The 57,390-nt window shown below is 63.8% G+C and carries 48 protein-coding genes (2 of these 48 cut by a window edge); 29 read left to right on the top strand and 19 right to left on the bottom strand.

Annotation, left to right across the window (positions count from 1 at the left end; genetic code table 11):
- Positions 1-1,885 carry the 5' portion of a c-type cytochrome gene (locus MKD49_RS17940; protein WP_252696974.1) on the bottom strand. 1,019 nt of this gene lie to the left of the window's left edge, so only the first 1,885 of its 2,904 coding nucleotides appear in the window; its start codon is at positions 1,883-1,885; its stop codon lies off the left edge, out of view.
- Entirely contained in the window at positions 1,885-2,370 is a 486-nt protein-coding gene (locus MKD49_RS17935) for a (2Fe-2S)-binding protein (RefSeq protein ID WP_252696973.1), read from the bottom strand. The genes MKD49_RS17940 and MKD49_RS17935 overlap by 1 nt, the downstream gene beginning before the upstream one ends.
- A gap of 403 nt (positions 2,371-2,773) precedes the next feature.
- Here MKD49_RS17935 and MKD49_RS17930 point away from each other — a divergent pair, with 403 nt between their 5' ends.
- From MKD49_RS17930 to MKD49_RS17910, 5 genes are all read left to right on the top strand, one after another.
- Positions 2,774-3,529 (top strand): Asp/Glu racemase, encoded by a 756-nt coding sequence (locus MKD49_RS17930; RefSeq protein ID WP_013233344.1) that lies wholly within the window; start codon positions 2,774-2,776, stop codon positions 3,527-3,529.
- Positions 3,530-3,539: 10 nt separating this feature from the next.
- Complete coding sequence (locus tag MKD49_RS17925; protein ID WP_252696972.1) at positions 3,540-4,364, top strand: alpha/beta fold hydrolase; 825 nt, start codon at positions 3,540-3,542, stop codon at positions 4,362-4,364.
- A gap of 39 nt (positions 4,365-4,403) precedes the next feature.
- Positions 4,404-5,459, top strand: coding sequence for a 2,5-dihydroxypyridine 5,6-dioxygenase (locus MKD49_RS17920; RefSeq protein ID WP_252696971.1), 1,056 nt, complete (start codon positions 4,404-4,406; stop codon positions 5,457-5,459).
- Positions 5,460-5,503: 44 nt separating this feature from the next.
- Complete coding sequence (locus MKD49_RS17915) at positions 5,504-6,127, top strand: N-carbamoylsarcosine amidohydrolase (protein WP_252696970.1); 624 nt, start codon at positions 5,504-5,506, stop codon at positions 6,125-6,127.
- A 68-nt stretch (positions 6,128-6,195) separates the two neighbouring features.
- Positions 6,196-8,466, top strand: a complete 2,271-nt coding sequence (locus tag MKD49_RS17910) for a xanthine dehydrogenase family protein molybdopterin-binding subunit (protein WP_252696969.1) — start codon at positions 6,196-6,198, stop codon at positions 8,464-8,466.
- A gap of 14 nt (positions 8,467-8,480) precedes the next feature.
- On the opposite strand, the gene MKD49_RS17905 is transcribed toward MKD49_RS17910, so the two are convergent.
- Complete coding sequence (locus MKD49_RS17905; protein ID WP_186450196.1) at positions 8,481-8,921, bottom strand: MarR family winged helix-turn-helix transcriptional regulator; 441 nt, start codon at positions 8,919-8,921, stop codon at positions 8,481-8,483.
- A 194-nt stretch (positions 8,922-9,115) separates the two neighbouring features.
- Here MKD49_RS17905 and MKD49_RS17900 point away from each other — a divergent pair, with 194 nt between their 5' ends.
- The 6 genes from MKD49_RS17900 (at position 9,116) to MKD49_RS17875 (ending at position 16,917) form a co-directional block, all read left to right on the top strand.
- Entirely contained in the window at positions 9,116-9,730 is a 615-nt protein-coding gene (locus MKD49_RS17900; RefSeq protein WP_252696968.1) for a flavin reductase family protein, read from the top strand.
- 474 nt (positions 9,731-10,204) lie between these two features.
- The gene (locus MKD49_RS17895; protein WP_252696967.1) at positions 10,205-11,815 is read left to right on the top strand and encodes a methyl-accepting chemotaxis protein; all 1,611 of its coding nucleotides are present in this window, start codon (positions 10,205-10,207) and stop codon (positions 11,813-11,815) included.
- Between the two features lie 124 nt (positions 11,816-11,939).
- On the top strand, positions 11,940-12,980 hold the full coding sequence (locus tag MKD49_RS17890) for a porin (RefSeq protein WP_252696966.1): 1,041 nt from the start codon (positions 11,940-11,942) through the stop codon (positions 12,978-12,980).
- Between the two features lie 13 nt (positions 12,981-12,993).
- Positions 12,994-14,025 carry an XdhC family protein gene (locus MKD49_RS17885; protein WP_252696965.1) on the top strand — a complete coding sequence of 344 codons (1,032 nt, stop codon included), beginning with the start codon at positions 12,994-12,996 and terminating at the stop codon, positions 14,023-14,025.
- Positions 14,026-14,308: 283 nt separating this feature from the next.
- Positions 14,309-15,463: an FAD-dependent monooxygenase gene (locus tag MKD49_RS17880; RefSeq protein ID WP_252696964.1), complete on the top strand. Its 1,155-nt coding sequence runs from the start codon at positions 14,309-14,311 to the stop codon at positions 15,461-15,463.
- 137 nt (positions 15,464-15,600) lie between these two features.
- Positions 15,601-16,917: an MFS transporter gene (locus MKD49_RS17875; protein WP_252696963.1), complete on the top strand. Its 1,317-nt coding sequence runs from the start codon at positions 15,601-15,603 to the stop codon at positions 16,915-16,917.
- Positions 16,918-17,059: 142 nt separating this feature from the next.
- Here the strand turns inward: MKD49_RS17875 and MKD49_RS17870 are convergent, their stop codons facing one another.
- A complete protein-coding gene (locus tag MKD49_RS17870; protein WP_252696962.1) occupies positions 17,060-17,665 on the bottom strand; it encodes an NTP transferase domain-containing protein in 606 nt (201 codons plus the stop codon).
- A gap of 439 nt (positions 17,666-18,104) precedes the next feature.
- Here MKD49_RS17870 and MKD49_RS17865 point away from each other — a divergent pair, with 439 nt between their 5' ends.
- On the top strand, positions 18,105-19,652 hold the full coding sequence (locus MKD49_RS17865) for a methyl-accepting chemotaxis protein (protein ID WP_204725089.1): 1,548 nt from the start codon (positions 18,105-18,107) through the stop codon (positions 19,650-19,652).
- 94 nt (positions 19,653-19,746) lie between these two features.
- On the opposite strand, the gene MKD49_RS17860 is transcribed toward MKD49_RS17865, so the two are convergent.
- Positions 19,747-20,379 (bottom strand): response regulator transcription factor, encoded by a 633-nt coding sequence (locus tag MKD49_RS17860; RefSeq protein ID WP_034337633.1) that lies wholly within the window; start codon positions 20,377-20,379, stop codon positions 19,747-19,749.
- Positions 20,380-20,695: 316 nt separating this feature from the next.
- Between MKD49_RS17860 and hpaC the strand changes: the two genes are divergently transcribed.
- Entirely contained in the window at positions 20,696-21,253 is a 558-nt protein-coding gene (gene hpaC, locus MKD49_RS17855; protein WP_252696961.1) for a 4-hydroxyphenylacetate 3-monooxygenase, reductase component, read from the top strand.
- A 160-nt stretch (positions 21,254-21,413) separates the two neighbouring features.
- Here the strand turns inward: hpaC and MKD49_RS17850 are convergent, their stop codons facing one another.
- The 4 genes from MKD49_RS17850 to MKD49_RS17835 all read right to left on the bottom strand — a co-directional run bounded on the left by MKD49_RS17850 (position 21,414) and on the right by MKD49_RS17835 (position 25,454).
- Positions 21,414-22,382, bottom strand: coding sequence for a PDR/VanB family oxidoreductase (locus tag MKD49_RS17850; protein ID WP_121038071.1), 969 nt, complete (start codon positions 22,380-22,382; stop codon positions 21,414-21,416).
- Positions 22,383-22,428: 46 nt separating this feature from the next.
- Positions 22,429-22,929, bottom strand: coding sequence for an aromatic-ring-hydroxylating dioxygenase subunit beta (locus MKD49_RS17845; RefSeq protein ID WP_039789766.1), 501 nt, complete (start codon positions 22,927-22,929; stop codon positions 22,429-22,431).
- 5 nt (positions 22,930-22,934) lie between these two features.
- Positions 22,935-24,221 carry a Rieske 2Fe-2S domain-containing protein gene (locus MKD49_RS17840; protein WP_088757094.1) on the bottom strand — a complete coding sequence of 429 codons (1,287 nt, stop codon included), beginning with the start codon at positions 24,219-24,221 and terminating at the stop codon, positions 22,935-22,937.
- A gap of 66 nt (positions 24,222-24,287) precedes the next feature.
- Entirely contained in the window at positions 24,288-25,454 is a 1,167-nt protein-coding gene (locus MKD49_RS17835) for an amidase (RefSeq protein ID WP_252696960.1), read from the bottom strand.
- A 337-nt stretch (positions 25,455-25,791) separates the two neighbouring features.
- On the opposite strand from MKD49_RS17835, the gene MKD49_RS17830 reads away from it, so the two are divergent.
- A complete protein-coding gene (locus tag MKD49_RS17830; RefSeq protein ID WP_134221724.1) occupies positions 25,792-26,721 on the top strand; it encodes a LysR family transcriptional regulator in 930 nt (309 codons plus the stop codon).
- A gap of 110 nt (positions 26,722-26,831) precedes the next feature.
- On the opposite strand, the gene MKD49_RS17825 is transcribed toward MKD49_RS17830, so the two are convergent.
- Both MKD49_RS17825 and MKD49_RS17820 read right to left on the bottom strand, forming a co-directional pair.
- Positions 26,832-27,890 carry a porin gene (locus tag MKD49_RS17825; RefSeq protein WP_034337652.1) on the bottom strand — a complete coding sequence of 353 codons (1,059 nt, stop codon included), beginning with the start codon at positions 27,888-27,890 and terminating at the stop codon, positions 26,832-26,834.
- A 339-nt stretch (positions 27,891-28,229) separates the two neighbouring features.
- Positions 28,230-29,771 carry an ATP-binding protein gene (locus MKD49_RS17820; protein ID WP_252696959.1) on the bottom strand — a complete coding sequence of 514 codons (1,542 nt, stop codon included), beginning with the start codon at positions 29,769-29,771 and terminating at the stop codon, positions 28,230-28,232.
- A gap of 225 nt (positions 29,772-29,996) precedes the next feature.
- Here MKD49_RS17820 and MKD49_RS17815 point away from each other — a divergent pair, with 225 nt between their 5' ends.
- The 9 genes from MKD49_RS17815 (at position 29,997) to MKD49_RS17775 (ending at position 39,346) form a co-directional block, all read left to right on the top strand.
- Positions 29,997-31,157, top strand: coding sequence for an acyl-CoA dehydrogenase family protein (locus tag MKD49_RS17815; protein WP_121038082.1), 1,161 nt, complete (start codon positions 29,997-29,999; stop codon positions 31,155-31,157).
- A gap of 51 nt (positions 31,158-31,208) precedes the next feature.
- Positions 31,209-31,580 carry a hypothetical protein gene (locus MKD49_RS17810; protein WP_039788791.1) on the top strand — a complete coding sequence of 124 codons (372 nt, stop codon included), beginning with the start codon at positions 31,209-31,211 and terminating at the stop codon, positions 31,578-31,580.
- A gap of 2 nt (positions 31,581-31,582) precedes the next feature.
- A complete protein-coding gene (locus MKD49_RS17805; protein ID WP_034334416.1) occupies positions 31,583-32,326 on the top strand; it encodes an SDR family NAD(P)-dependent oxidoreductase in 744 nt (247 codons plus the stop codon).
- A gap of 95 nt (positions 32,327-32,421) precedes the next feature.
- Complete coding sequence (locus MKD49_RS17800) at positions 32,422-33,597, top strand: ABC transporter substrate-binding protein (RefSeq protein ID WP_252696958.1); 1,176 nt, start codon at positions 32,422-32,424, stop codon at positions 33,595-33,597.
- A 132-nt stretch (positions 33,598-33,729) separates the two neighbouring features.
- Positions 33,730-34,764 carry a branched-chain amino acid ABC transporter permease gene (locus tag MKD49_RS17795; protein WP_116535770.1) on the top strand — a complete coding sequence of 345 codons (1,035 nt, stop codon included), beginning with the start codon at positions 33,730-33,732 and terminating at the stop codon, positions 34,762-34,764.
- A complete protein-coding gene (locus MKD49_RS17790; protein WP_371925483.1) occupies positions 34,761-36,668 on the top strand; it encodes an ATP-binding cassette domain-containing protein in 1,908 nt (635 codons plus the stop codon). Before MKD49_RS17795 ends, MKD49_RS17790 begins: the two co-directional genes overlap by 4 nt.
- Positions 36,658-37,407, top strand: coding sequence for an ABC transporter ATP-binding protein (locus MKD49_RS17785; RefSeq protein WP_034334426.1), 750 nt, complete (start codon positions 36,658-36,660; stop codon positions 37,405-37,407). The genes MKD49_RS17790 and MKD49_RS17785 overlap by 11 nt, the downstream gene beginning before the upstream one ends.
- 41 nt (positions 37,408-37,448) lie before the next feature.
- Complete coding sequence (locus MKD49_RS17780; RefSeq protein WP_252696957.1) at positions 37,449-38,531, top strand: ketopantoate reductase family protein; 1,083 nt, start codon at positions 37,449-37,451, stop codon at positions 38,529-38,531.
- A gap of 38 nt (positions 38,532-38,569) precedes the next feature.
- Complete coding sequence (locus tag MKD49_RS17775; RefSeq protein ID WP_252696956.1) at positions 38,570-39,346, top strand: class II aldolase/adducin family protein; 777 nt, start codon at positions 38,570-38,572, stop codon at positions 39,344-39,346.
- Positions 39,347-39,454: 108 nt separating this feature from the next.
- Here MKD49_RS17775 and MKD49_RS17770 read toward each other — a convergent pair whose 3' ends face one another.
- From MKD49_RS17770 to MKD49_RS17740, 7 genes are all read right to left on the bottom strand, one after another.
- A complete protein-coding gene (locus MKD49_RS17770; RefSeq protein WP_252696955.1) occupies positions 39,455-40,063 on the bottom strand; it encodes a hypothetical protein in 609 nt (202 codons plus the stop codon).
- Positions 40,064-40,158: 95 nt separating this feature from the next.
- Positions 40,159-40,761: a hypothetical protein gene (locus tag MKD49_RS17765; RefSeq protein ID WP_252696954.1), complete on the bottom strand. Its 603-nt coding sequence runs from the start codon at positions 40,759-40,761 to the stop codon at positions 40,159-40,161.
- Positions 40,758-43,010 carry a M23 family metallopeptidase gene (locus tag MKD49_RS17760; RefSeq protein ID WP_252696953.1) on the bottom strand — a complete coding sequence of 751 codons (2,253 nt, stop codon included), beginning with the start codon at positions 43,008-43,010 and terminating at the stop codon, positions 40,758-40,760. The genes MKD49_RS17765 and MKD49_RS17760 overlap by 4 nt, the downstream gene beginning before the upstream one ends.
- A gap of 22 nt (positions 43,011-43,032) precedes the next feature.
- Complete coding sequence (locus MKD49_RS17755; protein WP_252696952.1) at positions 43,033-45,531, bottom strand: type VI secretion system Vgr family protein; 2,499 nt, start codon at positions 45,529-45,531, stop codon at positions 43,033-43,035.
- Positions 45,532-45,910: 379 nt separating this feature from the next.
- Complete coding sequence (locus tag MKD49_RS17750; protein WP_252696951.1) at positions 45,911-47,218, bottom strand: gallate dioxygenase; 1,308 nt, start codon at positions 47,216-47,218, stop codon at positions 45,911-45,913.
- Between the two features lie 53 nt (positions 47,219-47,271).
- A complete protein-coding gene (locus tag MKD49_RS17745; protein WP_252696950.1) occupies positions 47,272-48,603 on the bottom strand; it encodes an aromatic acid/H+ symport family MFS transporter in 1,332 nt (443 codons plus the stop codon).
- Positions 48,604-48,847: 244 nt separating this feature from the next.
- Positions 48,848-50,053, bottom strand: coding sequence for a LysR family transcriptional regulator (locus tag MKD49_RS17740; RefSeq protein ID WP_252696949.1), 1,206 nt, complete (start codon positions 50,051-50,053; stop codon positions 48,848-48,850).
- A 130-nt stretch (positions 50,054-50,183) separates the two neighbouring features.
- On the opposite strand from MKD49_RS17740, the gene MKD49_RS17735 reads away from it, so the two are divergent.
- The 4 genes from MKD49_RS17735 (at position 50,184) to MKD49_RS17720 (ending at position 54,401) form a co-directional block, all read left to right on the top strand.
- The gene (locus MKD49_RS17735; protein ID WP_371925482.1) at positions 50,184-51,344 is read left to right on the top strand and encodes a 4-oxalomesaconate tautomerase; all 1,161 of its coding nucleotides are present in this window, start codon (positions 50,184-50,186) and stop codon (positions 51,342-51,344) included.
- A gap of 5 nt (positions 51,345-51,349) precedes the next feature.
- Complete coding sequence (locus MKD49_RS17730) at positions 51,350-52,393, top strand: amidohydrolase family protein (protein WP_252696948.1); 1,044 nt, start codon at positions 51,350-51,352, stop codon at positions 52,391-52,393.
- 11 nt (positions 52,394-52,404) lie between these two features.
- On the top strand, positions 52,405-53,088 hold the full coding sequence (ligK, locus tag MKD49_RS17725; protein WP_121040291.1) for a 4-carboxy-4-hydroxy-2-oxoadipate aldolase/oxaloacetate decarboxylase: 684 nt from the start codon (positions 52,405-52,407) through the stop codon (positions 53,086-53,088).
- Between the two features lie 191 nt (positions 53,089-53,279).
- Positions 53,280-54,401: a porin gene (locus tag MKD49_RS17720; RefSeq protein WP_252696947.1), complete on the top strand. Its 1,122-nt coding sequence runs from the start codon at positions 53,280-53,282 to the stop codon at positions 54,399-54,401.
- A 12-nt stretch (positions 54,402-54,413) separates the two neighbouring features.
- Here MKD49_RS17720 and MKD49_RS17715 read toward each other — a convergent pair whose 3' ends face one another.
- Positions 54,414-55,025: a TetR/AcrR family transcriptional regulator gene (locus MKD49_RS17715; RefSeq protein ID WP_252696946.1), complete on the bottom strand. Its 612-nt coding sequence runs from the start codon at positions 55,023-55,025 to the stop codon at positions 54,414-54,416.
- A gap of 143 nt (positions 55,026-55,168) precedes the next feature.
- Between MKD49_RS17715 and MKD49_RS17710 the strand changes: the two genes are divergently transcribed.
- Both MKD49_RS17710 and MKD49_RS17705 read left to right on the top strand, forming a co-directional pair.
- Positions 55,169-56,353, top strand: coding sequence for an efflux RND transporter periplasmic adaptor subunit (locus MKD49_RS17710; RefSeq protein ID WP_252696945.1), 1,185 nt, complete (start codon positions 55,169-55,171; stop codon positions 56,351-56,353).
- A 16-nt stretch (positions 56,354-56,369) separates the two neighbouring features.
- On the top strand, positions 56,370-57,390 hold the beginning of the coding sequence (locus MKD49_RS17705) for an efflux RND transporter permease subunit (protein WP_252696944.1). 2,129 nt of this gene lie beyond the right edge of the window; the window shows 1,021 of its 3,150 coding nt (coding positions 1-1,021); it begins with the start codon at positions 56,370-56,372; the stop codon falls past the right edge of the window.

The following is a 57,390-nucleotide window of genomic DNA, read 5'->3' as shown; positions in this document are numbered from 1 at the left end:
CGCTGTGCTCGTCCGGGGTGATATTGGTGCTGTAGATGGTGCCGAAAGGCGTCTGCAAAGCGTGGCCGCCGGCATTGGCTACTCCGCCCGGCGCGGTGTGACAGACCGCACAGTCGCCCGCCAGCGCCACCCGTCGCCCGCGTTCGATGGTGGCCGCCGAATACAGCCCGGGATCGGGGCGCGCGATGGGCGCGATCTCGCCGCGCCAGGGCAGGGTCAGGGTCAGCATGGTCCCCACGGCGGCCACTGCCGCACCCAGCCAGCCATATTTGCGCCAGCGCTGCATGCCCGTTGCCGGCGCTGATGCGTTCAACGCCAGCCGCACCTGCTCGCCGGAAAACGGCGCCTGCCGCAGACGCACGCCGGTGGCGGCATAGACGGCATTGGAGATGGCTGCCGCCGCCGGCAGTGTGAAGGCCGCACCGGCATTGAGTTCGATGTTTTGCAAGGCCGGCGGAGTCTTTACCAGCTCGACCACTGGCAGCGCTGCGCCCTTTAGCGCGGCGGGCGGGGCGCTCAGTTCGCGCGACCATGCATCGAATCCGTGACCGCCATGCAGACTCTGCGCCAGCGCCAGCCTTGCCTGCTGTCCCAGCTGTTCGGTGCTGGCCTGTTCCAGCGCAGGTCCCGGTGCCGCCGGCACACCCAGTGCGCGCACGTCATGGCCGGCGGTGACCCTGGCCACGCTCAGTTCGCCCGAGGCCGGGTCGTATTCCACATCAGCGACCCAGGCCGACCAGCTTTGTACCGGCTGGCCGGCTTGCTGTTCGATCGTGCTGGCATAAGCGAAGCCGCGTCCGCGCAGCAGCTTGTCCTGGCGCTGCGCGCGTTGCCGGGCGTGCTGCCAGCCTGCGCCTTGCGCCACCGAACGGATCAGATCCGTGCCGTGGGGGTCGGGCAAGTGCGCCAGACGGTACGAGACCGGATCTTGTCCCAGGCGCTGCGCCACTTCATCCAGGAAGATTTCTTGCGCGAAGCAGCCGGCCGCCACCGGCACGCTGGTCTCCAGCGGTCCGCTGACATGGACGGTGCGCCAGTCATAGGGTGAGGCCAGTGCCTCACCATTGTTGGCGGCGGCGTCCTGCAAGGGATACGCCGCTTCCGTCAGCAGCCAGGCCAGCGGGGGTGGCGCAAGGTCCTGGGTGATCTCCAGAGCGGTCTGGCCCAGCGTGCCATCCTCATCGAATTCGCCACGCAGGTGGAGCGAGGTCACCACGGGCGGCGCGTCAGCCTGGGGCAGCACCAGCGAGATGGCCTCCCCGCACTGCTTGCACAGCAATGCGGCCACGCCGGCCGCATCGGAGGCAGCGCGGTATTCGCCGGCGCTGGCCGCCGCACGGTGGCTGCGCACCTCGACGCCTGCCACCGGCAAGCACAGCAGGGCAGCCAGTTCCCGTGCGATCAATCCAGGGTTGCCGAACGGCAGGTCGATACGAATTCCCTTTGCCCCGGGCACTGCCAGGACAATCATGTCCTGCATCGGCATGGCCGCCTCGCCATCCTGCCATTGATAGTCGGCCTCCAGTGTGAGGTCATGGCCTGCGGATTCGTCCTTGCCCCGCTGATACAGGTGTGCTTTCTGGCGCGGACGCAGCGTCTGCTCCTGCGCGGCCGGGCTGCTCCAGCGCAGCTTGAGCAGCGCACAGGCCTGGCGGGCCTGGGCATCGCTGTCGGCAATGACGGCGACCAGGTGGCGCTGCTGCACCACCCGAAGCACGCCGGGCAATTTCAGCACGGCATCGGCGTCCACCCCCTGCAGGCGTGCGCCGGTGTAGCGCTGCGAGTGCCAACCCAGTACCGGCGGCAGGGCCAGCCGGGCATGGCGCAACGGGGCCGTGGAAGAGGGGATGGGCGCACCACCGGTGCCCAGATCGATGCTTCCCATCATTGTCCCCCGGCGCGCTGGAGTTCGACTGCGCGCAGGGCTGAGCGCATGATTTCCACATGCGTGCCGCAGCGGCAGAGGTTGAAATCCAGCTCCCGGCGGATCTGTTCTTCGCTCGGTGCCGGCGTGCGCAGCAGCAGGGCCTTGATCGTCATGATCATGCCGTTGAGGCAGTAGCCGCATTGCGCACCCTGTTCTTCGATGAAGGCCTGCTGCACCGGGTCGAGCCGGCCGTCCTGCTGCAATCCGTCGAGCGTGGTGACGTGGCGTGCGGCTACCCCTGCCAGCGGGATCACGCAAGAACGCGCCGCCACCCCATCCACCAGCACCGTACAGGCGCCGCATTCACCCAGCCCGCATCCGAACTTGGGACCGTTGAGGCAAAGGTCGTTGCGCAGGACGTTGAGCAGCGGTGCATCGGCGGCCACCTCCAGGGTGACCGGGCAGCCGTTGACATGGAAGGTGATGGGTTCTTGCTTGTGCATGGTCTCTCTGTTGCGGCTGGCACCGATGGGGTGCTCGTGGATTGGTCGTCAGCGCATGATCAAGCATCCTTCATGCCAATGCGCTTGCTGCGAGGAAGTATGCGCGTGCGCGCGGGAGCTGTCAGTCGGGGCAGCTTCTTTATGGTGAGAAATAGTGTACACATTGAATAATGCCAAGTAAATCGCAAATTTTCATGCTGCACTGCGTGGTCTCGTAGTGGTGCGTGATGATGGCTAAAACTCCCGTATTTGGTGCTGCGGCGCACATTAATAGGGATTGTTGCCGTTCTCCGGGTGCGCGTGAAAAACGCTGTTGCAAAGATCGTGGAAATGATTAAATATAGTGTATGCATTACAAATTAGCGCACTTCGCGTGGCCACGGCAGATCAAGGAGAATCTCACATGCAGCAGCGTCTTTACCGTATCGGGCAAATCGTCCCCAGTTCCAACACCACCATGGAGACCGAGATCCCGGCCATGCTCACGGCACGCCAGGCGATCCGTCCCGAGCGTTTCACTTTCCACTCCAGCCGCATGCGCATGAAGAAGGTGGTCAAGGAAGAGCTGGCGGCCATGGATGGTGAATCCGACCGTTGCGCCGTGGAGTTGTCGGACGCCCGCGTGGATGTGCTGGGCTATGCCTGCCTGGTGGCCATCATGGCCATGGGGCGCGGCTACCACCGCCAGTCCGAGCAGCGCCTGACTGCCCACACCGCCGCCAATGGTGCCGATGCGCCCGTGGTCACCAGCGCCGGCGCGCTCATCGATGCGCTCAAGGTCATCGGCGCGAAGAAGATCGTGGTGGTGGCGCCGTACATGAAGCCGCTCACCGAGCTGGTGGTGGACTACATCCGTCACGAGGGCTATGAAGTGCTGGATTACCGCGCGCTGGAAATTCCCGACAACCTCGACGTGGCCCGCCATGATCCGGCCAGGCTGCCCGCCATCGTGGCGCAGATGGATACCAGTCAGGTCGATGCCATCGTCCTGTCGGCCTGCGTGCAGATGCCCTCGCTGCCGGTGATTGCGCAGGTGGAGGCCATGACGGGCAAGCCGGTCATCACCGCCGCCGTGGCGACCACCTATGCCATGCTCAAGCGCCTGGAGCTCGATCGCATCGTCCCCGGTGCGGGTGCGCTGCTCTCTGGCGCTTACTGAGAGGCCGGCCATGCACAGCAGCTTCCTCTACGGCGCCAACGTTCAGGCCAACGGCATCCGCCAGCATTACCTGCGCTATGGCGGCAGCGGCGGCGTGCGCGCCGGGCGTGACGCAGTCATCATCGTTCCCGGCATCACCAGCCCCGCCGTGACCTGGGGCTTCGTCGGCGAGCGTTTCGGCCAGCAGTTCGATACCTATGTGCTGGACGTGCGCGGCCGCGGCCTTTCCTTAGCCTCCGATGCGCTGGACTACAGTGTCGACGCCCAGGCCGCCGACGTGATCGCGCTGGCCCAGGTGCTGGGCCTGCAGCGCTATGCCATCGTCGGCCATTCGATGGGCGCACGCATCGGCGCGCGCGCCGCACGCCAGGCGCCGCAGGCATTGACGCGGCTGGTGATGGTGGATCCGCCGGTGTCCGGTCCGGGCCGCCGCGCCTATCCGTCCAAGCTGCCCTGGTATGTGGATTCGATTCGCCTGGCACGTGCCGGCTGTTCGGCCGAGCAGATGCGCGCCTTCTGTCCGACCTGGACCGAGCAACAGTTGCAGCTGCGCGCCGAATGGCTGCATACCTGCGACGAGCGCGCCATCATCGCCAGCTTCGAGGAATTCCATACCGGTGATTTCCATGCCGACCTGCCCGCGCTGCGTCTGCCGGTGATGCTGATGCAAGCCTCGCGCGGCGAGGTCATCCTGCCCGAGGACGTGGCCGAGATTCGCAGCCTGCTGCCGCAGGTGGTCGTGAGCCGCGTGGAGGACGCCGGCCACATGATTCCCTGGGATAACGAGGCCGGTTTCTATGCCGCCTTCGGCGACTTCCTCGGTGCCACGCTGTAGATCCCGCCCACCGAATGACCGATTACAAAGGAGAACACCATGGCCGTCAGCGACCATGACCTGATCAGCGCCTGGAAGCAGGTGCTGAGCTTGTCCAGGCTGGAGGCGGGACAGATCGTCACCGTCCTCACCAGCAGCAGCACGCATCCGCAGACCATGTCGACCGCCATGACCGCTGCTGCGCTCATGGGCGCGACCGTCAATCGCCTTGACCTGCCGCCGGTCAATGCGGAGAAAGCCCTGAGCCGCGATTCGCTGGCCTACCTCGGCACCACCCCGCTGACCGGCAACCGCGCGGCCATCGCCGCGCTCAAGGAAAGCGACCTGGTGCTGGACCTGATGACCCTGCTGTTCTCGCCCGAGCAGCACGAGATCCTCTCCACCGGTACCAAAATCCTGCTTGCGGTGGAGCCGCCCGAAGTGCTGGTGCGCATGGTGCCCAGCGAAGATGATCGCCGCCGCGTGGCACAGGCGGCGCGCCTGCTGGAAGGCAAGCGCGAGATGCACATCACCTCCGATGCCGGCACCGACCTGCACTGCCCGCTGGGCGAGTTCCCGGTGATCCAGGAGTACGGGTTCGTGGACCAGCCGGGACGCTGGGACCACTGGCCCAGCGGTTTCGTGCTGACCTGGCCCAACGAGCGCCAGACCAACGGCACTCTGGTCATCGACCGGGGCGACATCCTCCTGCCCATGAAGTGCTATGCGCAGGAGGCCATCGAGGTCACGGTCAAGGATGGTTTCGTCACCCGCATCGAAGGCGGACTGGACGCCGAATTGCTGAGCGACTACATGGCTTCGTTCAAGGATCCGGAAGCCTACGCCATGTCGCACATTGGCTGGGGCCTGCAGCCACGCGCACAATGGTCCACCCTGGCCATGTACGACCGCGAAGCCACCATCGGCATGGATGCCCGCGCCTTCGAGGGCAATTTCCTGTTCTCCTTCGGCCCCAACAACGAGGCCGGCGGCAGCCGTACCACGGCCTGCCACATCGACATCCCGCTGCGCCGCTGCACGGTGGCGCTGGATGGCGCGCCAGTGGTCAAGGACGGCAAGGTGCTGGACGGCTTCGTCTACGGCAATTCGAAATGAGGCTGGCCGGCCCTGGCCGGCAGCCTTTCGCAAAGGAAGATACGATGCACAAGGAAGTGGAAACCTACCAGCGCCAGGGCTTCGGCCAGACGCTGGAAATGAAGCCGCCGTTCGGGCTGCTGATCGTCGATTTCGTCAACAGCTTTGCCGATCCGGCGCAATTCGGCGGCGGCAACATCCCGCAGGCCATTGCGCGCACGCGCGGCCTGCTGGCCCATGCCCGCCAGCAAGGCTGGCCGGTAGCGCACAGCCGCATCGTGTTTGCCGATGATGATGCCGACCGCAACATCTTCGGCATGAAGGTGCCGGGCATGGTCACCCTCAAGGAAGACCTGCCCGGCAGTGCCATCGTGGCGGAGCTGGCCCCGGCCCCCGGCGAGCTGGTGGTGCGCAAGACCGTGCCATCGGCCTTCTTTGGTACCTCGCTGGCCCCGTGGCTGACGCAGCATGGTGTGCAGACCTTGCTGGTGGCCGGTGCGGTCACCAGTGGCTGCGTGCGCGCCAGCGTGGTCGATGCCATGTCCTGGGGCTTCCGCCCGCTGGTGGTGTCGGATTGCGTGGGAGACCGTGCCATCGGCCCGCACGAGGCCAACCTGTTCGACATGGCGCAGAAGTATGCTGCCGTCATGCCGCTGGAAGAGGCCATGCAGGTGGTCGGCCAGCGTTGATGTCCGCAGCGGGGAAGACCGGTGCGACCCGATGAATGTGACATGCAGGACGTTCTGACATGCAAGCAATGAATCTTCCCGGTCAGACGCCGCGCGAGGCGCGCCGCCAACTGCTGGCGCGCGGTGACGCGCTGCTGGTGACCCGTGCCGCCCAGCCGGGCGTCAAGCCCGCGCCCGGCCAGCCGGGGGCGGCTTCCTCCTATGTGCAGCCCTTGCCGGATGTGTTCGTGGCCATCCTGGCCGAAGGCCAGGTGCTGGCCTTCAATGGCCACGTCGACCTGGGCACGGGCATCCGGACTTCCCTGGCGCAGATCGTGGCGGAGGAATTGAGCGTTCCCATGGACCGGGTGAGCATGATCCTGGGGCACACCGAGGAGGCGCCGAACCAGGGCCCGACCATCGCCAGTGCCACCATCCAGATTTCCGCCATCCCCCTGCGCAAGGCCGCCGCCCAGGCGCGCGAGCATTTGCTGGCGATGGCCGCTGCGCGCTGGGATACGGCGGCCGGGCGCCTGCGCGTCGAAGCGGGCCGCATCATCGACAGCGACGTGGCGGACCGCACCATCAGTTGCTTCGACCTCTTGCGCGGGCAGCATATCGTGCTCACGCTGGAGGCCGGTGATGTGCCGCTCAAGCCGATGAGCCAGTACACCCTGGTGGGCCGCAACTCGCCACGGGTCGACATTCCTGCCAAGGTGCGGGCCGAGCCGGTGTACGTACACGATGTGCGGGTACCGGGCATGCTGCACGGGCGCGTGGTGCGTCCGCCTCATCCGGGACGGGACGGCGGCGATTTCGTCGGCCGCAGCCTGCTGGCGGTGGATCGCCAGTCGGTGGCCCACATCCCCGGCCTGGTCGCGGTGGTGGTGGAGGGCGATTTCGTTGGCGTGGTGGCCGAGCGCGAAGAGCAGGCGCAGCGCGCCATGCGTGAGCTGAAAGTGCAGTGGAAGACGATCCCGCCGCTGCCGCCCATGGACGACCTGGAAGCGCGCCTGCGCAGTCTGCCGGCGCGGCGGCGCGCGCTGGTGCGACAGGGTGATCCGGAGGCAGTCGCCACCAGCGCCGCCGCCAGCATCGAGCGGACTTACGTCTGGCCCTACCAGATGCATGCCTCAATCGGGCCCTCCTGTGCCGTGGCGGACTGGCGCCAAGAGGGGCTCACGGTCTGGTCCGGCACCCAGAACCCCCATGTGATGCGCATCGACCTGTCGCGCCTGTGCGATCTCGATGAGGGCAGGATAGAAGTGATCCGGCTGGAAGCGTCCGGCTGCTATGGCCGCAATTGCGCCGATGACGTGGTGGCCGATGCCGCCTTGCTCTCACGCGCCGTGGGCCGGCCGGTGCGCGTGCAGCTCACGCGCGAGCAGGAGCACGCCTGGGAGCCCAAGGGGGCGGCGCAGCTCATGGATGTGTGCGGCGGCATCGATGCCCGGGGCCGGCTCTCGCACTATCGCTTCCAGACCCGCTACCCTTCCAATGATGCGCCGGTGCTGGCGCTGTTGCTGACCGGCCGGATCGCACCCGAGCCGCGCGTGCTGGAAATGGGCGACCGTACCGCCGTGCCGCCCTATGCCTATCCTCACATGCAGGTCGATTGCGATGATGTTGCCCCCATCGTGCGTGCCGGCTGGCTGCGCGGGGTGTCGGCCATGCCCAATTCCTTTGCCCACGAAGTCTTCATCGACGAGCTCGCCGAACTGGCCGGAGCGGACCGGCTGGCTTTCCGGCTGGAGCATCTGCCGGATACCCGCGCCAGCGAGCTGCTGCAGGCGGTGGCGGACAAGGCCGGATGGGTCGCCCACGCCCACGGCTCGCGCGGCAAGGCCGGGGCCGATGGCCGGCTGCGTGGACGCGGCATCGCCTACGCGCGCTACGTACACAGCAAGTTTCCGGGCTTTGGTGCGGCCTGGTCGGCCTGGGTCATCGATGTCGAAGTTGATCCCGGCAGTGGTGCGCTGGCCATCACCTCGCTGGTGGTCGGGCAGGATACCGGGATGATGGTCAATCCGGCCGGGGTGCGCCACCAGATGCACGGCAACATCCTGCAGTCCTTGAGCCGGGTCCTGAAGGAGCGCGTGGCCTTCGGGCCGCACGGCACCAGCAGCCTGGAGTGGGGCGCCTATCCCATCCTGCACTTCACCGAAGTGCCGCCGATCGAAATCGTGCTGATGGAACGCCAGGACCAGCCGCCCATGGGAGCGGGAGAATCGGCCTCGGTGCCAAGCGCGGCGGCCTTGTCCAATGCGCTCTTCGATGCGACAGGCCGGCGCTTGCGCGAGCCTCCCTTCAATGCACAATGCATCCTGGCGGCCCTGCAGGAACCGCTGGCGGCAGCGTGAGCGGGTTGCGCGGCTTACTCGTCGATCATCTTGCGCAACAGGAATACCAGTGCCACGCGCTCTGCCGGATTGAGGTTGCCATAGGTGGCCTCGGTGATCTGGGCGGCGAAGGGGACCGTGTCGGCCACCAGCGTGGCGGCGCTCTTGCTGAGCGAAACCAGCACCTTGCGGCGGTCGGCCTCGTCGTGGGACAGTTCGATCAGATCGCGCGCCTTGAGGCGCTCGACGATGCCGCGGATGGTGGCCTGGTCGATGGCGGTGACCTTGACGATGTCCGACAGCGAGCAGGTGCCGAGGTCGCGGATGGCGCACAGGGTCACGAACTGCGCTGCCGTGAGCTGCGAATCCGGGATGTGCTGCTGGAAGATGGCGGCATGGCGCTGGTAGGCGCGGCGCAGCAGGTGGCCGATCTGGTCGGAAAAATGATATTGGGTGGAAACGGTCTTCTTGGTCATGGGCACCAGGGATGAGTGGCTTGGCATGCCCTGGTCGCCGGCGGCGAGCAGAGGGCAGCTGCTGATTCTAATGTCCTGTTTGCCGCCTGTATACGGACCGGATGGGCCCTTGGCGCGCTGGCGCGTCGGCGCAGTGCCGGTGGCGGCGGAAGAGGTCCGGGAGGTTGTGGTTTTCATCGGAGAGGCAAGTTGATATGTTGATTGATTTCGCAGGGCTCAAGCCCGTCGAGGCTTATGAATGGATGTCGGCGCTGATCGTGCCCAGGCCGATCGCCTGGGTCTCGACCCTGGATGCGCAGGGAAGAGCGAACCTGGCGCCGTTCAGTTTTTTCCAGATGGTCACCGGCAGGCCACCTACGCTGATGATCTGTCCCTTGTTGCAGCGGGGTGGCCAGCTCAAGGACACCGTCCGCAATATCCAGGAGCACGGCCAGTTCGTGGTCAACCTGGCCGCCCCGGCGCAGGCGCAGCAGCTCAATGCCAGCTCCTTTCCCTTCGAGGCCGGCACCAGCGAATTCGAGGCCTGCGGCGTGGCCGCCTTGCCCAGCCAGATGGTGGCGCCGCCCCGGGTGGCCGGCGCGGTGGCCAGCTTCGAGTGCAAGCTGGCCATGCTGGAGCCATATCCGCGCCAAGCGCCTTCCTGCCACCTGGTGTTGGGCGAGGTGCTGGCCGCCCATGTCGAGGATGCCTTGCTCGACGCCAACGGCAAGCCCGATGCCGGCGCGGTCGATCTGCTCTTCCGCATGGGCGGCGAATGGTATGGCCGCAGCCTGACTTCTTCCAATTTCACCTTGCCCCGTCCGCGCTGAATGCGCCGGTCACCCTGAGCGTGCCGCCGCCCTGTCGGCGGCGCCTTTGTCTGCTGAACTTCCATTCCTGTTCCTGGCTTCGGCGCGCACGCCCGTGTCGCCGCTGATGTCGTTGCGCCCGCGATGTCGTGGTGCACAACGCACTGCGCTTGTGCAGTTTTTATTTTCTGCATTAATATGGTGTGTACATTATAAATAAGAAATCTGGAAGCGGCTTTGGAATCGCCGCGGAGACGAGCCTGGTTCCCTGTCGAATCCCCGTAGTTCCCAATATTTGTCCATATTATTTCGGCCTGTTTGCTTTTGTATTGCGCTTGGTCAAAGCTGGTCTATATTTTGCTTACACTGCAAATATAGAGTGTATACACCATAAAAAATCATTGATGGGTCACGCTTGCACAAGGCTGTCGGTGCGCGCCTGTGCTTGCGCAAGAGTCGTCGTCGGCATGGTCTGGCGGCGCAGGAGGGAGAAAGATGTTGTCGCCAGGTGCTACGCAGGATCCTCGGCTGCCGGTCATCGGCCGGGGCCATCACGATGTCCAGGCCGACATGGCGCTGGGCGAGGATGAATACCTGATCACGCGTACCGATATCGAGGGACGCATGGTCTATGTCAATGAGGCCTTTGTCGCGCGCAGCGGGTATGCGGCCGACGAGTTGCTGGGGCAGTCGGCCAGCATGATGTATGCGCCTGATACGCCGTCCGAAGTGGGGGCGGACTTGTGGCGCACGGTCAAGGCGCGCGGCGCATGGACGGGGGTGATGCGCCATCGCTGCAAGGATGGCCGCTGCTTCTGGGCCCGCGCCACGATTACCCGCACCATGGTCGATGGACGGCACGTGGGCCACACCACCGTGCGCACCCGCGCCGCCGATGGGGAAGTGCGCCGCATGCGCACCTTCGCCGCCGCACGCCGACGCGGTGCGGGGCGCTGGTGGGAGTTGCGGGAAGGGCGGCTGGGCGTGCGCGGCATCGGCCGGCTCATGCGCCTCTGCCTTGCCCCCACGCTGGCCTGGCGCATGCATTTTGCCCAAGGGCTCAATGCAGCGCTGCTGCTGGTGGCGCTGTTCTGGCTGGCGGGTTCGGGTGGTGCAGCCGGGTGGCTGGCCATCGTGGCGGTGCTGCTTTCGCTCTGGCAGGCAGCGGTGCTGGCCCTGGCGGCGCGCCGCGTGAGCCGGCCGGTGGAGGGCATGTTGCGGCATGCGCGCAGCATCGGTGCCGGTGATCTTACCCAGGCTGCAGCCCGGCAGGAGGGGAGTGACGATGAGGTTGCGCGCCTGGCAGTGAGCATGGATGTGATGCAGAAGAGCCTGGCCAGCCTGGTGCGCGACCTGCGCGAAGGGGTTGTCACCGTGGGTGGGGCGGCCGCCGAAATTTCCGACGCCAACATGGACCTGGCTGCCCGCACCGAAGAGACTGCTGCGGCCGTTGAGCAGAGTGCCCACCGGATGGCTGAACTGGACAGTGCCGTGCAGCGCAATGCCGCCAGTGCCGCGCAGGCGCATGGCCTGGCCACTGCCTCGGTGCAAGCCGCCGAGGCGGGCAGTGTGCTGGTTCGCCAGGTCATCGGCAGCATGGATGAGATATCGCGCAGCGCCGGTGGCATTGCCGAGATTTCCTCGGTGATCGAGGGAATCGCCTTCCAGACCAACATCCTGGCGCTCAATGCGGCTGTGGAAGCGGCGCGCGCAGGCGTGCACGGGCGCGGCTTTGCGGTCGTTGCCAGCGAGGTGCGCAGCCTGGCCCAGCGCAGCGGCGACGCGGTACGCCAGATCAGCCAGTTGCTGGAGCGCTCCGGCCACGACGTGACCACTGGCGTGAAGCTGGCCGGCCAGGCCGGCGACAGCCTTGAGCAGATCGTCGCCCTGGCGCGCAAGGTCGGCGTGACCGTCGGCGAGATCAGCGAAGCTTCGCGCCAGCAGGGCGGCGAGATCGCGCACATCAATCATGTCATCGGGCAGATCGACGATGCCGTGCGCCAGAACGCCGCCATGGTGGAGCAGGCGGCGGCTGCAGCGGCTGCACTGGCCGGGCAGAGCCGGCGGCTGGAGCAGTCGGTGGCGATGTTCCGAACGCGCCAGTAGGCGCACGGCAAGATTTTCCAGAAGAAGCCCGGCGCACCGGGACGGCGCTTGCCCGGACGGGATGGGTGCGCGCGGCAAGGCAATGGCGTTACCTCCAACACATCAATCAAAGGGATGAAGAAACATGAAAAAGGCATGGGCAGTCGGCATGGCGGGTCTGTTGTGCGCGAGCGGCGCGCTGGCGCAATCCAACGTCACGCTCTATGGCGTGATCGATACCTACGTGGGATATACCAACGCGACCGGCAAGGGGTCGGTGACGTCGATCGACAGCGGCGGCTACCAGGCCAGCCGGGTGGGGTTCAAGGGGGCTGAGGACCTGGGTGGCGGCCTGCGCGCCAACTTTCAGATGGAAAACGGATTCGCCGCCGATAGCGGCGCCATGCATGACAGCACTCGCCTGTTCAATCGCCAGTCCTGGGTGGGCTTGGCCAACGAATTGGGTGAGCTGCGCGTGGGTCGCCAGAATGCGCCGGGCTTCCTGATGATTGCCCGCCTGGATGCCTTTGCGGGGGCGACTTACGGGTCCTTCCTCAACAACGTCTCGGCCTATACGCCGCGCTACGACAACGTGATCGGCTATATCTCGCCGTCCATGCGCGGCTTCAGGGTGCAGGCCTATTATGGGCTGGGCGAACAGACTGCGCCCCGCAACGGCTTGTCCACCGCCATGCTGGCCGGCGAGTACGAGAGCGGTCCGCTCTACCTGGGGGTGAGCAGCTCGGCCCAGAACAGCGCCAATGACAATCTCACCATCCGCTCCACCTTTGCCGGCGGTGCCTACGACTACGGCAGCGGCAAGGTCTTCCTCGGCTATTACCGTGGCAACAACCTCGGTGCGGCAGCCAGCACCAATACGCCGGGTTCCTACTACAGCGCCTATTCGCTCTCGGCCAACTATCGCCTGACTGGGCAGGCAACCCTGGGCGCCGGCTACGGCTGGGCCAAGGACAGCACCGGTGCGGGCCGCAATGCGCGCCAGTTCAGCCTCATCGGGACCTATGACCTGTCGCGCCGGACCATGCTCTACGCCACCTACGCCCATCTGGCCAACAACAAGGGCGCGACCTTCTCGCTGGCTGCCGCTGCGCCAATCAGCAAGAACGTGCCGGCCTCGGGCGGTACGGTCAATGGTCTGCAGATCGGTATTCGCCACCTGTTCTGAGGAGAGTGCAGGCATGGACAGCATCGACCTCGATGTACTCAGGCGCAGCCAGCAGTGGCTTCTCGCCGGCCGTGGCGTGTTGCTGGTCACGGTGGTGCGCACCTGGGGCTCGGCACCGCGGCCGGTGGGGGCGATGCTGGCCTTGCGCGATGACGGGGCGCTGGTGGGTTCGGTCTCTGGCGGCTGCATCGAAGACGACCTGATCGCCAGCGTGCAGCGTCATGGTATCGGGCCGCAGAGTCCGGGGCGGCTGGTCTACGGGGTCGATGCCGACCAGGCGCGCCGCTTTGGCCTGCCCTGTGGCGGTACCCTCGAACTGGTGACCGAGCCACTCTCTGCGCGCAGCCGTATCGATGACTTGCTGGTCATGCTGGGGCAGGGCTGCCTGGTGCGCCGGCAGCTTTGCCTGCGCAGTGGCGAGGTGAGCCTGGAGACGGTGTCGTCGCCTGCGGCTTTGCAGGTGGATGCCCATGGGCTGGTTACCGTGCATGGTCCGCGCTACCGTCTGCTGGTCATCGGTGCCGGCGAGCTCTCGCGCATTCTCTGTCCCATGGCACTGGCGCTGGATTTCCAGATAACGGTCTGCGATCCGCGCAGCGAGTACCTGGGCCAATGGGATTTGCCGGGGGTGCGGCTGGTGCGCAGCATGCCCGATGACACCGTGGAGGCGATGCAGCCCGACGCCTGCTCGGCCGTGCTGGCGCTTACGCACGATCCCAAGCTGGATGACCTGGCGCTGATGGAGGCGCTCAAGACGCCAGCTTTTTATGTCGGTGCGCTCGGATCGCGCGCCAACAATGCCGCGCGGCGGGAGCGGCTGCGCCTGTTTGACCTGTCGCCTGCAGAGCTGCAGGCGCTTCGTGGCCCGGTAGGTATTTTCATCGGCAGCAGGACGCCGGCCGAGATTGCCATTTCCATCCTGGCGGAGATCGTGGCCTTGCGCAATGGCGTAGTCCTGCCGCGCTTGTGGGGAATCGAGTCGGCCAAGTCGGCTGGCGGGGGTGCTGCTGCAGAGGCGCTTGGCACTGCCTGTGGCGTGCGATGAAGGCGTCGCAAGTCCTCGGCAAATGATGGTAAAAACTAATGTGTACGCTTTAAATCGTGGGACGGAGGACTCGCCGCTCCTTGGTGGGTCGTTTTCGCAGGAAGTCGCACCGTAATTGGGTTTTATTGCTGTATTCTGGTTCGTTTTCGCACCGCAATGCAGCATGAAAATCTCCGAGAAAAACCACTATTCATTTAAAAATAGAGTGTGTACACTGTATTTAATTAGACAGGTATCCGGTTTTTTGTCGCAGGTTTTTTCCCCATTTTGCAAGGAGATCAGAGTGTCCAATTCCCCCCGTATCGCCGTTGTCGGTGCTGGCCTGGGTGGTGCGGCAACCGCCGCGCTGCTGTTGCAGGAAGGTTTCAATGTGCGCGTCTATGAGCAGGCGCCCGGCTTCTCCCGCCTGGGTGCAGGTATCCACGTCGGGCCGAACGTGATGAAGGTGCTTCGCCGCATCGGCATCGAGGATGAGATGAACCGCCAGGGTTCCCGTCCCGATTTCTGGTACAGCCGCCACTGGCAGACCGGCGACGTGCTGGCACAGATCCCGCTGGGCGACTATGCGCTCAAGCATTACGGCGCGTCCTACCTGACGGTGCATCGCGGCGACTTCCATGAGCTGCTGATCAAGGCGCTGCCCGACGACCGCATCAGCTTCAGCAAGTGCCTCACCAAGGTGGACGATCGGGGCGACGTAGTGGTCCTGAGCTTTGCCGATGGCACGACCGAAGAAGCCGATATCGTCATCGGTGCCGATGGCGTGAATTCGCGCATCCGTGAAGAACTGCTGGGTGTGGAGCCGCCCAAGTACGCCGGCTACTTGGCGCACCGCGCCGTGTTCCCCACGCCGCAACTGAAGGCCGGCATGCTGCCCTTTGATGCCTGCGTGAAGTGGTGGAGCGATGATCGTCACATGATGGTCTACTTCGTCACCGGCAAGGCCGACGAGTTGTACTACGTGACCGGCGTGCCGGTCGAAAAATGGGACCTCAACGATCGCTGGCTGCCGTCGAGCAAGGAAGAGATGCGCGAGACCTTCCGTGGCTGGCATCCCACCGTGCAGGCGCTGGTGGATGCGACCGTGGAGGTGACCAAGTGGTCGCTGCTGGAACGCGATCCGCTGCCGCTGTGGAGCCGTGGCCGGCTGGTGCTGCTGGGCGATGCCTGCCATCCGATGAAGCCGCACATGGCTCAGGGTGCGGCCATGGCCATCGAAGATGGGGCCATGCTGGCGCGCTGCTTCAAGGAAGTGGGCGTGAGCAACTACGGCGAGGCCTTCGCGTTGTACGAAGCCAATCGCTCCGCCCGCGCCAGCAAGGTGCAGCGCATCTCGCATGACAATACCTGGCTGCGCACCAATGAGGATCCCTCCTGGTGCTTTGGCTATGACGTTTTCACCGAGCCGCTGGTCTCGCCCAGCAAGGCAGCCGCCTGACCGCGCTTGGTTGATTGAACGCCGGGCCCGCTTCGAGGGAAAGCGAGGAAGGCCCGGCCCTTGCATCGTGTCGCCGGTCACCACCGGTACGGTATCCAGCAGGGCTGGTGCCGTTTTGAACATTTGAGGAGAGTTGCATGTCCACGCTACCCGCGTCAGTGGAACAGGGGCTACAGGCCGCCGGGGTCGGGAAGTTCCAGTATCGCTTGTTCGTCATCTTCGGTCTGGTCTGGCTGGCTGATGCGATGCAGGTCTTGTCCATCGGCTTCTCGGCGCCGACCATCGCCAAGACCTTTGGCCTCACGGTCCCGCAGGCCCTGCAGACCGGCACGATGTTCTTCATCGGCATGCTGCTGGGCGCATTCGTGTTTGGCCGCCTGGCCGACCGCATCGGCCGCCGGCCGGTGCTCATGGGCGCGGTGGTGATCGATGCCTGTTTCGGCGTGGCCTCCGCGTTTGCCCCCGACTTCACCTGGCTGCTGGCCTTGCGCCTGCTCACCGGTATCGGCGTGGGTGGCACGCTGCCGGTGGATTACACCATGATGGCCGAATTCCTGCCCAGTGCGCGGCGCGGACGCTGGCTGGTGATGCTGGAATCGTTCTGGGCCATCGGCACGATTTGCCTGGCCGTGCTGGCGCTGGTGGCCTTGAACTGGGGCAATGACGCCTGGCGCGTGATCTTCTTCGTCACCGGCCTGCCGGCCCTGGTGGGCGTGGTGCTGCGCTTCTACGTGCCGGAGTCGCCCATGTATCTCAATCGCAGCGGCAAGTCCGATGCGGCGCGCCTGGTACTGGAGCGCGTGGCCAAGGTCAACGGCAGCAGCACGCCGATTCCGCCGCTGCAGCCCGAGGTGGTACAGCGCAAGCCGATGAGCGCGCTGTTCTCGTCGGGCCTGCGGCGCCGCAGCCTGTCCCTGTTCCTGGCATGGGGGCTGATCTCGATTGCCTACTATGGCGTGTTCGTCTATCTGCCGGTCAAGCTGGGATCGGAAGGCTTTGGCTTCATGCGTGGACAGATCTTCCTGATCTTCCTGGCGCTGGTGCAGTTGCCCGGCTATGCGCTGTCGGCCTATGGGGTGGAGCGCTGGGGCCGTAAGCCGACGCTGGTAGGCTTCCTGGTGCTCTCGGCGGTGGGCTGCATGCTCTACAGCTTGGGCCGCGACCCGATGCTGGTGGTGGGCTCCACGCTGTTGCTGAGTTTTTCATTGCTGGGTACCTGGGCTGCGCTGTATGCCTTCACGCCCGAGGTCTACCCCACCGACTTGCGCGCCAGCGGCATGGGTACGGCCGGCGCGGTCGCCCGGTTCGGCGGGCTGTTCGCCCCGGCCATCGTGGCCCCCGTCATGGCCAGCCATTTCACGCTGGCGCTGGTGATGCTGTCGGCCTTCCTGGTCGCAGGGGCCGCTGCCATCCTCTGCGTGGACGTGGAATCGCGCAACCGCGCACTGGAGTAACGCCGGGCGCGCCGGCCTGCTGATCTCCACAGGGACAGCCACCGCTTGCGGTGGCTGTTTGCGTGACAGGCCCGGAGATCGCTGGCGCGTTGCCGGGCGGTGGAGGGCAGGCCACGGCATGGCTTCCTCTTGCTGGTCCTTGTCATTGCGCCAGCGCGCGCATCCGGCGCAGATCCTCCCGGGTGTCCACATCGGCGAAGATGCCTTCATCCATCACTTCCAGCTCAGTCACGGGATGTGCCGCCAGCAAGGCGCGTGCGCCCTGATCCCCTTGCAAGGCCATCAGCGCGGGCAGGTGAGCTTGCGCGAATCCGACCGGATGGCCGCGCCGGCCTCGCCTCATCGGCGCCACGATGGAGGCGCCACCGGCCAACGCGTCGCGCAAGCGGACCAGCGTGGAAGGATGTACACACGGCATGTCGGCCAGGGCCACCAGCCAGCCTGCTGCCTGCGTGGCATGTTGCAGGCCGCATCGCAACGACGCGCTCATCTCGCGCGGCCCATTGTTATCGGTCATGCAGACCGTGCAGCCCAGCGCACGCAGCGCATCGGCCAGCGGTCCTTCTCCATGGACCACGGCCAGCACCGGCATCACTTCCAGCAAGGCTGCAGCCGTAGCGGTGGCCACGATGCCGGGGCGGCCATCGTGATGGACGAAGGGCTGCAGGAGCTTTTCTTCGTGCGCGCCAAAGCGGCTACCCCGGCCGGCGGCCAGCAGCAGGGCGATGGGTGGGGAGAGTGTGGACATGGTGCAGCAGGTATCCCGAAACGCGAAGGCAAGCGGCCATTGTGCCCAAGTTTGGTCCGCTGCGTGGCCAAGGATGAGTTGCACTATGGTTGATGTGCCAACAAAGCCCGGCCGGCGCGGCCCTCCATCGCATCGGTGCCACAATCGTTAATGTTTTATCTTGCATAATGTTTCCACCCGGCCAGTTTGAGGCTATCCTTGTCCGGCAAGGGTTTGCGGGCTTGCGTTGCCGAATTGGCATACCACGTTTCTGCATTTTGATATGGTCGCGATGGCAGCGGGCTCCTAGAATCGAGCGCATGCAAGGCGGCCTTGCCATTTGGCAATCGCTGGCATCGGTCTTGCTGGGGTAGCTGGGGCATCAGGGGGCAAGCCGGACGGTCGGGGAAAGTCCGTCTACGGGGCGCCATACACAACATGGTTGGGATGGAAAGAAGCAATGATCAAGAACATACGTATCGGCTCGCGCCTGGGGGCGGGTTTTGCCGTGGTGCTGGTGTTTTCCATGGTGGTCGCCGCCGTCGGCATCTGGCGGCTCAAGACGGTCGCGCAGCAGACCCAGCAGATGATGGACGTGCCGCTGAAGACCGAACGGCTGGTCTCGCAATGGAACACGCTGCTGCTCATCGCGATCCAGCGCACCACCACCGTGGTCAAGAGCCGCGATCCCGAACTGGAAGCCTTCCTCGCCAAGGAGGCTGCGGCTTCCAGCAAGGAATCCGCACAGACCCTGAAGGACGTGGAGCAGCTGCTCACCAGTGAGGAAGAGAAGAAGCTGTTCGCGGCCATCAACGCGGCGCGCAAGCAGTTCCTCGCCATCCGCGACCAGATCTACGCGGCCAAGAAGGAGGGCGATGCGGCCAAGGTGGATCAGCTCTACCAGCAGCAATACGTCGGCATCGCCAACAACACCCAGGGCGCGATGCGGTCCTTGCTGGATTTCGAACGCGCCCGCATCGATGAAATCTCTGCCGACATCCAGCAGGATGCGGCCAGCAGCCAGTGGCAGATCTTTGCACTGGAAGCCGTGATCCTGGCCTGCGGCATCGCCTTCGCACTGCTGCTCACGCGCAGCATCACTCGGCCGGTACACGCGGCGCTGGCCATCTCGCAGCGTGTGGCCGCCGGTGACCTGACCTCGCGCGCCCAGCCCATGGGCCAGGATGAACTGGGCCAGCTGGTGGCCTCGCTGCAAGGCATGAGCGAGCGCCTGCATGGCGTGGTCTCCACCGTGCGCCTGGGGGCCGACAGCATTGCCGTGGCTTCGGGTGAAATCGCCAATGGCAACCTCGACCTCTCGGCCCGTACCGAAGAGCAGGCCGGTGCGCTGGAAGAAACCGCGGCCTCCATCGAGCAGCTCACGTCCAGCGTGCGCACCAATTCCGAAAACGCGCATCAGGCCAATGACCTGGTCAAGTCGGCGGCTTCCATTGCGGGGCAGGGCGGGCAAGTGATGCAGGAACTGATCGACACCATGGGCAACATCAACAGCTCCTCGCGCAAGATCGTCGACATCATCGGCGTGATCGATGGCATCGCGTTCCAGACCAACATCCTCGCGCTCAATGCAGCTGTGGAAGCGGCGCGTGCGGGCGAGCAGGGGCGCGGTTTCGCGGTGGTGGCTTCGGAAGTGCGCGCCCTGGCGCAGCGCTCGGCCTCGGCCGCCAAGGAGATCAAGCAGCTCATCGATGATTCGGTCTCCAAGGTCGATGCCGGCAGTGAACTGGTGGAGCGCGCCGGCAAGACCATGCAGGAAGTGGTCGGCAGCGTGCAGGGCGCGCATGCGCTGGTGGGCGACATCAGCACCGCCAGCCGCGAGCAGGCCGAAGGCATTCATCAGGTGAATCAGGCGGTGAGCCAGATGGATGGCGTGACCCAGCAGAATGCGGCGCTGGTGGAACAGGCGGCCGCAGCGGCGAAATCGCTGGAAGACCAGGCGGCGCAACTGAAGCGGGCAGTGGCTTTCTTCGCCTTGCAGGCGGCATAAGCCAATCGCACAACGGCGGATATCGAAAAGGGCCGCAGCGTGCTGCGGCCCTTTTCATGCAGGCTCGGGAACGATCAGCAAGGATCAGAAAGAATCAGGCCGCCTTGAGAAATTCCGGTCCGAAATCCATCAGCACGTCGCGCACCAGCGTGGCCGTGCTCTGGCAGCCCAGCTTGTCCTTGACGCTGGCGCGATGCACGTCCACCGTCTTGACGCTGATGTTGAGGTCGCGTGCGATGAGCTTGCTGGACTGGCCCATGATGACCTTCTCCAGGATCTCGCGTTCACGTGCGGTGAGGGTCTTCAGGCGGGCCTTGAGCTGCTGGCGGCGCTCGCGGGCCTGCATGTTGCCGGCCACGTTCTTGAGCGTCATCTGGATGCGTTCCAGCATCTGCTGCGAGTTGTAGGGTTTTTCCAGGAAGTCGACCGCGCCATTGTGCAGGGCGCGCACCGACATGGGAATGTCGCCATGGCCCGAGACGAAGATCACGGGGATGTCGGCCCCGATTTCCTTCAGGCGATCCTGCAGCTGGAAGCCGCTGATTTCGGGCATGCGCACGTCCAGGATCAGGCAGGACAGGCTGTTGGCGTCATAGGCCTTCAGGAAGGCCTCGGGTCCATCGAAGCATTCGGTCCGGATATTGACCGAGCTCAACAGCCAGGCCAGCGAAGTCCGAACGGCTTCGTCATCATCGACGATGTAGACCACCGGCGGGTTGGTTTCCATCTGCACTCCTCGTCTCGTCAAAATGGAGCCGGCTTGCACCGGCGCTATTTCCGACCCTCTCGATTTCTTGATGGACTGGTCGGCACAAATCAAAACGTCATGCTTTGACTTATGCAAAAAGCAGGCCTGAAATTCTTGGGATCAGCGACACTGTAACACCCCCGTCCTGACGATGGTCTAGGTATTTTTACCTAGATCGTCTGCCGCAATCCCCTGTGGGGCGGGCATGTGGCACGGATTGCCTGCACCATGGGCATGCCTTAACCTGCTCTCATCGAACGCCGTGCTTCATCGGCGTGCATAACAGGGAGATCCCATGAGCACCACCGCCATTCAAAAAGAAACGCCATCCGCACCCGTGGTGCGCGCCCCCCTTGCTGCCGAGCAACTGGAATTCCGCAATGCCATGGCGCACCTGCCGGCGGCGGTATCCATCATCACCACCGATGGTGAAGGCGGCCGCTGCGGCATCACCGCCTCGGCCGTCTGCTCGGTGACCGATACGCCGCCCACGATCCTGGTCTGCATCAATCGCGGCAGCGCCATGCATGACGTGTTCAAGAAAAATGGACGGCTGTGCGTGAACGTGCTCTCGGATGAACTGGAACAGCTGGCCATGCACTTCTCCGGTGCCACCAAGGTTCCGATGGAAGAGCGTTTCGGCTGGGATATCTGGGAGGAGCCGGGCGAACTGGGACAGCCGGTACTGGCCGATGCGCTGGTCAAGCTGCAGGGGCGCATCCGCGAATTCAAGGAAGTGGGCACGCACTCGGTGATGTTCGTGGAGCTGGCCGAGGTCAAGGTCAATGAGAAGAAGGACAGCCTCATTTATTTCAATCGGCTGTTCCACAAGGTCAAGCGCACGGCGCTCTGAGATTCTTTCCAGGGAGTTAAAGATGAATGCCGTTCAGCGCAATGCTGAACGGCATTCATGCTTTCGGGCCTTCATGTCTGGACCCAAAAAAAACGTTCGGATGGAGTAGCGGCTGCGTGGCTACTCAATCCGAACGGCGTGAGGGAGTCTTCAGGAAGCCTCAGAGATCCAGCACCAGCATCCCCGACCTGGCCCGCGAGACACAGGTACAGATCTGGTCATTGGCCGCCTTCTCCTTCTTGGAGAGGCAATTGTCGCGATGATCCGGCTCGCCCTCCAGCAGCGGCACCACGCAGGTCCCGCAGATGCCTTCGCGGCAGGAGGTATCGATGACGATGCCCTCGCGCGCCAGGATGTCGACGATGGGAATGCCCACCGGAATCTGCACCACCTTGCCCGAGCTGGCCAGCTTCACTTCGAAGGCACCATCGCCGCCGCCAGCACCCTGCGCAGGAGCAGCAGGGGCCACCGGTGCAGCAAAGTGCTCCAGATGAATCGCCTCCTCGCTGCGGCTGGCTGCTGCACACTTGACCACCGCATCCATGAAGGGAGCGGGGCCGCAGGTATAGACGTGGGCGTCCTTGCTGCCGGCTTCGAGGCACACCGTGAGGTAATGCTCCATCTGCGCCGGCATGACCGCATAGTGGAAACGCACCTGCGCGGCGAAGGGCGCGTTCTCCAGCAGATCGGCAAAGGCCGCATGCTCGCGTGCGCGCACGAAGTAATGCAGCGTGAAGGGCTTCTGTTCGGCCCACAGGCGATAGGCCATCGCCAGCAGCGGCGTCACGCCGATGCCTGCGCCGAAGAGCAGGTGCTCCGGTGCGCTGGCATCGAGGGCGAAGAGGTTGCGCGGCGTGCCCACTTCCAGTTCCATGCCCGGCTTGACCGCATCATGCAAGGCCGCCGAGCCGCCACGCGACGCCGGTTCGCGCTTGACCGCGATGGTGTAGCCGCAACGGTCTTCCAGCGGACCGCACAGCGAGTATTGGCGCATGATCCCGGTCGGCCCGGTGACGTCGATGTGGGCCCCCGGCTCGTAAGCCGGCAGCGGGGCGCCATCGGCGCGCACCAGGCGGAAGGAACGGATGTCGCCGGTTTCATCGGTGAGGGTGTCTACGATCAGTTTCATGAGGCCAATACTCGTCGGTTCAATGTCGAAAGTGCGGTACGCCAGCTCAGAGCAGGAAGCCCAGGGCGTTGAGGCTGTCCATGGAGTTGATCAGGCGGATCACCTTCTGCTCGATCTTCGGACCCTGGGGCGTGAAGCGCAGGCGATGCGTGACGTTGGCCACGAACATCGTGTGCTGCTGGCGCTTGTAGCCCACCAGGACCTGGGCCGAGGTGATCTCCACCAGCTCCTCCGACAGGTGCACCGGCACGAAGCGCGACACGGTGCGCACGGTCGCTGCCGCATCCACGGCCGACATCGCGTGGCCCGAAGTCAGGCGCTCGATGCGGATCTTGCGCATGTGGGCATTGTCGTAGGCGTAGTTCAGTGAGGCCGCGTAGTCGGTGGTGTCGGGATCGATGGGCACCACGTAGTAACCATCTTCGGTCCACAGGGCTTGCCAGGCGGCATAGTCCTTTTTGTCCAGAAGTTCAGCTTCTTTCCAGATGAAGGCGATGGCACGCGCCATGGGCGCGGGGATGCCTTGCAGGGTGTCGTGTTGGTTCATATCGGTCATTTCTCCATCATCTTTTTCCACATGGCATAGGCTTCGCGCATGCCGGTTTCATCGGTCGAGTGCGACACCTTGTCGCCGTTGTCGTCCACCCACTCACGGTTCAGGCCACGGTTGACCAGGATCGGTGCATCGCGGCCGGCGTGCGAACCGGCCTGCACGCGTTCCCAGGCCTCGGCGTCATCGGGGCTGCCGAAACCGAACGGGCCCTGGAAGTGTTCGTGGATGCGCAGGCGTTCGCGGTTGGCGATCTCCGGTCCGCCGTCCATGCCCAGGGCCACGTGGCGGATCTGGGTCTCGCCCACCGACACCGGATGCAGCACCCGGAAGAAGGACATCGACATGGCCACGTTGGGGAACAGGTTCAGGTTGAAACCGGCGCCGTGCAGCGAACGCACGATGCGGCGCACCTGTTCCGGCGGCATGGTCTTGGAGAGTTCTTCGGTGACGTGGGCGAAACGCTCCTGCAGTTGTTCGCTGCCGTCGTCCACATCCAGGTCCACGTGTTCCGGCACCATGATCATGACGCTGTGGCCATTGCCCAGCGAGCGGGTGATGGACTGGTCATCGGTCATGAAGGACAGCATCTCGGAAGTCTCTTCATCGACCGACGACAGGAAGGTCTTGTGCACCACCGGGAAGTGATAGCCGTCGGTGGTGTTCTCCAGCTGGATCTTCCAGTTGCCCTTGAAGCTGAACTTGTGCTCGCCCTGCACCTTCACGGGGAAGCCTGCGCCTTGCTTCATGAACAGGTCGATCCACTTCTTGGCATGGCCGAGGAAGTCCGACAGCGGTTCGATCTCCTGGTTGAAGGAGGCGAAGATCATGCCGTTGTAGCTCTCCGCACGCAGGCTCTGCAGCGGCAGGTCGGCCTTCTCGATGACGTCTTCATAGCCTTCCGGATAGGGCAGGCCGCGCAGCTTGCCGTCCAGGCCATAGGACCAGCTGTGGTAGGGACAGGTGAAGCCGGTGGCATTGCCCTTGTGCTTTTCGCAGACGGTGGCGCCACGGTGGCGGCAGCGGTTTTCCAGTACGTTGATCTTGCCGGTCTTGTCGCGCACCACGATCACCGGCTGGCGGCCGATCTGGGCGGTCTTGAAATCGCCGGGATTCTTGATTTCGCTTTCATGCGCAACCCAGATCCAGGTCTTGTAGAAGATCTTGTCCATCTCCGCTTCGAAGATGGCCGGATCGGTGTAGAGCGAAGGGTCCACCACCGCATCCTGTACCAGGTCGGCATAGGATGAATCGGTCTTGCGCGGGTGGAAGCGTAGCGGTGCGTTCATGGCTTTCTCCAGTGGCTTGCAGTCGTTGTCAGTGTTGATTGGGCGAGCTTGTCGGGGCAGTGCGTGTCAGGGGCGTTGGCTGAGTGCCTGTTCCAGATGCAGGCCCAGTGCGCAAATGCGTTCGTCATCGCCCTTGCGGCCGACCAGTTGCAGCCCGGCTTTCAGCGGGCTGCCGGCCATCGGCACCGGAATGCTCAGGGCCGGATGGCCGGACAGGTTGAAGGGCCGCACCAGCGAGGACAGCATCAGCACCGAGGCACCCTGGCGGATCGCTTCCAGCGTCGGCGGCAGCGACGGCAGCGTCGGCAGCAACAGCGCATCGGCGTCGGCCAGCGCGGCGTCGACTTCGGCGCTGAAGGCGGCACGCACGGCTTCGGCCTGGGCCACCGCTTCATCGCTGGTGGCGGCGGCGGCCGAGAGGCGCTTCTCAATGTCGGCACCTAGTTTGCCCAGGCCCAGCAGGTGGCCGAAGGCGTCATGCGTTTCGCGATTGATGAGGGTCATGCCGGCCTCGAAGGCGGCGTGCATGTGCTGCGGGGTCCAGGCATCGCCCGTCCAGCCGCTGGCGGCGAAGGCAGCGGTGACGGCCTCTGCGATCTCGGGATCGGCCTGTACCGTTACCAGTTTGACGCGGGCCTGTGCTGCCGTAGCGGTGGCGGCAGCGCGGTCGAAACCGGGCGCGATGCTGGCCATGGCGCTGATGATGAGATCCATGCTGCGCGCAAAGGGGCCCACGCAATCCAGGCTGCTCACCGCCGGATAGGCCCCGGCGCGGCTGACGCGGCCAAAGGTCGGTTTCAAGCCGATCACGCCGCAGCAGGCCGCGGGCAGGCGGATCGAGCCTCCGGTGTCGCTGCCGATGGACATATCCACCAAGCCCGCGCCCACGGCCGAGGCCGAGCCGCTGGAGGAGCCACCGGTCATGCGGCTGGCGTCCTGCGGATTGACGGCGGTGCCGTTCCAGTCATTGATGCCGGTCATGCCGTAGGCCAGCTCGTGCATGTTGGCGCGGGCGGTGAGCTGCCAGCCGGCGTCGAGCAACTTGCGAACCACGTCGGCGTGCGCCGCAGCCGGCGGCGCATCGGCCAGGGCGGCGCTGCCGCCGCAAGTGGGCTGGCCGGCGATGTCGATGCAATCCTTGATGGCCACTGTCGGGCCGCTGCCACCGAGGTGAAAACGCGAGAGCAGGGCGTGGCCGGTGCCGGGGACGGTGCGTGCTGAAGTGTTGCTCATCCTGCCGCTCCCAGGCAGGCGATGCGCGCCTGCTGCTGCAGGGCGGCGAGGGCGGCCTGGCCATTGCGCTTGCGCGGTGTCGGCAGGGGAGAGGAAGAACTTGGCTGGGGGCTCATGGCGCATCCGTTCAAATGGGGCCGACCAGGCTGGCAATCCACGTCGGGCGCGGCATGCAGGCGGTTTCCTTGGCTGATGTGAAGCATTCTAAAAGTCGCCTTAAAATAGATCAAATTGATGTAAAATATTTTTCACATAAGCGGCATGGATAGTGATCGCCGCTTTCCTTGATGTGACTCATCGGGCCCAGGCCCCCGCGCGACCCCCTCCGGAGACTGCTATGGCGACCTTCAACAACATGGACCTGAACCTGCTGCGGGTCTTCCAGGCCATTGCCGACGAACGCAGCCTGACCCTGGCCGGCAACCGCCTGCACCTGTCGCAGCCCGCCGTGAGCTATGCGCTCGGACGGCTGCGGCAGATCTTCGATGACCCGCTCTTCATCCGCACCAAGGAGGGCATGCAGCCCACGCCCGCCGCGCTGGAACTGTCCAAGCCCATCAACCGCGCGCTGCAGGCGGTGCAGGATGCGCTGCGCTATACCGAGCGCTTCGACCCGGCCGCCAGTACGCGCGTCTTCCGCGCCTCGATGACGGACGTGGCCGAGATGATGTTCCTGCCGCAGCTGTGCGAACTGCTGACCGCGCAGGCCCCGCAGACGCGCCTGCAGGTGGAGCAGGTCCCTCCCGCGCATCTGGAAGAAGCGCTGCGCACCGGCCAGCTCGACTTCGCCTTCGGCAACCTGCCCGCGCTCAAGGCGGTGACCTGTCATGAACTGCTGTTCCGGGAAACCTATGTCTGCATGATGCGCAAGCGTCCGGCCCTGCCTGCGCGTGAACAACTGGCGCTCGACGAATTCCTGGCGCTCTCGCACGTCCTGGTCGAGTCGGCCGAGAGCAGCCATCACCAGGTCGAGAATTCCTTCCGCAATCTCGGCGTGCAGCGCAAGATCAGCCTGTCGATCCCGCACTTCACCGTGCTGCCGCGCATCCTCGGCAAATCCGATCTGGTGGCCACCGTCCCGGCGCGCATCGCCAAGCTTTTCCACAGCGAGCACCCGGACGTATTCCTCTCCTACGAACTGCCGGTCAAGCTGCCGGCGGTGGACATCACCTTGCACTGGCATCCGGCCTTCGATGCCGACGCCGGCAATACCTGGCTGCGCCAGATCGTCATCGACATGCTGCAGAGCTACGGCCGCAGCAGCTGATCCGTTGCGCCGGAAAGCAGAAGGCCCGCCAACGCGGCGGGCCGTTCTCCCTGCCTGCGGGAAGACCACCGGATGTCGGCGGCGGCCTTCCCTCCTCAAGTAGCCCGTGCTCAGAAGCGGTGACGCATGCCCAGGCGCAGCGCGCTCTGGTTGCCGGTCGACGACTGGATGCCGCCACCGAAGACCGGATACGCGTTGTAGCCCTTGTCGCGGTCATAGACGGCGCCCACGTACAGGTCGGTACGTTTGGAGATCTTGTAGTCCACCGTCGCCACCAGTGCCTGGGCATTGCCCACACCCTGGTTGCGCTTCTGGAACTGGTAAGCGGCAGCCAGATCCCACAGCGGTGTCAATGCATAGACCGTGCCCAGTTCATAGGTGGTGGCCTTGGCATTGGTGTCGGTGTTCTTGACCTGGGTGATCACGCCGAACGGTGTGAAGGCACCGATCTGGTAGCGCGCACCGCCGCCATAGATGCGGGTGGCGGAAGCGCCGCTGCTGCTCTTGATGTCGGTGTAGGCGAGCGCGCCGCTGAAGGCACCGCTGTCGTACTGGCCGGTGGCGCTGACGGTGCGGCCGGCATTGTTGTTGCCGGCCACTTCACCGAGCCCGAGCATTGCGCCAAAGCTGAAACCGCCGAACTTGGCGCTGTTGTACTTGATGGAATTGTTGGTGCGGTCGCCGGCATAGATGTGGTTGTTCAGGGCCGTGCCGTGCGCGGCATCGGCATGCAGGCCCCAGCCGAAGGAGCCGGCCGGCGACAGTGCGCCCATCGCATACTGGCCACCGATGTTGGCCATGAAGTCGTACTGGCGACCCACGCTCAGCGCGCCCCAGTCCTTGCTGCCCAGGCCGACGAAGGACTGGCGGCCGAACAACAGACCGCCTTGTCCCAGGCTGCCGTCATCGGCACCGAAGCCGGTTTCCAGGGTGAAGAAGGCATTCAGGCCACCGCCCAGATCTTCCGTTCCCTTGAAGCCGATGCGGCTGCCCTGAGCGATGCCGCTGTCCATGCGCAGCAGCGACGCGCCGCCGCCGCCGGTCTTGGCGGCGTTGGAGTAATAGGTCAGGCCGAGATCGATCAGGCCATAGATGGAAACGCTGCTCTGTGCATGTGCCATCCCCGTGCCGGCCGCGAGCAAGGCGGCGGCCAGTAGTTTCTTCTTCATGTGACAAGGCTCCCTGTGGTGTTGCAGTGTGATGGTCGCGCTCGGTACCGGGTGAGGCCGATGCCGGGCGGCGAACGCAGCCGGTAGATGTGGAAGGTCTGCGTGGCGTGCATGACATGTCGTCATGTGGGGCCATCATAGGAAGCGCATTTGCGCCAGATCAAATTGATGCAGCGGATAGATGGAATAAGCCCGATTCATGCGCCGGACAGATAAGTCGCCGACTCTCGAATCCGGTGCATGAATCGGCGCGATGACGGGATAATCGTGCAGAACTTCACCACGCGAGTGCGTGCGATCACCAAGGCGGCGCGTCGCCCGCGCGGCCTAAAGGAATCCCTAGTTGTGGCGTTCCACCAACGGTAGCGTGAAGCAGAAACGCGTGCCGAAGCTTTCTCCGGGTTGTGCCCAGATATCGCCGCGATGGCGCGCAATGATGTTCTTGCACAGCGCCAATCCGATGCCGTTGCCGCTGACCTTGGAAGAAAAGAAGCCATCGAAAAGCCGTTCGCGGTGGCCGGCATCGATGCCGCGTCCCTCGTCAGCAACGGTCAGCAGGGCATTGCCGGCACTGCGCGCGGTGCTGATGCGCACATGTCTTGCGCCCTCGGGAAAGGCCATCATTTCCTCGATGGCGTTGAAGGCGAGATTCAAGATCACCTGGCCGATCAGCACCTTCTCGCAGCTCACCACCAGCGGCTGCGCACCCGGTTCGATGTGCAGGTGGACCTTGCCTTCGGCGGCCTTCATCTCGATGAACCAGCGCACTTCCTCCAGCACGGCGTTGAGGTCGATCAGGCCTTCGCTCTGCTCCAGCCGCACCACGTATTCGCGCACGCTCTTGATGATGGTGGCGGCATGGTCGACCTGGCGTCCGGCACTCTCCAGCCCCCACACGATCTGTCCGGCCTGTTCGCGCAGGGCCTCGCTCTGCTTGATGCGCAACACCGAGCCTTCGAGGAAATTGCGGATCGCCGCCAGCGGCTGCGACAGCTCGTGCGCGATGGCGGTGGCCATCTCACCCATGGCATTGTGGCGCGCCAGGTATTCCAGCGAGGCCTGGTCGCGGCGGCGCGCTTCCTCGGCTTCGACCTGGTCGGTGATGTCGTGGAAGTGCAGCAGGTGGCCCTTGAGGTCGTTCTCGATCTCGATGTAGCGGCACACCGCGTGATGCCAGCGCACCAGCCCATCCTTGCGCAGGATCTGGTAGCGCAGCGGGAAGCTGATCGCATCCGGCAGCGCCAGCGTGAGCAGTTCCAGCAATTCATCGCGCGACTCCGGCAGGCATTGCTCGACGAAATTCTTCGGCGGGTTCTGGCCCGGCCGCACGCCCAGCAGCTTGCGGCCGGCGTCGCTCAGGTACTCGATGCCGCCATCCGAACGCAGCACCGTCACGCCTTCGTCGGAGTCCTGCATGAATTCCTTGAGGCGGCTCTCCAGCTTTTTCATTTCGCGCCGGATCTGTTCCTCGCGCGCAATATCGCGGAACTGCACCATGATCACATCGCGCTCGGTCAGCGGTACCAGCGTGGCGATCGCCTCGGAGAGAATCTCGTCGCCGTTCTTGGCGCGGTAGCACCACTCCACCATGTTGCTACCGTGGAGTACCGCATCGTGCAGCCACTTGCGGCCGATCTCGCGGCGGTATTCGTGCGACTGCCGGCTCATGTCCGGGGCTTTGAGCGGCAGCAGTTCTTCCAGCGTGAACCCCAGTACCTGGCAGGCTGAGGGATTGGCCCAGAGGATGGACTTGGTCTGGGCGTCATGCAGGATGATGCACATGGGCAGTGCTTCCATCATGCGGCGGAAATCGTCCAGCCCGAAGCGGATGCTGTCATCCGGCAGGGCAGGGGAAACTGGGGCAGCGGTTTGTTCTGGCATCGCTCGTCTCTGTCATCGCTTCATGATCTGCAGGACGGTGTTTCCTCCATGGATGAGTTCACGCATCGGAGGAAGCACTGGCGCTGCTTTGTGGAATGGCACTAGGGGATTTCTTTAGAAGGCTTCACCTATTCCCCTAAAAAAGCTGCAGCGCTCCCGATTGAACCGGGATACGCCGCTCCCTACACTCGACTTCATTCTGATGCAAGCCACCTGGAGAATGCAATGTCCGTGATGGAGAACCCGGCCGCGCTGGCCGCCCGTGAAGAAGATGCCCTGGTCCCGCTGCTGGCCGAGATCCGTGCGCGCCGCGAGGAATTCGCCGCGCAGCGTTTCGTGCCCAAGGATTTCATCGCGCAGTTGAAGAAGGCCGGTGTCTATCGCGCCGCCACCCCGCAATGCTTCGGCGGCAGCGGTCTCTCGCCGATGGGTTTCCTGCAGATGATCGAACGCATTTCCGTCGCCGATGCCTCGGTCGGCTGGGTCGCCAGTTTCGGTTCGGCCTCGGTCTATCTGGCCGCTCTGCCTAGGGAAACGCAAGCCAGGCTGTATGCCAAGGGGCCGGACCTGACCTTCGCCGGCGGCCTGTTCCCGCTGCAGCCGGCCGAGCAGGTCGAGGGCGGCTGGATGGTCAATGGCACCTGGAAGTTCGCCAGCGGCTGCAAGGGCGCCGATGTGCTGGGTGTGGGCATCGGTGCGGCCGTGCCCGGCCAGGCCGGTTCCAAGCCGCGCACCGCCGTGCTGCCGCCGGAGCAGGTCGAGATCATCGACAACTGGGACGTGATGGGACTGGTGGGTACCGGCAGCCATGACCTCAAGGTGAGCCAGCAATTCGTTCCCGAGGAATGGACCTTCATCCGCGGCGGCGTGCCCACCATCGATGAACCGCTGTACCGCTATCCGACCATCGCCTATGCCGCGCAGGTGCTGGCCGTGGTGAACCTGGGCGTGGGACGCGCCGCCATCGACGAGATCAACCAGATGTCCGGTGGCCGTGTGGCCATTACCGGCGCGCCCAAGCTGGCCGACCGTTCCTATGTGCGCATCGAGGTCGCCAAGGCCGAAGCCAAGTTGCGTTCGGCGCGCGCCTTCCTCTACGACGCCACCGGCGAAGTCTGGCATTCCATCCTCGCCGGCAACCCCGTCACGCCCGAGCAGGTCAGCCTGCTGCGCCTGACCGCCGTGGAAATCGCCAAGGTCGGCAATGAAGTCACGCAGGCCATGTTCGGCCTGGCCGGTACCACCGCCATCTACAGCAACCACCCGCTGCAGCGCTACCTGCGCGATGCCGCCGTGGTCAAGCAGCACGCCTTCCTGGGCGAGGGCATCTATGACGGTGCCGGTGCAGTCACGCTGGGCGTGCCGCCGATGCCGGGCTTCCTGTAAGCCGCCGCGTCCTTTCTTTTTTCGATTTCAAGTTTTCAGTCCGGAGCCCTCATGAGCCAAGTCCCAAGCAATGATAAAGAACCGCTGCGCGTCCTCTTCTGTGTCGGCGTGACGCAAAACTTCTTCGACCTGCCCGCCACCGAGACCGGTCCGGTGTGGCAGGCCTATGGCCAGATGATGACGGCACTGGCCACCATGGACGGCATCAAGGTACTGGGCACCATGGACGATGATCGTCTCATGGTGGGCAAGTCCGACGATGCGCCGTGGACCTTCTACATCATGGCCGACGTGGCCGATCTCGATACGGTGGTGGCGGCCTGCAACCTGTTCCGCACCACCATGGTCGGTGAACACCGCCTGTGGAAATACGGCAAGATCGAAGCCCGCGTGGGCCGCGCCCTGATCATCCAGGGTGCCTGATCATGGACAAGAAGATTGCCCTGGTCACCGGTGCCGCACGCGGCCTCGGCGAAAGCATCGCGCGCAAGATGCACGCCGCCGGCTACAAGGTGGCGCTGGCCGACATCGACCTGGAACAGGTCTCGGCAGTGGCCGCCAGTCTCGATGCCAGCGGGGCCACCGCCATGCCGCTGGCGCTGGACGTGCGCCGCAAGCCGGACTTCATCGCCGCCTGCGACGCCATCGAATTGCGCTGGGGCGGGGCGGCGGTGCTGGTCAACAATGCGGGCCGCTCGCGTGTGGCAGCGTTGATGGAGATCACTCCCGAGGAGTGGGACGAGGTCACTGCCATCAACATGAAAGGCACGTTTCTTGCGTGCCAGGTGTTCGGCAAACGCTTCGCCGATCGCGGCTACGGACGCATCATCAACATCGCCTCGCTGGCCGGGCAAAACGGCGGCACCGCCACCGGTGCGCACTATGCGGCGGCCAAGGGTGCGGTACTGACCCTGACCAAGGTCTTTGCCCGTGAACTCGCAGGCGCCGGTGTGACCGTCAATGCCATCTCGCCGGGCCCGCTGGACCTGCCCATCGTGCGCGAGATCGTGCCGGCCGACAAGCTGGCCGCGACCATCGCCACCATTCCGGTGAAGACGCTGGGCGAACCCGATTTCATCGCCGATGCGGTGCTGCTGCTGGCCTCGCCCGATGCGGGTTCGGCCACCGGGGCCTGCCTCGACATCAACGGCGGGCTCTACATGCGTTGATGAAGATCGGCCTGGTGCCGATGCCAGATTGCTGTCCCAGATCGGTGGCGGCGTGGGGAAGCCCGCCATCATCTCAACCAACAAGGGAGAAACACATGCTGCACAAACGCCTGATTGCCACCGCCGCCACTGCCGTTCTGGCCGCTGCCGGAACCCTCGCCAGCGTCGCCGGCAATCCTGCCTTTGCCCAGGTCAAGATCGGGGTCGTGACCTCCTCCACCGGGCCGGTCTCGCTGGTGGGCATTCCGCAGAAGAACACCGTGCCGCTGCTGCCGGCCAAGGCCGGTGATCTGAAGATCGAATACATCTCGCTGGACGATGCCAGCGATCCGACCAAGTCGGTCACCGAAGTCAAGAAACTGATCGCCGAATACAACGTCGATGCCATCATCGGCCCCAGCGGTTCGCCCAATGCCATGGGCGTGATTTCCTTTGCGGCCGAAGCCGGCGTGCCGATGCTGGCCCCGGTGGGCACGGCGGCCGTGGTGCTGCCGATGACGGAGCAGAAGAAGTGGGTTTTCAAGACCACGCAGAACGATGACCTGATCGCCAGCGCGCTGGTGGCCCAGATGGTCAAGAGCAAGGTCAAGACGGCCGGCTTCATCGCCGTCAACGATCCCTTCGGTGAGAACTGGGCCAAGGTGTTCACGGAGCTGGCGGCCAAGAACAACATCAAGATTGTGGCCAATGAGCGCTACCAGCGCACCGATACCTCGGTCACCGCGCAGACGCTCAAGATCGTCGCTGCCAACCCGGATGCCGTGCTGGTGGCGGCCCCTGGCGCGGCCACGGTGCTGCCGCAGACCACGCTGTTCGACCAGGGCTACAAGGGCAAGATCTACCAGACCCATGGCGCGGCCTTGCCGGCCTTCCTGCAGCTGGGCAAGAACAAGGTCGAGGGCACCATCCTGGCCGCGAGCCTGATGCTGGTACTGCCCGAGATCCCGGACAGCAATCCCTCCAAGAAGGTCGCCACCGAGTACATCGAGGCCTACAAGAAGATGTACAACACCGTGCCCGCCACCTTCGGTGCCAACGTGTATGACGCCGGTCTGCTGCTGGAGAAAGCCATTCCTGTGGCCGCGAAGAAGGCCAAGCCGGGCAGCAAGGAATTCCGCGCCGCCCTGCGCGATGCACTGGAAAGCACCAAGGAAGTGGTCGGCACCCAGGGCGTCTACAACATGAGCCCGGCGGACCACAGCGGTTTCGATGAACGTGGTCGTGAGCTCATCACCGTCAAGGGCGGCAACTGGACCCTGCTCAAGCCGTAAGGACCACGCCTGCTGCGCCGGTCCGGCCTCCACGCCGGGCGGGCGCAGTGTTCCACCTCCACCCGCATCCCGAACCTGGCGCGTCGTTCCCGGCTGGATGGCAGCGCGCGCCGGCTCCACAAGGAAGTCGCAATGAATCTCCAAATCGTGGCGCTGCTGGGACAGGACGGCATCACCAACGGTGCCATCTATGCGCTCTTGGCGCTGTCCATCGTCCTGGTCTTTACCGTCACCCGTATCCTCCTGATCCCGCAGGGCGAGTTCGTCTCCTTCGGCGCGCTCACCATGGGCATGATGCAGAACGGCCAGCCGCTCACCGTCGCCTGGCTGCTGGTGGCCATGTGCCTGGGCGCCTGTGCCTTCGATCTCTACGACATGTGGCGCACCAGCCGCCGCCGCCCCAGTCTGTGGCTGCCGGCCAAGCTGGTGTATGCGGTGGTCGTGGCGGGACTGGCCCTGAATCTCAACTTCGCCACCTTGCCCATGCTGGCGCAGATCGCCATGACCCTGCTGCTGCTGGTGCCGATGGGGCCGCTGATGTACCGCATGGCCTTCCAGCCCATCGCCTCGGCCTCGCCGCTGGTGCTGCTGATCGTCTCCATCGCCGTGCACGTGGCGCTGGTCGGCGTGGCGCTGCTGGTGTTCGGCCCCGAAGGCGCACGCACCGCGCCCTTCACCGAGGCCAGCCTGGAACTGGGCAGCCTGCGCTTTTCCAGTCAGGCGCTGTGGGTGATCTGCGTGTCGCTGCTGCTCATCGTGGGGCTGTTCCTGATGTTCGAGCGCACGCTCTATGGCAAGGCCTTGCGCGCTGCTGCGTTGAACCGCATGGGCGCGCGCCTGATGGGCATCTCGCCGGTGTTCGCGGGCAAGGCCATGTTCCTGCTGGCTTCACTCATTGGCGTGATGTCGGGCGTGCTGATCGCGCCCATCACCACGATCTACTATGACTCCGGCTTCCTGATCAGCCTGAAGGGCTTCGTCGGTTCCATCATCGGCGGGCTGGTCAGCTATCCGGTAGCGGCCATCGGCGCACTGGCCATTGGCCTCATCGAATCCTTCTCGACCTTCTGGGCCAGTGCCTACAAGGAAATCATCGTCTTCGTGCTGATCATTCCCATCCTGCTATGGCGTTCTCTCTCGACCCGTCACGTGGAGGAAGAAGAATGAAACCCGCTGCCTCCACCTCTTCTTCCAAACGTCCGATGGCGCGCTTGTCCTCGCGCGCGGCGCTGGGCCTGTTCGTGGTCCTGCTGGCGGTTGCGCCCTTCGTGCTGCCACCGTTCACCATGACCTTGTTGAACAACATCGGCCTGGCCTCGCTGGTGGTGCTGGGACTGGTGCTGCTGACCGGCGTGGCCGGCCTGACCAGCTTCGGGCAGGCGGCGTTCGTCGGTCTGGGTGCCTACTTCTCGGCGGCACTGTCGGCCAAGATCCTGCCGCTGCCCGATGCGCTGCTATGGATGCAATCGCCCTGGGTGGCGCTGGTGGTGGCTCTGGTGCTGACGGCCGTGCTGGCCTTTGCGGTGGGCAGCGTCACGCTCAAGCTCTCCGGTCACTACCTGCCGCTGGGCACCATCGCCTGGGGCATCAGCCTGTATTTCATCTTCGGTACGCTGGAGAGCATGGGCGGGCAGACCGGCATGTCGGGCATTCCCTCGATCACGTTCTTTGGCATCGCGCTCAGTTCCGACCGGGCCATGTTTGGCCTGATCTGGGTGGCCGTGCTGCTGGGCGTGGCGGCCCTGAGCAATCTGCTGGATTCGCGCGAGGGCCGCGCCATCCGTGCGCTCAAGGGCGGCATCGTGATGGCCGAGGCCATGGGCATCAATACGGCGCGCATGCGCATCGTGGTCTTCGTGATCGCCGCCGTGCTCGCGGCCCTGTCGGGCTGGCTGTACGTGCACATGCAGCGCTTCGTCAATCCCTCGCCCTTCGGGCTGGGCTTCGGTATCGACTACCTGTTCATGGCGGTATTGGGCGGAGCGAGCCATGTGTGGGGCGCGGTGCTGGGTTCCACCTTGATCGTGGTGCTCAAGGAATGGCTGCAGGGCATCCTGCCGGTGGTACTGGGGCGCTCGGGCAACTTCGAGACCATCGTCTTCGGGCTCCTGATCGTGGTGCTGCTGCAGCGTTCGCGCGATGGGCTGTGGCCTTACCTGGCACGCCTGGTGCCGGTGCGCAGCCGCCGGCTGGAGATCGATCCGCAGGCCGAAACCCTGCCGCGCCGTCCCATGCCTGCGCCGCAGGAAGTGGTGCTGGATGTGCGGGACGTCACCCGCAAGTTCGGCGGCCTGGTGGCCAACAACAACATGAGCCTGAAGGTGATGGCCGGTGAAGTGCTGGCCCTGATCGGTCCCAACGGGGCGGGCAAGTCTACGCTCTTCAACCAGATTTCCGGTGTCGATACACCGACCTCGGGCAGCGTGCAGTTCCGCGGCCATGAGGTCACCGGTCGCGGTTCGCGTCACATCGCCGGGCTGGGCATGAGCCGCAGCTTCCAGCATGTACGCCTGATGCCGCGCATGACGGTGCTGGAGAACGTCGCTATCGGTGCCTATCTGCGCGGCCAGCGCGGCGTGCTGTCGTCCATGCTGCGTCTGGATCGCCAGGAAGAGGCGCGCATCCTGGCGGAAGCGGCGCGCCAGATCGAACGTGTCGGATTGAAAGCACAGATGTTCGAGCAGGCCGGAGCCTTGTCGCTGGGCCAGCAACGCATCCTGGAAATTGCCCGTGCCCTGGCCGCCGATCCCTGCCTGCTGTTGCTGGATGAACCCGCAGCGGGGTTGCGCCTGGGCGAGAAGCAGGCGCTGGGCGACCTGCTGCGCAAGCTGCGCAGCGAAGGCATGGCCATCCTGCTGGTGGAACACGACATGGATTTCGTGATGGAACTGGTGGACCGCATCGTGGTGATGGACTTCGGCCAGAAGATCGCCGAGGGCTTGCCCGAAGAGATCCAGAACAATCGCGCCGTGCTGGAAGCCTATCTGGGCGTGGCCGACGAGGAAGAGGGCGCCGCAGTCGAAGAGGGCGCGGGCAATGCCATCGCAGCAGGAGCACATCATGGGCAATAAGGTATTGGAAGTACGCGACCTGTCGGCGGCCTATGGCCGGGTGCAGGTACTGTCGGGCATCGACCTCTCGGTGGAGCAGGGCAAGATCGTCACCGTGATCGGCCCCAATGGCGCGGGCAAGACCACGCTGCTGTCGGCCATCATGGGGGTGTTGCCCTCGCGCGGGGCGATGGCGTTTGACGGCACCATCCGCCATTCGCCCGAGGTCGAAGAGATGGTGGCGGCCGGCATGACCCTGGTGCCTGAGAAGCGCGAGCTGTTCTCGGAGATGAACATCGAGGACAACCTGATGCTGGGGGCTTTCCAGCGTTACCGCACCGGGCAGCGCGACTATGCGGCGACGCTGGAAGAGGTCTATACGCTCTTCCCGCGCCTGCGTGAACGCCGCACGCAACAGGCCGGCACGCTCTCGGGCGGCGAGCGCCAGATGCTGGCTGTGGGCCGTGCGCTCATGGCCAAACCGCGCCTGCTGATGCTGGACGAGCCCAGCCTGGGGCTGGCCCCGCTGATCGTGCGCGAGATCTTCCGCATCATCGCCGAGCTGCGCCGTCGCGGCGTCTCCATCCTGCTGGTGGAGCAGAACGCGCGCGCTGCGCTGCAGGTGGCCGACTATGGCTACGTGCTGGAGAACGGCGAGATCCGCATGCACGGCCCGGCCAGCCAACTGGCCCATGACCGCCGCGTGATCGAGGCTTACCTGGGCTTGTCCGGCAAGCACCAGGACAAGCTGGCTGGCTGAACATTTTCCTGATCGATTGATTGAGTGATTGAGTGATTGCCATGAGCAACGCAACTTCCCCCTCTGCTGCATCACCTGCTGAACCCTTGCGCATCTGCATCGCCGGCGCCGGCGCCATCGGCGGCACCCTGGCCGTGCGCCTGTCGGCCGCCGGCCATCAGGTCAGCGTGTTGGCGCGCGGCCAGACGCTGCAGGCCATCCGCGAGCGCGGCCTGACTTTGCATGACCTGCACGGCACCACCCACGCCCGTCCGGCCGCCAGCCAGTTGCCGGAGTTCGGCATGCAGGACGTCATTTTCCTGTGCGCCAAGAGTCAGGATATGTCAGCCCTGCTGCCCCAGATCGCGCCCATGGTGGGCGAAGAGACGGTGGTGATCCCGACCAACAATGGCGTGCCGTGGTGGTATTTCCACCGCGAGGGCGGGCGCTTCGATGGCCAGGCCGTCAAGGCCGTGGACCCGGATGGTGCGCTGTCAAACGCGGTTGCGCTGGAACGGCTGATCGGCAGCGTGCTCTTCATCACGGCCGAGGTCGAGAGCCCGGGCGTGATCCGTTCGGTCAATCCGCACCTGATGGTGCTGGGTGAACCTTCCGGCGAGATGAGCGAGCGGCTCATGCGCGTGCGGGCGGCGGTGGAAGCGGCCGGCATCGAAGCCCGCGCCACGGATCGCATCCGCGACAAGCTGTGGACCAAGATCATCGCCAACATCAGCACCAACCCGCTGTCGGTCATCACGCAGGGCACGCTGCAGCAGTTGTACGGCTTGCCGGAGCTGCGCGAGGTGGTCAGCCAGATCATGCGCGAGACCTTGCTGGTGGCCTCCAGCCATGGAGCGCGGGTGGATATCGACCCGCTGACCTTCCTGCAGCTGGGCGAGGCCATGGGGGCCTTCCGCACCTCGATGCTGCAGGATCTGGAGCGCGGGCGGCCACTGGAGCTGGCGGCCATCGGCGATGCGGTGCTGGAGATGGCCGAGCGTTATGCCATCCCGATGCCGATCACGCGGGCCATCGTGTCGCTGGCGCGTTTTCGCGGGGAGGCGGCGCAGCAGCAGACAGGGCAGACAGGACAACAGAGAGCGCAGCAGACACAACAACCGCAGCCGGCGGCACGGGCCGCCTGAGCGCGATCACCTCATTTTCGGATTCAGGAGTCAAATTGATGAATATCATGCAATTCAGCTATGACGCAGATAAGCCATCCCACTGCAGTGATGAAGAATGGGCGCTGCGCATCCAGCTGGCGCACTGTTACCGGCTAGTGGATTACCTGGGCTGGACGGAGATGATCTTCAACCACATCTCGGTGCGCGTGCCGGGGCCGGAGCATCATTACCTGGTCAATCCCTTTGCGCTGAACTACAACGAAGTGACGCCGGCCAACCTGCTCAAGGTGGGGCTGGATGGGCAACTGGCCGAACCATCGGACTACAAGGCCAATCCGGCGGGGTTTGCACTGCACAGTGCCATCCATGGTGCGCGTGATGATTTGCGCTGCGTGATCCATACGCATACCACGCCGATCTCGGCAGTGACGATGAAGAAGAGCGGCTTCGAGCACAACGATTTCTATGGGGCGCAATTGTTCGGGCGCATTGGGTATCACGCCTTCGAGGGCATTACGCTGTTTGCCGAAGAGAAGGAGCGCATGCTGCAAAGCCTCGGGGACAAGCACATTCTGGTGTTGCGCAATCACGGGGTGGCAGTCTGCGAGAGCGATATCCAGCGTGCCTTCTTCCTGCTGTGGACGGTGCAGCGGGCCGCCGAGATCCAGGTGGCGGGACGGTCGATGGCGGGCGAGGATCAGCTGTTGCCGGATGCGGTAAGGCAGAAATGCGCGGACCTGACGCAGCAGCTCATTCGCAATGACGGGTTTGCGGTGATTTTCTTTGAGGCGATTGTGCGGAAGATGTTGAAGGGGGTTTATCAGGTGGGTTGATCTTGCGAGAGATTAATGGGACTGGTCCGGGTGGAGCGGGTGCTGCCCAATATGGCCCGGAGCCTAGCGACGGGCCAGTCGGAGAAAACGGTGGGGTATTGCGGTGATTCAGTACCTTGATTCTCTTTTGATCCTGTTTCCTACTTGAATCCATAGGTCTTTGATGTCTGATAGTTGCGCTTTTTGCTTGCGCTTGACGTTGTCGAAGAAGTCAAAGGCGCTGAAGATGAAGACGCCGGGACGCAGCTCATAAAGCGCCGTATGGCACATGCTGGTAGCTCGATACACCGGGCCGTCGTCGAGATAACAGTCTGACTCGGCAGCGTAAATTTTTATCGGATCGGCCATTAGGGGTGTCATTGGATAAGTGAAGAGGGGGGTAAATGTGTAATAGCCGATCTGCTGCTCATTCCGATCGCCCCAACGTTCTTCGTCGGGGACTGTCTCGGCGAAACCCATCGCCCAAATAAAGTCCTTGTTAGACGAGATACATAGTTCGCCTAGCCACTTCTTCGTTTTTGTAGAGTGGAAGACGGTGCAGTAGCTATCTGGATAGTCTTTGCTAACTGGTTTCATGTTTTTGGACATGTGCCACGCTTTGGGAAAGCGTAAATCCCGGGTAAGCGCGATTGCCTCATTTCTGGAAAGGACTTGCGAAAAAGCAGGGTCTGCAAATATCGGTAGAAAGGCAAAGAGTAATATTCTGATCGCTTGCATATAAGTTTTTCCGATGTCGGTGTTGGTCTTTGCGCCGGAGTTAGGAATTTTTTCTAGCGCAGAGGCTTTTTTCTGTCGACCTTCCCTTCTAGGGTTTATCTTTTTTTGTCGATCTTTTTTCCCACCTCAATCCATAAATTTCTAATGTCCCTGAGTTGGGTCTTCTGTTTGCGCTTCACGTTGTCGAAGAAGTGAAAGACGCTATAAATGAAGACGCCGCTGCGCAACTCATACAGTGCGGTGTGGCACATGCTGGTGGCGCGATACACCGGACCGTCTTCCATATAGCAGTCCGGTTCGGCGGCGTAGTTCTTTATAGGTTTCAAAATAAATGGCGTCATTGGGTAGATGAAAAGTGGCGTGACGCTCCAGTAGCCGACCTCATATTTGCTACGATCGGCCCAGTCCTCCTCTTCAGGTACTTCGTCCCGGACCCCCATCGTCCTGATGAAATTCTTATTTGAAGAAATGCAGAGTTCTCCCAGCCATTGATTTGTCTTTCGTGAATAAAAGACGGTGCAGTATGTTTTAGGAAAGTCTTTTCCTAGCGGTTTCATATTTTTCTGAATGCGCCATGTGGCAGGAATATGTAGATCTTGTGCCAGCGTGGACAGCTCCTTTTTAGAAATCTCTGTTGCAGCGGCTGACAGTGAAATTCCTGCGAGAAGGATGCCTAAGAGAACTTGGATTTTGATCATATTTTGTCATCCATTAGTATGTTCTGAGCCCAAAGGGTCTCGTTAATGCGCTCAGTGAGATTATTTGGCTTCTGCGTTTTTCGATTAACGCCATTAATTGCCTCTGCCAATTTTTGTACGGTAGCTTCGTTAATGGCGGCAGACCTTATTTGCAAGTTGATAGTCTTAAAATCGTTATCTTTGGATCCTGCCGTCCAATACCATCCACCAGAGTCGATAGCGTTATAGTGATTGATAGATAGTCTCTGCGGATCAGGAACCTTAGGTGCCTTTTCAGGACGCGATGGGTTCCACCAACTTGGCTCAAATGATTTGGGCGCTAGCCACCCGCGATACACCCAATACTTGCCGTAATTCTCCCTGCCACTGAGCTGCTTGATTCCCCGTCCCCTGAACTTGGGCCCGTCATGCTCTTCGATATTTCCGAGTCTTCCAGAGAGGTAATAGAGATAATCAGTCTTGGCCTTCGGCATGTAAAACCCGGCGTCTTCCGGCTGAAAACTCTCATGCGTCGCTTTCTTTGAAAAGCTCACCGATCCCTCCGCCATCATCACGAGATAGTTACATTCAACCGCGCCTTCCCCGAGAAAATGCGTCATCCGCACCGGTGAATTGATCAGGTACTTGCGCATCACCTTGTTGATGTCATTCCGGTAGGTTTCCCGAATCGAGGCCGGGGTGCGCTGGCGTCCCTCTGTCTCCAGCGCCTTCAACGGATATTTCTCATCCGGATAGATGCGCGCCAGGTCCTTCGCACTGAGCCACGCACATTTGCGGAAGTGGCGAATGAATTCCTTCGGATGCCAGTGCCAATGATTTCTGGGCAACTCAGTACCCCCGGGCCAGAAGGAAAGGGCGCTGATATGCGCACGCAGGGCTTCAAAATCCGTGCTGCTTAACGGCGTCGGATTTTCTGCCGTGCTGGACTTCAACCATCCCCAGCGCGCCTCGATCGTGCTGCTCTCCCACTCAGTTGGAAACCGCGCGATGACCCGGCGCAACCTGTAGGCCATGTCCGCCTCGGCCAGCCTGGACCTGGCTTCTGCCGGCTGGACACGTCCATCCTTGTCGGTATCGAGCCAGCCCCGGATCGTCCGCGAATCACAGCGGCTATCCTGGTCGGTATCGTCATTGATGAGGCGCCACTGCTTCCAATGCGGGAAATCTGCATCGCTGAACTTGCGGATGTTGGCGGCATTCAGGTTGATCCAGCCTTCTCCGCCGGGATAAGTCAGCTTTCTCCAATGGGGCAGGCTGGCGGATGGCAGCTTGTCCGGTCCGATCACGCGTCCAAAACGCAGCAGTTCATACACGGCGCTCGGGGCAGGGCGCTGCGCTTCGGGACAGGCGTTGGCGATCCGGACCGCATGCTTGTAGAGATCGGCTTCGCCATCCTCTTCCCTTAGAGGCGTGCCAGTCCTGGTCCCGTCCATCGCGTACGTGGTGAGCACCGCTTCCCCGGTGCTGGCGACGTTGCCCTCGGCACCGGGATAGCGCACACCCAGGATCATGTCACTGGCGGTCATGTGGATAGCAGAGAGCGCAACCGGCGGATCGGGCTCCTTGTCGCGCGATGGACGCAGCGGTTTCGGAGCTGCCGTCAATGCCTGCGCGGAATGTACCAGCGGCGGTTTGTCGTAGACCGGCGTCCCGGCAGGGAGGTGGAAATGGATTTCGCCGAAGATGACGTCGCTTCGCCCGTCCGACGTGAGCGGCAACGGACCTGAAGCGCGGCCCGTGAGCCTGGCCAGATTGGTGTCGTCGCAAATGATCTCGAAGTGCATGCGCCCCATCTCTCCATCGATGTAGCCTACGTTCCCGATGACCTCCTTGCGATGCACGAAGCGATTGACGCGCGCGGCCGGTGCGATGGCATGCAGATGCATGTAGAGGCTGAAGAAGACGACGCGCGCCTGTTCACCTTCGCCGATCTCGGCTTCATGCCTGATGACGACCACGCCGTCGCTGGTCGCGCCGTTGTACATGAGGGGATGTTCAGGCGGCAGGTTGGGCAAGCCTTTCGTTGGTGGGCGCACAAAGACGATGGTGCCATCCGCAATGGCCCGGACGGGTTCATGGGCGTTGCCTGCCTTCGGAGCGGTCAGGTGAATCCCGCCATGCCATCCGAGATTGAAACTGACCGGAAAAGCGCCCCGGCCTGGCGCATCGCCGTTCATGGCCAGGTCCAGCCATTCGTCTTCGGTTTGTTGGCCCGTGCGCGGTGGCAGGAAAGGGGGACTGATCAGCATGATGTCCTCGTCGAAGAAAAAATTACTGTGAGTAGGGATAGCGTTTCGGCAGTGTCAGGCTGCTCGCCGGCAGCAGTGGCATCGCATACGACACGCGTGCCGGACCCGTCATCGCATGCTGCGACGCCTTGCATTCCCATTTGCCGGCGGTTCCTTGCGTGATCCCGGAGGCGTTGATCTGGAAGAAGGAACCGCCTGCCGAAATCACCACCTCTTCTTTCGCATGGATCTCTACGCGCCCGCTGGTCGATAGCAGCCGCGCCACCTTCTCGGCAATGAGATCCAGGTCGTCGCTCTGCGCCTGCACCTCCACCTTGCCCTTGGCGGAGAACAGCTTGATCCCGGCCTTGAAGGCAAACAGGCTGATTTTTTCGGCGACGCTGGCCAGCAGACTCTTGCCGGTCGCGATGCTGGTATCCGAACCCGAGGACAAGGTGATCTCTTCTCCGGCATGCGCATGCAGCCCCTTGCGCGTGGTCAGGCCGATGCCGTCGGGAGACGCGGCCAGCAGGATGGCTTGCTTGAAACGATGGGCCTCCGATTGCGTGGCTTCCGGGTAATTGCCTTGCGTCGCTTCGATCATCTTGCCCAGGGCATCCAGTCCACCGAGCGCTTCCGCATCTGCCTTCGCCGCTGTCTCGGAGAGTTGCTGGCTCATTGCCGATGCGGTTTTCAGCTGGCCGGTGGCTTCGCTGGCATCCAGTTGCGTTCCCTGTGCACCCGGCCTGCCGTAGGTGCTGATGTACAAGCCCTTGTGTGTGACGATGGCCCCATAGGCGTCGGTGCTGAGCGCGAAACCGGTGCCGAAGAAATGGCGGCGCTCATTGCCCGTCTGGCTGACCAGATGGCCGAGATTCAACTGCGCATGGGCATGGGTGCTGTAGAGGTGAATCCGGTTTTGTTCGGAGGTGTCATCCATCACCAGCTGGTTGAACCCGGCACCGCCGAATTCCTTGGATTTGAACCCCGATAGCCGTCCGTTGCTGTGCCATGGCGGACGCTGTTCCTCATTGAACAGGCGCCCAGTCACGACCGGTCGATCCGGGTCGCCATTGAGGAAGGACACCATGACTTCCTGCCCGATGCGCGGCACATGGACGGCACCCCAGTACTCGCCTGCATTGGCATAACTCACCCGGACCCAGCAGGACGCCGCCTCATTGCCCGGATTGATGCGGTCCCAGCGGAACTGGACCTTGATGCGATCGAGAGAATCGGTGTAAACCTCTTCTCCCGCAGGCCCCACGACGATGGCTGTCTGCGGCAGCATGAGCGGCCTGGCATGCGACCGTGCAGGGCGGAACGGCAGCTTGCGCCGCTGTACCTCGAAGCGGTTGAAGCAATGGCCCGTGTGTTCATTCTCCGTCTGGTCGACTTGCCGCTCACGCCGGATCGACTCTTTGAACGCCAGCAGTGCAGGGCTCAGGCTTCCCGGAAAATCCAGCGCCTGATGCGACAGGGGCAGGTTGTTCTCGATGAACCAGTCGATGGCCAGGATGACGAACTGGCGATCGCTCTCCGGCTCCTTGCGATGCAGGGGATGGTCCTCCAGCCTGAACCAGCGTCCGCAAGCCAGATTGCGCACGCCCGAGACGCCGATGTAGCCCTGCATCGCAGATTCCCATTGCTCCACTTGCAGGTCGGCCTGACGATTGCCTTGCTCCTGCTGCGCAAAACTGTATGCACCGGTGTACTCATACACCTCCAGCTGTGCGGGCAGCAGTCCATACTCTGCCATTACCTGCTCTTCGGCCTCCTTCTGCAGGCGAGGCGATTTGTAGTCGTCGCTGCGGCCGCGCCAGACGTTCGAGGCGAGCGTGCGGCTTGTGCTCCACTGCAGGATCTTGTCGAGCTCGTCACGGGGGCCGGCACCGTGGAAGGCAATGCCTTGCCGGTGCAGGCCGGGCAGGCTCCACGTAGTGTCGGTAATGACCAGAACATGGCCGCCGCCATCCTCCTGTTGCTCGTGATGGGCGAACCAGCCTTCTTCTTCCATCAGACGCTGGACGAAGTTCCAATCGGTTTCATACTGGGTGCAATAGGACCGAGCCAGAGACGGGCGCTCCAGTTCGAAGCGATAGTGGCCGCGTGCTTGCGGATGGCCGTCGAACACGTCCGCAAGAATGTCCTCGGTGGTCTTGTCCTGCCAGATCCGGGCGTCCTTGCGAAAGCGCAGGAAATGCAGCCAGGGAGAAAACGAGAGCTGGCAGAAATCGATCTCGCCGTCACTGCCCAGGCGCTTGGCGGTATGCACGTAGCCATGCCAGGGGAGGGTATCGCCTTCATGCTGCCTGATCCACAGGGTGACGGGCTGTGCAATCAATTGCTCCAGCGCGATGCCGGTGCGCGTGGCCAGCAGATCGAGGGTGACTTCGTAGCCGTGATTCAGTCGCTCAGTGGCGATGAGCCGTTGTGGCAGGAGGATGTCCGGCCCGAGCGGCGAGTCCAGCTGGAGCAGCCGACGATGTTGCGTGATGCGCGCTTGGGAGCGGGATGAATCTTTCTGCGAGGGGGCGGGCATGCGATGCGCTTTCCAGGGAGAATTCGCGCAATCCGGAACAGGCCAGTGAACAAACAGGCAAAAAACGCAGACCCACTTGCGAAGTGCGCTTGCCCGGCTTGAAGGAGGAAGTCCCGGATGCGGCCAATGCCCTTGATCTCATCGGTGCTGCAGAGGCCACGGGCGACGAAGGCGACAGTCTCCGTTGCGAGAGGCGTTTTCTCAATGGAAGAAATTCTAATTTTCGGGCGATTTGTATTGCTGCGTTCCCTCCGCCATCGTCAAGATAGATCGCAGCTTTTGATGGAATGACGAATTGTTTTGAATGGCGGCATCCATAAAAAAATCGCGCCGCTCCGAAGGAGGGCGCGATACCTGGTACATCCGCAAGCAAAGACGTTCAGTTCGTCCCGGTCTTGTTCCAATCCGCCGCCTTGTCCGACGCCGCCCCCGCCACCGAGTACAGCGCCCCCGGCGCATTGCGCGTCTGCTGGAATTCTTCCAGCGACTGCCCGCGCATGGCTGCGTAGATATGGAGGTTCGACACGCCGACCACCGCGCCCAGTTTTTCCAGCAGGAAGAAGATCACGCCATAACGGATCATGGCCTGCCAGTCGCGGCGGCTGATCATGTCGCATTCCTCCTGCGACAGCCCGGCTTCCTCATAGGTGGCCTGCGGATCAGCCCGGAAGCGCTCGCGGAACGCCGGCTGGATCAGCTGGTACAGATAGCGGTTGATGCGGTAGCGCGCATTGGCCGTCTCCAGCGTGAAGGGATAGGTGCCTTGCAGTTGCTCGATGCCCTTGAGCTGCTGCGCCACGTGCTCGCGATGACGCGCCACCTCGGCCGCCTGCAAGGCCGCATCGGCCGGCACCGCCGGTTCATACACGGCCACCGCGATGCCGGTCATGGAGGGCAGGTAATACTCGCGATGCCGGCAGTTGACGCCCGCCGGCATGGCCCCGCGCATGATGAGCCACATGATGACCTCGGCACTCTCCAGTCCGCCCAGCGTCGCCAGTTCGGCGTGGGTCAGGCGCGTGAGCGCCTCCGGGTCATGCTGCAGGAGATCGAGGAACTGATGGTCCCACGGCGTATTGTTGAACCCCGCACGCTCGCCATGCACCTGGTGCGACAGCCCGCCGGTCGCGACGATGACCACGTCCAGGTCTTCCGGATAGCTTTCGATTGCGCGGCGCAGACCCTGGCCCAGCTTGTAGCAGCGGCGTGCGGTCGGGATCGGGAACTGCAGCACGCCCACCTGCAGCGGGATGATCTGGCCGGGCCAGTCTTTCTCGTGCGGCCACAGCATCGACAGCGGCGAGAAGCACCCGTGGTCCAGCGGCTTGTTCTGGAAGAAGGCCATGTCGAATTCATCGGCCATCAGGGAGCTGCCGATATGCCGTGCCAATGCCGCATGGCCACCGACGGCCGGCAGCTTGCGCGCCCCCCCGCCTTCGTCGGCGACCTGGTACTCGCTGCCCACCCCCAGGGCAAAGGCGGAGTAATGATCGAAGAAGAAGGAGGTCACGTGGTCGTTGTAGACCACCAGCAGCACGTCCGGCTGCTTCTCTTGCAGCCATTGCTGCACCGGCTCGTAAGCCTTGAAGATGGGCGCCCACACCGCATCGTGCTGCTTGTTGGCATCCAGCGCGAAGCCGATGGTCGGTGTATGGGAGGTGGCGATGGCGCCGACGATATTGGCCATGACGATTTATTCCTGTAACAGATGAATCCAATGTGATTGATGCAGCAGCTTGATCAAACCGCAGCCGCCGGACGCTGCCCCATCTGGATGAAGACGATGATCAGCGCCGCCAGCGTAGCCGGCACCGCGAGAATGGCGATGACGGCACCAAAGCCCCAGCCCATCGACAGCAGCACGCCGCCGGCGAAGGAGCCCAGGATGCTGCCGAAGCGGCCCACGCCCAGCATCCACGACACGCCGGTGGCACGCACCACGGTCGGATAGCAGGAGGGGGCAAAGGCGTTCAGTCCGGTCTGCGCGCCGCTCATGCAGAAGCCGGCCAGCAGCACGTAGGCCGCAAACATGCCCGACTGCACGCTGCCGGACGCCAGCAGCAGGATGAAGACGGCACCGGCGATATAGGCGCAGGCGATGGCACGGCTGGGCGACCAGCGATCCATCAGGAAGCCTACCACCAGCGCACCGACGGTGCCGCCCAGCTGGAACAGGGCCGTGATGCTGGCCGCCTTCTCGATGGGCAGGCCGGCATCCTTGATCAGCGTGGGCAGCCAGCCCGAGAGCAGGTAGATCACCAGCAGGCCCATGAAGTAGGTGCCCCACAGCGACAGCGTGGTCTTGCGATAGGACTCCGAGAGCAGCACCTTGGCCGGCTGGCCGCCCTTGACCGGCGGTTCGCTGACGCTGAAGGTCTGGCCGGCGGCGAAGTGGCCGCCGCACACGCGCGCCAGGGTGCGGGCAATGCGCTCGGCGGGATAGTGGCGCACCACCATGAAGCGCGCCGACTCCGGCACCAGCCACAGGTAGAAGGGCAGGCACAGCAGCGGGATGGCACCGCCGACCATCAGGACGGTGCGCCAGCCATACTCCGGCAAGAGGGCGGCGGCGAGGAAGCCGACCAGGCCCGAGCCGAGGTTGAAGCCGGTGAACATGATGGCCAGCAGCGTGCTGCGCGAACGCTCCGGGACATACTCGGAGAGCAGGGTAGTGGCATTGGGCATGGCCGCGCCCAGGCCGAGGCCGGTCAGGAAGCGCAGCGCCGAGAGCGTGACCACGTCATGCGCGAAGGCACAGGCCAGGCTGCACGCACCGAACCAGGCCACGGCCGTCATCAGCAGTTTCTTGCGGCCGTAGCGGTCCGACAGCGGACCGACCAGCAGCGCACCCACGGCCAGGCCGATGGGCGCGGCACTCATGACCACGCCGAAGGCCGCGCGCGAGATGCCCCATTCCTTGGTGATTGCCGGTGCCAGGAAGCCCATGATGGCCACGTCCATGCCGTCGGTGGCCACGATGAGGAAGCACAGGATCAGCAGTAGCCATTGATAGCCGGACATCTTGCGCCCGTTGATGTGCGAACGCACGTCCAGCGATTGTGCTGTATTCATTAAGTCTCCGTGATGGGTTCGAGTTGTGGGAATCTGCCGGCTTGTCTGCACGCGGCTTGGGGATTACCTGTCCAGGCAGCACCAGCGTGCCTCGACTTGGCACAAAGTGTAAGACGGGGAGGGCTGGTGAGTATTGCTTTCGGCTACCGGAGTGTTGCCATTTGCTAATCGCGATGGATTTTTTTTGGAACCCGGAAAGTGCGGTCCGCAGGGCCGCAAGCCGCCGCCTGCGGGCTTGCGCCGTTCAGTCCAGTGCTGCGGCGACCGCTTCGATGGCTTCCTGCAGCGCGCGGGCACCGGGCGATAGATGGGCCCCCTTGCGCTGCATGAGCCCGATGCGGCGCTCCATGCCGCGCATGGCGAAGGGCAGGGTAGTGAGCTGCCCGGTGGCGATCTCATGCTGCAGCTGATGGGCCGAGATCACGGTGAGCATGTCGCTGCCCACCAGCAGTCCGCGCAGCAGCGCCAGGTCGCCGGTTTCCACCGCAGGGCGGGGCGCCGGCCAGTGGCTGTCGCGGAAGAATTGCTCGATGGAATCGCGCAAGGGCGTCCCGGCCCGTGAGAGCACCCAGGGATAGCCGTCGAGATCACGCAAGGACAGCTTCTTGCGGCGCGCCAGCGGGTGGCCGGCCCGTGCGATCAGGGCAGCACTGTCGGCCACCAGCGGACGCATGTCGAAGGTTTCACTGGAGAAGGCGCGCAATGCGCCGACGATGAAATCGATGCGTCCGCTCATGAGGCCGGCGGCCAGCTCTTCATAGGGACTTTCCAGCGAACGGATCTGCAGGCGCGGATGGCGTGCCAGCACCCGCGTCATGGCCGCCGGCAGCAGTTGCGAGCGCGCCAGCGGCAAGGCCCCCACCGTCACCGTACCTTGCACCACACCGTCAAGGGCGGCGATGTCTTCCGGAATATGGCGCAGTTCGGCCAGCGCCCGGCCGAAGCGTTCGGTCCAGCGGCGGCCCGCATCGGTGGGCAACATCCCGTGCGCGGTGCGAAAGAACAGCGCCTGCCCGAGGATGCCCTCCAGCATCGACAAGGCCTGGCTCACCGCCGAGGGCGACACTTCCATCAGGCGCGCCACGCTGGGCATGTGATGCGTTTCGGCCAGCAGCGCGGCGGCCTGCAGGCGGCGTTCATTGAACAGCGCGTCCAGGCTGCCTACCGGCTGGCCGTTGCGGTCGCGCAGGCGCAGGGCATCGTCGCGCACTTCGCGCAGTTCGGCTTCGATGCGCTCGACCCGCAGCCGGACGGCTTCGCCGGCGGCGGTCAGCAGCATGCCGCGCCCCTTGCGCTCGAACAGTTGCGCCGACAGGCTCTGCTCCAGCGCCGCCACCGAGCGCGCCACCGCCGAGGAGGCACGCAGCAGCGTGTCGGAGGAGCGGCGTACTCCGCCGGTGGTGGCGACGACATTGAAGACATGCAGGTGACGCAGGTTGAGCAGGGCCATGGCGTGACGATCCGGGACATTGATTTCTGAGCGCGATTAGAAAATTAGAACAGAGGAAGGCCCACAACGCAACCAAGCCGACAGGGCGCTCACGCATACTCGACGCCATTGTTTTCAAAGGTAAAGCGCCGTGCCTGACCTCGATTTCCCTCCTCCCGGAGACGCTGACGCGTCCGACCTGTTCGCCATTCCCTGCACCCTGATGCGCGGTGGCACCTCGCGTGGTCCCTTCTTCGTGGCCGATGATCTGCCAGAGGACATCGCTGCGCGCGATCGCGTGTTGCTGGCCGCGCTGGGGTCGCCCGATCGTCGTCAGATCGACGGCCTCGGCGGTGCCCATCCGCTGACCAGCAAGGCCGGCATCGTCAGCCGCAGCCGCGTGACCGGCGTGGATCTGGATTTCCTGTTCGCGCAGCTGCAACCCGAATCGGACCGTGTCGATACCACGCCCAATTGCGGCAACATGCTGGCCGCCGTGCTGCCCTTTGCCATCGAGCGCGGCCTGATCGCCGCCGGTCCCGAGACCACCACCGCGCGCATCCTCACACTCAACACCGGCATGCAGTGCGACGTGACGGTACAGACACCGGGCGGCCGCCTGCGCTATCGGGGCGATACCCGTATCGATGGCGTGCCGGGATCGGCGGCACCGGTCAGTATCAACTTCCTCGACACGGCGGGCTCGGTTTGCCCTGCCATGCTGCCCACGGGGCGCGTGCAGGACAGCGTGCGTTATGTCACGCCGAGCGGTGAGCAGCGCGAGACGGCCGTCACCCTGATCGACAATGGCATGCCCATGGTACTGGTGCGTGCGTCTGATTTCGGCCTGACGGGTGATGAAAGCGTGGCTGTCCTCAATGCCGATGCGTTCCTGAAGGAGAGACTGGAGGCGCTGCGACTGGCCTGCGGTCCGCTCATGGGGCTGGGGGAGGTCAGTGCCAGGAATTATCCCAAGATGTGCCTGCTGTCTGCCCCCGTGGCGGGCGGCACGATCAGCACCCGCTGCTTCATCCCGCATGTCTGCCACGAGGCCATTGGTGTGCTGGCCGCCGTCACCGTCGCCACCGCCTGCGTGCTGGAAGGCTCGGTAGCCCAGGGGCTGGCGCTGCCCGGCAGCGGCTTGCAGCGCACCGTCTCGGTGGAGCATCCCAGCGGCGAATTCAGCGTTGCGCTGGAGCTGGATCCGCACGACCAGCAACAAGTCCTGCGTGCCGCGCTGCTGCGCACGGCGCGTCCCATCCTGCGCGGGGAAGTGCTGATCCCCGCCGAACTCCTGACCGACTATTCCTGAATCCCATGCGAGACTCCCTCATCATCGACTGCCATGGCCACTACACCACCGCCCCCAAGGCGCTGGAAGACTGGCGCAACCGGCAGATCGCCCACCTGAACACGCCCGGACTCGGTCCCAAGGTGGCCGAGCTCAAGATCAGCGACGACGAACTGCGCGAGTCCATCGAAAGCAACCAGTTGCGCCTGATGCGCGAGCGCGGTGCGGATCTCACCATCTTCTCGCCGCGCGCTTCCTTCATGGCGCATCACATCGGCGATCTCAACACCAGCCAGACCTGGGCGGCCATCTGCAACGAGCTGTGCCATCGCGTGGCGCAGCTGTTCCCCGATCACTTCATCGGTGCGGCCATGCTGCCGCAGTCGCCGGGGGCCGATATCTGTACCTCGATTGCCGAGATGGAGAAGTGCGTGCGCGAATATGGTTTCGTCGGCATCAATCTCAATCCCGATCCCTCGGGCGGACACTGGACTGCGCCGCCGCTGTCGGACCGCGCCTGGTATCCGCTCTACGAAAAGATGGTGGAGCTGGACGTGCCCGCCATGATCCACGTGAGCACCAGCTGCAATGCCTGCTTCCACACCACCGGTGCGCATTACCTCAATGCCGACACCACCGCCTTCATGCAGTGCCTGACCTCGGACCTGTTCAAGGATTTCCCGACGCTGAAGTTCCTGATCCCGCACGGCGGCGGTGCCGTGCCGTATCACTGGGGCCGTTTCCGTGGCCTGGCGCAGGAAATGAAAAAGCCGCTGCTGGAAGAGCATCTGCTCAACAACATCTTCTTCGACACCTGCGTGTATCACCAGCCGGGCATCGACCTGCTCACGCGCGTGATCCCGGTAGACAACGTGCTGTTCGCCTCCGAGATGATCGGTGCCGTGCGCGGCATCGATCCGCAGACCGGCCACTACTACGACGACACCAAGCGCTACATCGAGGCGGCCGCACTGAGCCCCGAAGAACGCCACCAGATCTACGAAGGCAATGCCCGCCGCGTCTACCCGCGCCTGGATGCCGCCCTCAACGCGAAAGGACTGACAGCATGAGCACTCCCCTGATCAACCAGCTTGGCGTGGTCAAGCGCCATATCGAACGCGCCGATGCCGCCGCCGTGCAACAGCTCGGCCAGTTTGGCGTGGCGACCGTGCATGAGGCGCAGGGCCGCACCGGCCTGCTGAAGCCCTATCTGCGTCCCATCTATCCCGGTACCACGATCTCGGGCACCGCCGTGACCGTACTGCTGCACCCCGGCGACAACTGGATGATGCACGTGGTGGCCGAGCAGATCCGGCCTGGCGACATCGTGGTGGCAGCCATCACCGCCGAGTGTACCGACGGCTATTTCGGCGACCTGCTGGCCACCAGTTTCATGGCCCGCGGTGCGCGGGCCCTCATCATCGATGCGGGTGTACGCGATGTGAAGGTGTTGAAGGAAATGGGCTTCCCGGTGTGGAGCCGTGCCATCAGTGCCAAGGGCACCATCAAGGCCACGCCGGGGTCGGTCAACGTGCCGGTGATCTGCGCCGGTGCCCTGGTCAATCCGGGCGATGTGATCGTGGCCGATGATGATGGCGTGGTGGCCGTGCCTGCCGCTGACGCCGTGCGTGTGGCCGAGGTGGCCCGCAAGCGCGAAGCCCTGGAAGGGGAGAAGCGCGCACAGCTGGCCGCCGGCGTGCTGGGGCTGGACATGTACCAGATGCGCGCGCCGCTGGAGGCCGCCGGTTTGAAATATATCGACTGAGTTTGTGTCGCCCACAGGCTGAACCTGACAAGGAGCCGTGAGGGGAAGAAGAGAGCGTCCACGCAAAAGAGGCGCACGCCGACCTGAACAGACATCCGTACTGCGCAGCAGAGCGCCCTTGGTGTGCGCCATCCCAATTGACAAGAACACTGGATCAACCAGACCGATTTACCCACAGGAGGAGATTCCTTATGCAGTTGCAACACCCCATCCGTCTCATCCCGGCAGCCCTGCTGCTGGCCGTTGCCCCCGCTGCCTTCGCGCAGAGTTCAGTGACCATCTATGGCGTAGTGGACGTCTATACGGCCTACCAGAAGAGCACCGTCGGCGGCAAGGACACCTCGCTCTGGGCCATGGGCAACAATGGCCAGATGACCAGCCGGCTTGGCTTCAAGGGCGTCGAGGATCTGGGCGGTGGCTATCGCGCCAGCTTCAATCTTGAAACCGGTTTCGATCCCAGCACCGGCGGCCTGCAGAACAGCTACCGCTACTTCGACCGCCAGTCCTGGGTCGGTCTCGGCGGCGGCTTCGGCGAAGTGCGTTTGGGGCGGCAGAACAGCGTCATGTTCCTCTACTCGGGCAACATGGATGCATTCGGTGCGGCCACCTATGGATCGGCCTACAACAACTTCGCCAACTGGCTGGCGCGGGTGGACAACGATATCAGCTACATCTCGCCCAAGTTTGCCAATACCACGCTGGAGCTGCATTACTCGGTCGGCGAGCGCGCCGGCAGCACCGCCGGCAATGCGGTCTACCAGATCGGCATGCAGACCCAGCAGGGACCGGTCTACGTGGGCAGCGCCTACCTCAACGCCAACAACGCCACCAACACCAACAGCGTGAAGCAGTTCATGCTGGGCGGCAATGTTGACTATGGCAGCGGCAAGGTCTACCTGGCCTTCTTCCGCACCAATGAAGTGATCTCGGCCACCACCGGCAATGTCTTCACCAACCCGGCGGGCAAGTACGATCCGGCCGGTGCCGTGGTCGGCAATACCGCGGGTGACTATCACAACACCTACAGCCTCTCGGCCGACTACCGTATCAATGCCCAGACCACCGTCGGCGCGGGGGGCGGCTACGTCAAGGACAGCTCGCGCTACAACAACAACGCGCGCCAGTTCAGCCTGATCGTGAACTACGACCTGTCCAAGCGCACGCGGCTGTATGCGGTGGCCTCACGTCTGATCAACCAGAATACCGCCGCCTATCGCATGACCGGTGCCAGCTTCACGGCCAGCCAGGCCCTGAGCCCGGACGCCGGTGCCAGCGAGACCGGCGTGCAACTGGGGATCCGGCACACCTTCTGAGGACGGTCGTTCTCAGTCGGCTGGTACGGCATAGGCCGCGAGGAAGGTTTCCACCGCGCGGCCGACCATGCGTTTCATGCGCGGCCGCGAAATGCTGGTCTCCAGCCCCAGCATCATCGGCTTGACGGTCTCGCAATCGAGCAGGGCGCACAGCTGCAGGGTCGCCAGCATCGGATCAGCGGTGCGCAGGCGGCCGGCCGCCATCTGCTTCTTCAGGAAGGCGGCGATGCGCTCCATCCCCATCTTCGGTCCCTCTTCATGGAAGCGCCGGCCGATGTCGCTGCGGCCGGCTTCGGCCACGATCATGCGGTGCGTTTGCAAGGTGCTCTCCAGGCACAGGAAGCTGACCGCCTTTTCTCCAAAGACCTGCAGGGTCTTCGCCAGATCGTCCACCTCCTGGTCCAGTGCGGCCAGGGCCGGCTCCATCTGCTTCTTCGCCTCGCCGTGGGTCACCGCCACGAACAGCTCCTCCTTTGACTTGAAGTAGCCATACAGCGTGGCCTTGGAGCCACCAATGCGGGCCGAGATCTCGGCCATGGACGCACCCTCGAAACCCATCTCCTTGAACACGTCTGCCGCCACGGCCAGGATGGCCTCGCGCCGGGCAGGGGTCTTGACTCTCATCGAACTGTCTCCGTTTTCTTTACAAGTGTCATTTTCGTACAGATGTGTTCAGTATTGCTTGACCGGGGAAGAACTGTCAATTAATAATACTGTACAGTTCGGTATCGTTATAAAAACCTTCTTCCCTTTCCGGAGAGTCCTTCATGCGCACCACACCCCTCCTACGGCCCGTCGCTGCACTGGCCATCCTCAGTGTCCTCAGTGCCTGCGGCAAGCCGCCGGGCGGGGCGCCACCGGCAGCGGGCACGCCCGTGCTGGGCGTGATGACGGTGCGCGTGCAGCCGGTGGAGCTGCATGCCGAGTTGCCGGGCCGGACCTCGCCTTATCAGATTGCTGACGTGCGGCCGCAGGTCAACGGCATCATCAAGGCACGCAATTTCCGCGAGGGCAGCGACGTCAAGGCCGGGCAGGTGCTGTACCAGATCAACCCGGCCAGCTATCAGGCAGCCTATGACAGCAGCGTGGCGGCCTTGGCCAAGGCCGAAGCGAGCGTGAAGACGGCGCGCCTGAAGGCCAGCCGCTACAAGGAGCTGGTGGCCATCAAGGCGGTCAGCCAGCAGGATTACGATGACGCCGTCGCGTCCCTGGGCGAAGCCGAGGCCGATGTCGGTTCGGCCCGGGCCAACGTGCAGACCAGCCGCATCAACCTCGATTACGCCAAGGTCGATGCGCCCATCTCCGGCCGCATCGGCAAGTCCAGCGTGACGCCGGGCGCACTGGTCACCGCCAGCCAGACCACGGCGCTGACCACCATCCAGCAGCTCGATCCCATCTACGTCGATGTCACCCAGTCCAGCACCAACTGGCTCAACCTCAAGGAAGCACTGGCCAATGGCGAACTGCAGAAGTCCGGCAACGGCGCCAAGGTCAGGCTGATCCTGGAGAACGGCCGCACCTACGCACAGGAAGGTACGCTGCAGTTCTCCGACGTGACGGTCAACCAGGACACCGGTGCCATCACGCTGCGCGCAGTCTTCCCCAACCCCAAGACCGACCTGCTGCCGGGCATGTATGTGCGCGCCGTGCTGCAGGAGGGCGTGCGCCAGCAGGGCCTGCTGGTACCGCAACAGGCGGTCAGCCGTGACGGTGCCGGCAAGCCGGTAGCCTTCGTGGTCAATGCGGAGGGCGTGGTGGAGCAGCGCGCGCTGGTGACTGATCGTGCCATCGGCAGTCAATGGCTGGTCAGCAGCGGCCTGAAGGAAGGCGACCAGCTGGTGGTCGATGGCCAGCAGCGCGCCACTGCCGGAGCCAAGGTGAAGGTGGTGCCATGGTCGCCCAAGACCACCGTGGCCAGCGCCAACGGCAGCGCCGGCAGCGGCAACAACTGAGAGGCGGGAAAACATCATGGCTCGCTTCTTCATTGACCGCCCCATCTTCGCCTGGGTACTCGCCATCATCGTCATGCTGGCCGGTGCCATCTCGGTGCTGACCCTGCCGATTGCGCAGTATCCGGCCATCGCACCACCGGCCATCGCCATCACCGCCAACTATCCGGGGGCGTCGGCCAAGACCCTGGAAGACACCGTGACACAGATCATCGAGCAAAAGATGAAGGGGCTGGATCGGCTCAGCTACATGGCCTCCACCAGTGAATCGTCGGGCTCGGTGACCATCACCCTGACCTTCGAGAACGGTACCAATCCGGATACCGCCCAGGTGCAGGTGCAAAACAAGCTGTCGCTGGCCACGCCCTTGCTGCCCTCCGAAGTACAGCAGCAGGGCATCACCGTGACCAAGTCGGCCACCAACTTCCTGAACGTGCTGGCCTTTACTTCGGAAGATGGCAGCATGAGCGGCTCCGACCTGTCGGACTACGTGGCCGCCAACATTCAGGATGCGATCAGCCGCGTGGAAGGCGTGGGCGACACCACGCTCTTCGGTTCGCAATATGCGATGCGCATCTGGCTCGATCCCAACAAGCTCAACAGCTACAGCCTCACGCCGCTGGACGTGAAGAACGCCATCCAGGCGCAGAACGTGCAGGTCTCGTCCGGCCAACTGGGCGGCCTGCCTGCTGCCGAGAACCAGCAGATCAACGCCACCATCACGGCCCAGACCCGCCTGCGCACCGCGGAGCAGTTCCAGAACATCGTGCTGCGCACTCTCTCCGATGGCGCCCGCGTCAAGCTGCGCGACGTCGCCCGCATCGAACTGGGCAGCGAAAGCTATACCTCGGTCGGCCGCTACAACGGCAAGCCTGCAGCCGGCCTGGCCATCAAGTTGGCCACCGGGGCCAATGCACTCGATACCGTCAAGGCCATCGATGCTCGCGTGGCCCAGCTGGAGAAATTCTTCCCCGCCGGGATGAAGGTGCAGAAGCCCTATGACACCACGCCCTTCGTGCGCATCTCCATCGAGGAAGTGG

This window comes from Herbaspirillum sp. WGmk3 (assembly GCF_023952535.1).
Taxonomy (GTDB): Bacteria; Pseudomonadota; Gammaproteobacteria; order Burkholderiales; family Burkholderiaceae_D; genus Herbaspirillum; species Herbaspirillum huttiense.
This window is presented reverse-complemented; position numbering and strand designations above follow the sequence as displayed.

Bases quoted from the DNA above. Each gene is read 5' to 3' on its own strand.
- MKD49_RS17935 (WP_252696973.1), bottom strand. From the start codon at position 2,370: ATGCACAAGCAAGAACCCATCACCTTCCATGTCAACGGCTGCCCGGTC.
- MKD49_RS17930 (WP_013233344.1), top strand. From the start codon at position 2,774: ATGCAGCAGCGTCTTTACCGTATCGGGCAAATCGTCCCCAGTTCCAAC.
- MKD49_RS17925 (WP_252696972.1), top strand. From the start codon at position 3,540: ATGCACAGCAGCTTCCTCTACGGCGCCAACGTTCAGGCCAACGGCATC.
- MKD49_RS17920 (WP_252696971.1), top strand. From the start codon at position 4,404: ATGGCCGTCAGCGACCATGACCTGATCAGCGCCTGGAAGCAGGTGCTG.
- MKD49_RS17915 (WP_252696970.1), top strand. From the start codon at position 5,504: ATGCACAAGGAAGTGGAAACCTACCAGCGCCAGGGCTTCGGCCAGACG.
- MKD49_RS17910 (WP_252696969.1), top strand. From the start codon at position 6,196: ATGAATCTTCCCGGTCAGACGCCGCGCGAGGCGCGCCGCCAACTGCTG.
- MKD49_RS17905 (WP_186450196.1), bottom strand. From the start codon at position 8,921: ATGACCAAGAAGACCGTTTCCACCCAATATCATTTTTCCGACCAGATC.
- MKD49_RS17900 (WP_252696968.1), top strand. From the start codon at position 9,116: ATGTTGATTGATTTCGCAGGGCTCAAGCCCGTCGAGGCTTATGAATGG.
- MKD49_RS17895 (WP_252696967.1), top strand. From the start codon at position 10,205: ATGTTGTCGCCAGGTGCTACGCAGGATCCTCGGCTGCCGGTCATCGGC.
- MKD49_RS17890 (WP_252696966.1), top strand. From the start codon at position 11,940: ATGAAAAAGGCATGGGCAGTCGGCATGGCGGGTCTGTTGTGCGCGAGC.
- MKD49_RS17885 (WP_252696965.1), top strand. From the start codon at position 12,994: ATGGACAGCATCGACCTCGATGTACTCAGGCGCAGCCAGCAGTGGCTT.
- MKD49_RS17875 (WP_252696963.1), top strand. From the start codon at position 15,601: ATGTCCACGCTACCCGCGTCAGTGGAACAGGGGCTACAGGCCGCCGGG.
- MKD49_RS17870 (WP_252696962.1), bottom strand. From the start codon at position 17,665: ATGTCCACACTCTCCCCACCCATCGCCCTGCTGCTGGCCGCCGGCCGG.
- MKD49_RS17865 (WP_204725089.1), top strand. From the start codon at position 18,105: ATGATCAAGAACATACGTATCGGCTCGCGCCTGGGGGCGGGTTTTGCC.
- MKD49_RS17860 (WP_034337633.1), bottom strand. From the start codon at position 20,379: ATGGAAACCAACCCGCCGGTGGTCTACATCGTCGATGATGACGAAGCC.
- hpaC (WP_252696961.1), top strand. From the start codon at position 20,696: ATGAGCACCACCGCCATTCAAAAAGAAACGCCATCCGCACCCGTGGTG.
- MKD49_RS17850 (WP_121038071.1), bottom strand. From the start codon at position 22,382: ATGAAACTGATCGTAGACACCCTCACCGATGAAACCGGCGACATCCGT.
- MKD49_RS17845 (WP_039789766.1), bottom strand. From the start codon at position 22,929: ATGAACCAACACGACACCCTGCAAGGCATCCCCGCGCCCATGGCGCGT.
- MKD49_RS17840 (WP_088757094.1), bottom strand. From the start codon at position 24,221: ATGAACGCACCGCTACGCTTCCACCCGCGCAAGACCGATTCATCCTAT.
- MKD49_RS17835 (WP_252696960.1), bottom strand. From the start codon at position 25,454: ATGAGCAACACTTCAGCACGCACCGTCCCCGGCACCGGCCACGCCCTG.
- MKD49_RS17830 (WP_134221724.1), top strand. From the start codon at position 25,792: ATGGCGACCTTCAACAACATGGACCTGAACCTGCTGCGGGTCTTCCAG.
- MKD49_RS17825 (WP_034337652.1), bottom strand. From the start codon at position 27,890: ATGAAGAAGAAACTACTGGCCGCCGCCTTGCTCGCGGCCGGCACGGGG.
- MKD49_RS17820 (WP_252696959.1), bottom strand. From the start codon at position 29,771: ATGCCAGAACAAACCGCTGCCCCAGTTTCCCCTGCCCTGCCGGATGAC.
- MKD49_RS17815 (WP_121038082.1), top strand. From the start codon at position 29,997: ATGTCCGTGATGGAGAACCCGGCCGCGCTGGCCGCCCGTGAAGAAGAT.
- MKD49_RS17810 (WP_039788791.1), top strand. From the start codon at position 31,209: ATGAGCCAAGTCCCAAGCAATGATAAAGAACCGCTGCGCGTCCTCTTC.
- MKD49_RS17805 (WP_034334416.1), top strand. From the start codon at position 31,583: ATGGACAAGAAGATTGCCCTGGTCACCGGTGCCGCACGCGGCCTCGGC.
- MKD49_RS17800 (WP_252696958.1), top strand. From the start codon at position 32,422: ATGCTGCACAAACGCCTGATTGCCACCGCCGCCACTGCCGTTCTGGCC.
- MKD49_RS17795 (WP_116535770.1), top strand. From the start codon at position 33,730: ATGAATCTCCAAATCGTGGCGCTGCTGGGACAGGACGGCATCACCAAC.
- MKD49_RS17790 (WP_371925483.1), top strand. From the start codon at position 34,761: ATGAAACCCGCTGCCTCCACCTCTTCTTCCAAACGTCCGATGGCGCGC.
- MKD49_RS17785 (WP_034334426.1), top strand. From the start codon at position 36,658: ATGGGCAATAAGGTATTGGAAGTACGCGACCTGTCGGCGGCCTATGGC.
- MKD49_RS17780 (WP_252696957.1), top strand. From the start codon at position 37,449: ATGAGCAACGCAACTTCCCCCTCTGCTGCATCACCTGCTGAACCCTTG.
- MKD49_RS17775 (WP_252696956.1), top strand. From the start codon at position 38,570: ATGAATATCATGCAATTCAGCTATGACGCAGATAAGCCATCCCACTGC.
- MKD49_RS17770 (WP_252696955.1), bottom strand. From the start codon at position 40,063: ATGCAAGCGATCAGAATATTACTCTTTGCCTTTCTACCGATATTTGCA.
- MKD49_RS17765 (WP_252696954.1), bottom strand. From the start codon at position 40,761: ATGATCAAAATCCAAGTTCTCTTAGGCATCCTTCTCGCAGGAATTTCA.
- MKD49_RS17760 (WP_252696953.1), bottom strand. From the start codon at position 43,010: ATGCTGATCAGTCCCCCTTTCCTGCCACCGCGCACGGGCCAACAAACC.
- MKD49_RS17755 (WP_252696952.1), bottom strand. From the start codon at position 45,531: ATGCCCGCCCCCTCGCAGAAAGATTCATCCCGCTCCCAAGCGCGCATC.
- MKD49_RS17750 (WP_252696951.1), bottom strand. From the start codon at position 47,218: ATGGCCAATATCGTCGGCGCCATCGCCACCTCCCATACACCGACCATC.
- MKD49_RS17745 (WP_252696950.1), bottom strand. From the start codon at position 48,603: ATGAATACAGCACAATCGCTGGACGTGCGTTCGCACATCAACGGGCGC.
- MKD49_RS17740 (WP_252696949.1), bottom strand. From the start codon at position 50,053: ATGGCCCTGCTCAACCTGCGTCACCTGCATGTCTTCAATGTCGTCGCC.
- MKD49_RS17730 (WP_252696948.1), top strand. From the start codon at position 51,350: ATGCGAGACTCCCTCATCATCGACTGCCATGGCCACTACACCACCGCC.
- MKD49_RS17720 (WP_252696947.1), top strand. From the start codon at position 53,280: ATGCAGTTGCAACACCCCATCCGTCTCATCCCGGCAGCCCTGCTGCTG.
- MKD49_RS17715 (WP_252696946.1), bottom strand. From the start codon at position 55,025: ATGAGAGTCAAGACCCCTGCCCGGCGCGAGGCCATCCTGGCCGTGGCG.
- MKD49_RS17710 (WP_252696945.1), top strand. From the start codon at position 55,169: ATGCGCACCACACCCCTCCTACGGCCCGTCGCTGCACTGGCCATCCTC.